This is a genomic window from Chryseobacterium sp. RLHN22 (assembly GCF_051011795.1).
In the GTDB taxonomy this organism is placed as follows: Bacteria; Bacteroidota; Bacteroidia; order Flavobacteriales; family Weeksellaceae; genus Chryseobacterium; species Chryseobacterium zhengzhouense.
This window is the reverse complement of record NZ_JBPCHW010000010.1, coordinates 57672-115342: the sequence shown is the minus strand read 5'-3', so window position 1 is coordinate 115342 and position 57671 is coordinate 57672. Positions and strand designations below refer to the sequence as shown.

The 57671-nt window shown below is 32.5% G+C and carries 53 protein-coding genes (2 of these 53 cut by a window edge); 47 read left to right on the top strand and 6 right to left on the bottom strand.

Annotation, left to right across the window (positions count from 1 at the left end):
- Together ACR1PN_RS11925 and ACR1PN_RS11920 are read left to right on the top strand one after the other, a co-directional pair.
- Nucleotides 1-733: the 3' portion of a hypothetical protein gene (locus ACR1PN_RS11925; protein ID WP_433980219.1), read on the top strand. The gene continues 695 nt to the left of window position 1, outside the view; the window shows 733 of its 1428 coding nt (coding positions 696-1428); its start codon lies beyond the left edge, outside the window; it ends in the stop codon at nt 731-733.
- 66 nt (nt 734-799) lie between these two features.
- Nucleotides 800-1996, top strand: coding sequence for an efflux RND transporter periplasmic adaptor subunit (locus ACR1PN_RS11920; protein WP_433980218.1), 1197 nt, complete (start codon nt 800-802; stop codon nt 1994-1996).
- 107 nt (nt 1997-2103) lie between these two features.
- Here the strand turns inward: ACR1PN_RS11920 and ACR1PN_RS11915 are convergent, their stop codons facing one another.
- Nucleotides 2104-3306 carry an IS256 family transposase gene (locus ACR1PN_RS11915; RefSeq protein WP_433980217.1) on the bottom strand — a complete coding sequence of 401 codons (1203 nt, stop codon included), beginning with the start codon at nt 3304-3306 and terminating at the stop codon, nt 2104-2106.
- Between the two features lie 170 nt (nt 3307-3476).
- Nucleotides 3477-3770 carry a hypothetical protein gene (locus tag ACR1PN_RS11910; protein ID WP_433980216.1) on the bottom strand — a complete coding sequence of 98 codons (294 nt, stop codon included), beginning with the start codon at nt 3768-3770 and terminating at the stop codon, nt 3477-3479.
- A 254-nt stretch (nt 3771-4024) separates the two neighbouring features.
- On the opposite strand from ACR1PN_RS11910, the gene glyA reads away from it, so the two are divergent.
- The 35 genes from glyA (at nt 4025) to rimO (ending at nt 44653) form a co-directional block, all read left to right on the top strand.
- Complete coding sequence (glyA, locus tag ACR1PN_RS11905) at nt 4025-5290, top strand: serine hydroxymethyltransferase (RefSeq protein ID WP_433980215.1); 1266 nt, start codon at nt 4025-4027, stop codon at nt 5288-5290.
- A 125-nt stretch (nt 5291-5415) separates the two neighbouring features.
- Nucleotides 5416-5883: a regulatory protein RecX gene (locus tag ACR1PN_RS11900; protein WP_433980214.1), complete on the top strand. Its 468-nt coding sequence runs from the start codon at nt 5416-5418 to the stop codon at nt 5881-5883.
- A gap of 74 nt (nt 5884-5957) precedes the next feature.
- Nucleotides 5958-8909 (top strand): FN3 associated domain-containing protein, encoded by a 2952-nt coding sequence (locus tag ACR1PN_RS11895; protein WP_433980213.1) that lies wholly within the window; start codon nt 5958-5960, stop codon nt 8907-8909.
- Nucleotides 8910-8913: 4 nt separating this feature from the next.
- Nucleotides 8914-9153 carry a hypothetical protein gene (locus ACR1PN_RS11890; protein ID WP_433980212.1) on the top strand — a complete coding sequence of 80 codons (240 nt, stop codon included), beginning with the start codon at nt 8914-8916 and terminating at the stop codon, nt 9151-9153.
- Between the two features lie 255 nt (nt 9154-9408).
- On the top strand, nt 9409-11376 hold the full coding sequence (locus ACR1PN_RS11885; protein WP_433980211.1) for a polysaccharide biosynthesis protein: 1968 nt from the start codon (nt 9409-9411) through the stop codon (nt 11374-11376).
- Between the two features lie 108 nt (nt 11377-11484).
- Nucleotides 11485-12297: a polysaccharide biosynthesis/export family protein gene (locus tag ACR1PN_RS11880; protein WP_433980210.1), complete on the top strand. Its 813-nt coding sequence runs from the start codon at nt 11485-11487 to the stop codon at nt 12295-12297.
- Between the two features lie 25 nt (nt 12298-12322).
- Nucleotides 12323-14704 (top strand): GumC family protein, encoded by a 2382-nt coding sequence (locus ACR1PN_RS11875; RefSeq protein WP_433980209.1) that lies wholly within the window; start codon nt 12323-12325, stop codon nt 14702-14704.
- Between the two features lie 49 nt (nt 14705-14753).
- Nucleotides 14754-16079, top strand: coding sequence for a nucleotide sugar dehydrogenase (locus ACR1PN_RS11870; protein WP_433980208.1), 1326 nt, complete (start codon nt 14754-14756; stop codon nt 16077-16079).
- A 95-nt stretch (nt 16080-16174) separates the two neighbouring features.
- Nucleotides 16175-17353: a hypothetical protein gene (locus tag ACR1PN_RS11865; RefSeq protein ID WP_433980207.1), complete on the top strand. Its 1179-nt coding sequence runs from the start codon at nt 16175-16177 to the stop codon at nt 17351-17353.
- Complete coding sequence (locus ACR1PN_RS11860; protein ID WP_433980206.1) at nt 17338-18549, top strand: polysaccharide pyruvyl transferase family protein; 1212 nt, start codon at nt 17338-17340, stop codon at nt 18547-18549. Before ACR1PN_RS11865 ends, ACR1PN_RS11860 begins: the two co-directional genes overlap by 16 nt.
- Complete coding sequence (locus ACR1PN_RS11855; protein ID WP_433980205.1) at nt 18546-19685, top strand: EpsG family protein; 1140 nt, start codon at nt 18546-18548, stop codon at nt 19683-19685. Before ACR1PN_RS11860 ends, ACR1PN_RS11855 begins: the two co-directional genes overlap by 4 nt.
- 9 nt (nt 19686-19694) lie before the next feature.
- The gene (locus tag ACR1PN_RS11850) at nt 19695-20828 is read left to right on the top strand and encodes a glycosyltransferase (RefSeq protein WP_433980204.1); all 1134 of its coding nucleotides are present in this window, start codon (nt 19695-19697) and stop codon (nt 20826-20828) included.
- The gene (locus ACR1PN_RS11845) at nt 20812-21846 is read left to right on the top strand and encodes a polysaccharide biosynthesis protein (protein ID WP_433980203.1); all 1035 of its coding nucleotides are present in this window, start codon (nt 20812-20814) and stop codon (nt 21844-21846) included. Before ACR1PN_RS11850 ends, ACR1PN_RS11845 begins: the two co-directional genes overlap by 17 nt.
- A gap of 25 nt (nt 21847-21871) precedes the next feature.
- Nucleotides 21872-22285: a WxcM-like domain-containing protein gene (locus ACR1PN_RS11840; RefSeq protein WP_433980202.1), complete on the top strand. Its 414-nt coding sequence runs from the start codon at nt 21872-21874 to the stop codon at nt 22283-22285.
- 17 nt (nt 22286-22302) lie between these two features.
- A complete protein-coding gene (locus ACR1PN_RS11835) occupies nt 22303-23421 on the top strand; it encodes an NAD-dependent epimerase/dehydratase family protein (RefSeq protein WP_433980201.1) in 1119 nt (372 codons plus the stop codon).
- A 61-nt stretch (nt 23422-23482) separates the two neighbouring features.
- Entirely contained in the window at nt 23483-24622 is a 1140-nt protein-coding gene (gene wecB, locus ACR1PN_RS11830; protein ID WP_433980200.1) for a non-hydrolyzing UDP-N-acetylglucosamine 2-epimerase, read from the top strand.
- A gap of 55 nt (nt 24623-24677) precedes the next feature.
- Nucleotides 24678-25883 (top strand): glycosyltransferase family 4 protein, encoded by a 1206-nt coding sequence (locus tag ACR1PN_RS11825; RefSeq protein WP_433980199.1) that lies wholly within the window; start codon nt 24678-24680, stop codon nt 25881-25883.
- Nucleotides 25876-26490 carry a sugar transferase gene (locus ACR1PN_RS11820; RefSeq protein WP_433980198.1) on the top strand — a complete coding sequence of 205 codons (615 nt, stop codon included), beginning with the start codon at nt 25876-25878 and terminating at the stop codon, nt 26488-26490. The genes ACR1PN_RS11825 and ACR1PN_RS11820 overlap by 8 nt, the downstream gene beginning before the upstream one ends.
- Entirely contained in the window at nt 26471-27241 is a 771-nt protein-coding gene (locus tag ACR1PN_RS11815) for an N-acetyltransferase family protein (protein ID WP_433980197.1), read from the top strand. Before ACR1PN_RS11820 ends, ACR1PN_RS11815 begins: the two co-directional genes overlap by 20 nt.
- 1 nt (nt 27242) lies before the next feature.
- The gene (locus ACR1PN_RS11810) at nt 27243-28154 is read left to right on the top strand and encodes a DegT/DnrJ/EryC1/StrS family aminotransferase (protein ID WP_433980196.1); all 912 of its coding nucleotides are present in this window, start codon (nt 27243-27245) and stop codon (nt 28152-28154) included.
- Nucleotides 28147-29217, top strand: a complete 1071-nt coding sequence (locus ACR1PN_RS11805) for a GNAT family N-acetyltransferase (protein WP_433980195.1) — start codon at nt 28147-28149, stop codon at nt 29215-29217. The genes ACR1PN_RS11810 and ACR1PN_RS11805 overlap by 8 nt, the downstream gene beginning before the upstream one ends.
- 4 nt (nt 29218-29221) lie before the next feature.
- Nucleotides 29222-30355, top strand: a complete 1134-nt coding sequence (locus ACR1PN_RS11800) for an aminotransferase class I/II-fold pyridoxal phosphate-dependent enzyme (RefSeq protein ID WP_433980194.1) — start codon at nt 29222-29224, stop codon at nt 30353-30355.
- 214 nt (nt 30356-30569) lie between these two features.
- A complete protein-coding gene (locus tag ACR1PN_RS11795; protein ID WP_433980193.1) occupies nt 30570-31136 on the top strand; it encodes a sugar transferase in 567 nt (188 codons plus the stop codon).
- Nucleotides 31137-31164: 28 nt separating this feature from the next.
- The gene (locus ACR1PN_RS11790) at nt 31165-31794 is read left to right on the top strand and encodes a DUF3575 domain-containing protein (protein ID WP_433980192.1); all 630 of its coding nucleotides are present in this window, start codon (nt 31165-31167) and stop codon (nt 31792-31794) included.
- A gap of 309 nt (nt 31795-32103) precedes the next feature.
- Nucleotides 32104-34458, top strand: coding sequence for a GumC family protein (locus tag ACR1PN_RS11785; protein WP_433980191.1), 2355 nt, complete (start codon nt 32104-32106; stop codon nt 34456-34458).
- 14 nt (nt 34459-34472) lie between these two features.
- Nucleotides 34473-35897 (top strand): flippase, encoded by a 1425-nt coding sequence (locus ACR1PN_RS11780; RefSeq protein WP_433980190.1) that lies wholly within the window; start codon nt 34473-34475, stop codon nt 35895-35897.
- Nucleotides 35898-35930: 33 nt separating this feature from the next.
- Nucleotides 35931-36470 (top strand): acyltransferase, encoded by a 540-nt coding sequence (locus ACR1PN_RS11775; RefSeq protein ID WP_433980189.1) that lies wholly within the window; start codon nt 35931-35933, stop codon nt 36468-36470.
- Nucleotides 36471-36489: 19 nt separating this feature from the next.
- A complete protein-coding gene (locus tag ACR1PN_RS11770; protein ID WP_433980188.1) occupies nt 36490-37443 on the top strand; it encodes a glycosyltransferase family 2 protein in 954 nt (317 codons plus the stop codon).
- A gap of 1 nt (nt 37444) precedes the next feature.
- On the top strand, nt 37445-38662 hold the full coding sequence (locus ACR1PN_RS11765) for an EpsG family protein (protein WP_433980187.1): 1218 nt from the start codon (nt 37445-37447) through the stop codon (nt 38660-38662).
- Between the two features lie 14 nt (nt 38663-38676).
- Nucleotides 38677-39831, top strand: a complete 1155-nt coding sequence (locus ACR1PN_RS11760; RefSeq protein WP_433980186.1) for a glycosyltransferase family 4 protein — start codon at nt 38677-38679, stop codon at nt 39829-39831.
- Nucleotides 39832-39841: 10 nt separating this feature from the next.
- Nucleotides 39842-40573, top strand: a complete 732-nt coding sequence (locus ACR1PN_RS11755) for a glycosyltransferase (RefSeq protein WP_433980185.1) — start codon at nt 39842-39844, stop codon at nt 40571-40573.
- Between the two features lie 333 nt (nt 40574-40906).
- Nucleotides 40907-41671 (top strand): glycosyltransferase family 2 protein, encoded by a 765-nt coding sequence (locus ACR1PN_RS11750; protein ID WP_433980184.1) that lies wholly within the window; start codon nt 40907-40909, stop codon nt 41669-41671.
- 56 nt (nt 41672-41727) lie between these two features.
- Nucleotides 41728-42675 (top strand): sugar transferase, encoded by a 948-nt coding sequence (locus tag ACR1PN_RS11745; RefSeq protein ID WP_433980183.1) that lies wholly within the window; start codon nt 41728-41730, stop codon nt 42673-42675.
- Nucleotides 42676-42694: 19 nt separating this feature from the next.
- Complete coding sequence (rfbC, locus tag ACR1PN_RS11740; protein WP_433980182.1) at nt 42695-43240, top strand: dTDP-4-dehydrorhamnose 3,5-epimerase; 546 nt, start codon at nt 42695-42697, stop codon at nt 43238-43240.
- A gap of 111 nt (nt 43241-43351) precedes the next feature.
- Nucleotides 43352-44653, top strand: coding sequence for a 30S ribosomal protein S12 methylthiotransferase RimO (gene rimO / locus ACR1PN_RS11735; RefSeq protein ID WP_378179955.1), 1302 nt, complete (start codon nt 43352-43354; stop codon nt 44651-44653).
- A gap of 49 nt (nt 44654-44702) precedes the next feature.
- Here rimO and ACR1PN_RS11730 read toward each other — a convergent pair whose 3' ends face one another.
- Nucleotides 44703-44828, bottom strand: a complete 126-nt coding sequence (locus tag ACR1PN_RS11730; protein WP_433980181.1) for a hypothetical protein — start codon at nt 44826-44828, stop codon at nt 44703-44705.
- Between the two features lie 325 nt (nt 44829-45153).
- On the opposite strand from ACR1PN_RS11730, the gene ACR1PN_RS11725 reads away from it, so the two are divergent.
- A complete protein-coding gene (locus ACR1PN_RS11725; RefSeq protein ID WP_378179958.1) occupies nt 45154-45525 on the top strand; it encodes a septal ring lytic transglycosylase RlpA family protein in 372 nt (123 codons plus the stop codon).
- Between the two features lie 59 nt (nt 45526-45584).
- On the opposite strand, the gene ACR1PN_RS11720 is transcribed toward ACR1PN_RS11725, so the two are convergent.
- Nucleotides 45585-46349, bottom strand: a complete 765-nt coding sequence (locus ACR1PN_RS11720) for an exodeoxyribonuclease III (protein ID WP_378179960.1) — start codon at nt 46347-46349, stop codon at nt 45585-45587.
- A gap of 460 nt (nt 46350-46809) precedes the next feature.
- On the opposite strand from ACR1PN_RS11720, the gene ACR1PN_RS11715 reads away from it, so the two are divergent.
- A complete protein-coding gene (locus tag ACR1PN_RS11715) occupies nt 46810-47295 on the top strand; it encodes a hypothetical protein (protein WP_433980180.1) in 486 nt (161 codons plus the stop codon).
- Between the two features lie 141 nt (nt 47296-47436).
- Here ACR1PN_RS11715 and ACR1PN_RS11710 read toward each other — a convergent pair whose 3' ends face one another.
- Nucleotides 47437-48132, bottom strand: a complete 696-nt coding sequence (locus tag ACR1PN_RS11710) for a hypothetical protein (RefSeq protein WP_433980179.1) — start codon at nt 48130-48132, stop codon at nt 47437-47439.
- Between the two features lie 121 nt (nt 48133-48253).
- Nucleotides 48254-49798, bottom strand: a complete 1545-nt coding sequence (locus tag ACR1PN_RS11705; RefSeq protein WP_378179969.1) for a response regulator — start codon at nt 49796-49798, stop codon at nt 48254-48256.
- A gap of 258 nt (nt 49799-50056) precedes the next feature.
- Between ACR1PN_RS11705 and ACR1PN_RS11700 the strand changes: the two genes are divergently transcribed.
- The 8 genes from ACR1PN_RS11700 to sucD all read left to right on the top strand — a co-directional run.
- Nucleotides 50057-51265 (top strand): HD domain-containing protein, encoded by a 1209-nt coding sequence (locus tag ACR1PN_RS11700; protein WP_433980178.1) that lies wholly within the window; start codon nt 50057-50059, stop codon nt 51263-51265.
- Nucleotides 51266-51350: 85 nt separating this feature from the next.
- Nucleotides 51351-52382 carry a UDP-3-O-(3-hydroxymyristoyl)glucosamine N-acyltransferase gene (gene lpxD, locus ACR1PN_RS11695; protein ID WP_378179975.1) on the top strand — a complete coding sequence of 344 codons (1032 nt, stop codon included), beginning with the start codon at nt 51351-51353 and terminating at the stop codon, nt 52380-52382.
- Complete coding sequence (locus ACR1PN_RS11690; RefSeq protein ID WP_378179978.1) at nt 52375-53772, top strand: bifunctional UDP-3-O-[3-hydroxymyristoyl] N-acetylglucosamine deacetylase/3-hydroxyacyl-ACP dehydratase; 1398 nt, start codon at nt 52375-52377, stop codon at nt 53770-53772. The genes lpxD and ACR1PN_RS11690 overlap by 8 nt, the downstream gene beginning before the upstream one ends.
- The gene (lpxA, locus tag ACR1PN_RS11685; protein WP_378179981.1) at nt 53773-54561 is read left to right on the top strand and encodes an acyl-ACP--UDP-N-acetylglucosamine O-acyltransferase; all 789 of its coding nucleotides are present in this window, start codon (nt 53773-53775) and stop codon (nt 54559-54561) included.
- A 71-nt stretch (nt 54562-54632) separates the two neighbouring features.
- Nucleotides 54633-55196, top strand: a complete 564-nt coding sequence (gene efp, locus ACR1PN_RS11680) for an elongation factor P (protein ID WP_034674561.1) — start codon at nt 54633-54635, stop codon at nt 55194-55196.
- A 269-nt stretch (nt 55197-55465) separates the two neighbouring features.
- Nucleotides 55466-56368 (top strand): UDP-3-O-(3-hydroxymyristoyl)glucosamine N-acyltransferase, encoded by a 903-nt coding sequence (locus ACR1PN_RS11675; protein WP_433980177.1) that lies wholly within the window; start codon nt 55466-55468, stop codon nt 56366-56368.
- 69 nt (nt 56369-56437) lie between these two features.
- The gene (locus ACR1PN_RS11670; protein ID WP_433980176.1) at nt 56438-57037 is read left to right on the top strand and encodes a hypothetical protein; all 600 of its coding nucleotides are present in this window, start codon (nt 56438-56440) and stop codon (nt 57035-57037) included.
- A gap of 23 nt (nt 57038-57060) precedes the next feature.
- Nucleotides 57061-57671 carry the 5' portion of a succinate--CoA ligase subunit alpha gene (gene sucD / locus ACR1PN_RS11665; RefSeq protein ID WP_123910440.1) on the top strand. The gene runs 262 nt beyond the window's last position, so only the first 611 of its 873 coding nucleotides appear in the window; the start codon lies at nt 57061-57063; its stop codon lies beyond the right edge, outside the window.

Here is a 57671-nt window from a genome sequence, read left to right as displayed (position 1 = left end):
AATGTGTCACATTCTTTATCAGGAACAAAGCCGTGAAGTTCAGCTTGAGCAGGAAAAATATTTTAATGAAAACCCTTCGCAATATTCAAAGCTTGCGTATTCTTATTTTAACGAAGCGGTTGCAACAGCTTTAGGAAACGGTTATGCATGGAAAATTTTGCAGAAAGGGCTTTTGGATAAAGGGGAATGGTATAATAACCCGACCATTAACCTTTTCGCCAAAGCAATTTATCCGATGACAGAGAAGTATCTTGATGAAAATAAATCTATTGATAAAAATTTTATAGATGAGGCCATAAAAAAGTTCAGCGAAACATTTCCTGATTCTATTTATGAGTACAATCAGAATTTTAATACGGTAAATATTTTCACAGACGATATCGACGGGAATTATATTTTCGATCAGTTCTTTGAATATTTTGATGCAAACAATGTTGGGGTAAGCAGCCCTATGAAAAATATTTCTCAGAGTCCGAAACTTTTAGCAGATACCTCATCTTTTATCATCATTTTAGATAAAGAGCAGAAAGAATATTTGGAAGAATTAAAAACGGTTTTTCCTGAAATTAAAAATGTCAATTATGATAAATCTACTCAGAATATTAGTTTTCTGGATGCAAAAGGCAGAATGATTGTTTTGCTTTTCATTAATAAAAAAGAAGATTTAAAAGCGGCGATGGAAAAGCTTTCGAAACATCAAAAAATAGATAAAAATAAACTCGTTCAATATTAAAATAAACTAGACATGTGAAATCATAAGTGAGATTACATATGACCATAAAAAAATAAAAAATTACATATGAAAAAGAAGTTCAGCTGGAAAAAAGCAATTTACATTATTCTCGGAATTATTTTTGTAGGCGTGCTTGTGATGGGAATCAGTTATCTGGTAAAATCAAACACAAAGCAGACTGAAGCATTCCTGACAAGAAAGCCGACCATTCAGAATATGGAAGATAAGGTAATGGCAACCGGAAAAATTGTTCCTAAGGAAGAAATCGAAATTAAACCCAATATTGCAGGAATTATCGATAAAATTCTGGTAGATGAAGGTGATAAAGTAGAAGCCGGACAATTAATTGCAACGGTAAGAATCGTTCCGAATATTGCTGAGGTAAATAATGCGACGCAAAATGTTCAGAATGCACAGCTTCAAATTAATAATGCGAAAGCAAACGTTTCGAATATGCAGACTCAATTTGCGATGTCTGAAAAATTATTCAAACAAGGTGTAATTTCAAAACAGGAATATTTAACGTCACAGCAACAATTATACACGCAGCAACAGGCTTTGAAAAATGCTAACCAACAATTGGTGACAGCACAAAAAACTTTGCAGATTGCGAAAACGGGAGCAATTCCTGAATTACAAGGTTTGGCAACGACTCAGATTCGTTCTAAAGCTTCAGGAACTGTTCTTGAAGTTCCGGTAAAAGTAGGAAGTCAGGTAATTGAGGCCAACTCTTTCAATGCAGGAACAACAATTTGTTCGATTGCAGATTTGAATTCATTGATTTTTCAGGGAGAAATTGATGAAGCTCAAGCCGGAAAATTGAAGCAGGGAATGGAAATGAAAATCGTTATTGGTGCTCTTCAGAATAAAACTTTTCCGGGTACGCTCACGATGATTGCACCAAAAGGAAAAGACGAAAACGGAACCATCAAATTCCCTGTAGAAGGTGATGTGAAAAACCCGAATAATGAATACATTAGAGCTGGATTTTCTGCGAATGGTGAAATTGTTTTAAAGTCAGAAAAAAATGCGTTGCTTTTGGACGAATCTTTAATTCAATACGAAAAGAAAAACGGAAAAGACGTTCCTTTTGTTGAGGTAAAACAGAAAGACGGAAAATTCAAAAAAGTAAATGTGAAACTGGGCGCAAGTGACGGAATCAATGTACAGATTCTTTCAGGAATTGATAAAAACGCTGAAGTGAAAGTATGGAACCCTTCTGATAAAGATAAAGAAGAGCTACAAGAAAAGGCGAAGAAATAACTTCGTCTCATAATAATTAAAAAGTCCCGAAATGTCGGGACTTTTTGTTTTATGTTTTAGGACACTCTCCCATAAAGTGTGTAAGTTAAAAAGTGAGGGCTTGGATTTTATAATCTGAGCCTTTCTTCAAAAATAAGCATAAATTGGTTGAGAACAATACCCCAATTCTGGATTGGCATCGACCATTTTTTTGTGGCTTCTTTCAAAGCAAGGTAAACAGATTTCAGCACAGCATCATCGGTAGGAAAAGACATTTTGTTTTTGGTGTATTTTCGGATTTTGCCGTTGAGATTCTCGATTAAATTGGTGGTGTAAATGATTTTACGGATTTCTAAAGGAAACTCAAAAAATACGGTTAATTCATCCCAATTATCCCTCCAGGATTTGATGGCGTAGGAATATTTGTCTTCCCATTTTTCTGCAAAATCCCTTAGAGCAGCTTCTGCTGCTTGTTTTGTTGGCGCGGTGTAAATATGCTTCATATCAGCAGAGAACTCTTTTCTGTCCTTCCAGACCACATATTTACAGGCATTTCTGATCTGGTGAACCACACAGATCTGGGTTTGAGATTCAGGAAAAACCGAACGGATCGTCTGGGTAAATCCGTTCAGATTATCTGTTGCCGTAATGAGGATATCTTCCACGCCACGAGCTTTGAGATCCGTTAAAACACTCATCCAGAAGCTCGAACTTTCATTCTTACCAAGCCACATTCCAAGAACTTCTTTTTTTCCTTCCCGATTTAATCCTACTGCCAAATAGATGGTTTTGTTAATGACCTTGGAGTTTTCACGAACCTTGAATACGATTCCGTCCATCCAGACAATTAAATACAAATCTTCTAAGGGACGGTTTTGCCAGCTCACCACTTCGGTGGCAACGGCATTGGTAATTCTGGAAATGGCAGAGGAAGATATTTCAAAATCGTATAATTCTTTAATCTGCTCTTCGATATCGCCCACACTCATACCTTTGGCGTAGAATGAGATAATAATATTCTCCAAACCTTCAATGATGTTATGCCTTTTTGGAACTAATACAGGTTCAAAACTACTTGCCCTGTCTCTAGGAACTTTGATTTCACTCTCTCCAAAAGAGGATTTTATTTTCTTGGTTCCATGTCCGTTGCGATAGTTCCCTTCTTTGGTTTTTTCATGTTTTTCATTGTCCAAATGAGCATCAAGTTCTGCTTCCAGCATATGCTCAACGGCACGTTTGTGCATATGTTTGAAGAAAGTGGTTAAATCTTCTCCATTTTTAAAGGACTTATAGAAATCCTTGTTGTTTAATAATTCTTCTTTGTCGATCATAACTATATAGGTTAAAAATAATAAAAAGTTATTTCCGAAAAATTTTTTGAGCTGTAAGGGGCTCAAAATTTTCCAGAATAACTTTTAACTTACACAGTTAGTGAGACACTACCTCATAAATTAAAAAGTCCCGAAATATCGGGGCTTTTTGTTTTATGTTTTAGATTTAATTAGCTCAAAAACTTTATTTCTTTATCCTTAAATTTATTTTTCGATACTATTTTATTCATGGTAACCAGCATTTTTTTACGGAGTTTAGCCAGTTTTCTGATGTTCTTATCTTCACTGTAATCAAAGATGCTGTCTTTGAAGCTGAAAGTATCACCATCTTTAAACTCAATATTGTTTTTCTTCATTTCTCCAAACAACATCAGATTGGTCATGCTTTCCAAAATATAATGTTCAGAGTTTTCTAAAGATTTTAAAGTGTTAAGTAATTGTTTTTTGTATTTTTTCTTTCCCATAATTCAGACAATTTTTTCTTTTAGATCAATGCAAATATAAATTTTTCAACAAGACTATAATTCATACTGTTCAAAATTTGTTCCTATTCTAATATTTAACTTTAAAAAATATTCGTTTCAATATTAAAGAAGATTCTTTAAATGCTCATGAAATCTAATAGGAGAATTCAATTATAAATTAATAAGCTGATTGATAATAAATAATCTTAGGAAATTCCGTATTTTTGGGCTTGAAATTTAAAATCTATAAGTAAATGGACATTATTTTTGACCTTATCGAAAAAGAAAGAGAAAGACAGTCTCACGGATTAGAGCTTATTGCTTCAGAAAATTTTGTTTCTGAAAATGTAATGAAAGCGATGGGAAGTGTATTGACCAATAAATATGCAGAAGGATACCCTGGGAAAAGATATTACGGAGGTTGTGAAGTAGTAGATGAGGTTGAAACGTTGGCGATCGAAAGAGCAAAACAGCTTTTCGGAGTTGATTATGTAAATGTTCAGCCACATTCTGGCTCTCAGGCGAATGCTGCAATTTATCTGGCAGTTTTAAAACCGGGAGATAAAATCATGGGAATGGATCTTTCAATGGGAGGTCACCTTACGCATGGTTCTGCAGTAAACTTTTCAGGAATCCAATACGATGTGGTTTCTTACGGAGTACAGCAGGAAACTGGTTTGATTGATTATGATCAAATGAGAGAAGTGGCTTTAAGAGAAAGACCAAAAATGTTGATCGCAGGTTTTTCTGCCTATTCAAGAGATTTGGATTATGCTAAATTCAGAGAAGTTGCAGACGAAATCGGTGCTACACTTTGGGCAGATATTGCACATCCTGCAGGTTTGGTGGCAAAAGGATTATTAAATTCTCCATTCGAGCATTGCCATGTTGTAACAACTACAACTCATAAGACGTTAAGAGGTCCAAGAGGTGGAATGATCATGATGGGGAAAGATTTTGAAAATACATACGGTCACAAAACTCCGAAAGGAGAAATCAAAATGATGAGCCAGGTTTTGGATGGTGCTGTTTTCCCGGGAATCCAGGGTGGACCGTTGGAACACGTGATTGCTGGTAAAGCTGTTGCATTTGGTGAAGCAATTGATGACCAATTCTTAACGTATGCAAAACAGGTGAAATCTAATGCCCAGGCTTTGGCAAAAGCAATGATCAGCAACGGATTTGATATTGTAAGTGGCGGAACAGACAATCACCTGATGTTGGTAGACCTTAGAAATAAAGGCGTTAACGGAAAAGAAACTGAGAAAGCTTTGGTAAAAGCCGATATTACTTGTAATAAAAATATGGTTCCGTTTGATGATAAATCTCCATTCACAACTTCGGGGATCAGATTAGGAACTGCGGCAATCACGACAAGAGGTCTTAAAGAAAATGATATGGAAACTATTGCAGAATTAATTTCTGAAGTAGTAGACAACATCAAAAATGAAGAAGTAATTGCTGATGTTAGAAAAAAAGTAAACGGTTTAATGGAAGGCAAGGCTTTATTCAATTACTAATAAATAATTGTTAGCTTTTCAATAAATAAAACAAAAGGAGGTGCAAATATTTTGCGCCTCCTTTTGCAAATTGTAATTTTGACTATCAACTATCAACTATCAACTATCAACTATCAACTTAAAAAATGAATTCCGATAAAAAACTGTTCACATTTGAAGAAATAAAACAGAAACTGGTCAACTATTGCGTGTATCAGGATCGCTGCCATGCAGAAGTAGAGCAAAAAATGCGGGAGTTTGTTTTGATCCCTGAAGCGAAAGAAGAAATTCTTTTGTATTTAATGAAAGAAAATTATCTGAATGAAGAGCGTTTTACCCGAAGCTACATTCGTGGAAAATTTTATATAAAAAATTGGGGAAAAACTAAAATAAAGATGCATTTAAAACAAAAAGGCATTACAGAAAAACTAATCTCTACCTGTTTTGATGAAATCGACGAAAAAGATTATTTAAACATAATAAATAAGATTTACGAAAATTATATAGGTAAATCGATAGGATTACAGAATTATCAAAAAAAATCAAAAACTATTAAATATCTTCTAAGTAGAGGCTTTGAATATGACTCTATTTTGCGAGTAATTGAAAATTAACATATATGTAATTTTAACATTCATTGGCATTATTTAAAAAAAGTTTAGATTTGTCAGGCGAAAAAATTATTTATATGAATTTAAAATTACAAAGTAAATCAAGGACGATATATGCGTTTTTGATGGCTCTCTTCTCGGTCTGGGGATGGGGGCAAAATCTAGTTTATAGCTTAGATTTGGCAAATCAGAGTTCTGCTTTTGGAACCGCAAACACTTATGGTTCAAAATCGGGAACGGTAAGTGGGGTAACTTGGTATGCAAATGCGGCATCTTGTCAATCAAGCAATATTGTTTGGTTAGGTACTAATAATGCTACAAACTACAATAGTTTGACAAAGCTTAATGCTGGCATCAACAACAGAGGTGCGGCAATTGCCTCAGCATTAGGTATTCAGACTACCGCGTCTGGTTATTATGCATTGGTGGGAGCAAATGCGATAAGCAATGTAGGTTCTATAAAAGTTAAAGCAAGTGCTACTGGTGGAACTGCCCCAGCAACACTTTGGTGTTTATATACAACGGATGGAGGTTCAACATATAATATTTTAGGTTCTGTATCTAGTCCGGGTGCAGTTGAGCAAAATTTTACACCAACTTCAGCGATTGCTAGTGCTCAATATGCATTTGTTTTTTATTCAACGAGTGCCGGGACGTATAGAGCGCCTTATTTTGAATTCTATGAGGGCGCAGTAACTCAAACTGCTAATCCTAGTATTGTTGCAACAGGAACCCCAAATGGTGTTGATACATATTGGAATACGGCAAGTATTAATTTGTCAAGTGCAAGTTCAGGAGCTTCAATTTATTACACAACAGATGGTACAACTCCTACTATCTCTTCTACACAATATACTGCTCCATTCCAAATAAATGCTACTTCAGAAATTAAAGCTATTGCAATAGCACCTCCACTGACTGTAAGTACTGTTACTACGAAACAAATTATAATTACAAATCCTGCAACTGCAACAATACCTTATAGTCAAGCATTTAATAATACTTTAGGAGATTGGATGAATTACAAAGAATCAGGAAGTGCTGGTTATATAGGATGGACAACGTCAGCCAATGGTGCAGAAAGTAACGGGTATCAATTAGGGACTGCTAAAGCTTGGTTGATTTCTCCGAAATTTACAGGTGTACAGACAAATTCGCTTTTATCTTTTAATTATGCATCTCAATATGAGGGTGATGATTTAAAAATAATGTATTCTACAAATTATGCTGGGTACGGAGATCCAGCTGCTGCAACTTGGGCTAATCTTACAACAATTGCAGAAGCTTCCGGAACAGCTGTTTCTACGGGAAATTTAACGAATTTTGCAGTGCCAACATCTGGAAATGTACATATTGCATTTGTTTATGAAGATGCAAGTACAGGAGGTTGGGCTATGTGGAGAGTGAGCAATTTTTCTCTAAGTACACCAGTTCAGACAAATACAGTCTGGAATGGAACAGCATGGTCAAATGGTATTCCCTCTGCAACAATTGATGCGGTTATTTCCAGTAATTATGCTGGAAGTGGTTTTACTGCACAAAATATAACAATTGATCCAACGTATACACTTACCATCAATAGCGGACAAACAATTACGGCAGAAAATGTAATCAACAATGGTAGCATTATTGTAAACGATGGCGGGAATTTTATTCAGACTGTAGGCGGGGCATATACAGCCGGAACAGGGGCGTCATTTGTTGCAAACAGAAACAGTGCAAGTGTTGCGGATAAATATGTATTCTGGTCTTCTCCTGTTGCAGATCAAAATATTTTCAAAGCTTATACTGATGTTGTTGGCGGAACTGCTCCACAATATGTTATGACTTACAATACAGGAACAAATTATTATGATCAGGTAGCTAATGCGGATGCTAATTTTACATCAAATGCAGGTAAAGGGTATTCAGTAAAAGTACCTCAGCTAAATGCAGCTTTAGCTTTTGGAGGGATTTCAAAAGTTCCTAATAACGGATCGGTTGATGTTACTCTAAGTACTTCAGGTAACGGATTTAATTTAGTAGGAAATCCTTATCCTTCAAATATAAATCTTACAGATTTTTATACTGCGAACAGTACGGTGATTGAACCTACTCTATGGTTCTGGGACAATACTACCGGAAATGTAATAACACAGAACGGGAATACGGCTGTAAATATTGGTTATGCCACATTCAACGGGCCATCCGGTACTTGGACGGAAGCTCCGAATACAGCATCCGGCGCAGGATATAATAGTGCAGCACTTAACGCTATTGGGGCGTTTGCAAAGACGGGCCAGGGATTTATTGTGAAAGCAACGGCTGCGGGACCAGTTACATTTACCAATGCAATTCGTACATCTAATTCAGCTGTTACATTAAATAAAAATGTAAATACCAATTCAGGTAAGTTCTGGATTAAACTAACAACGTCTTACGGAAATACTGTTACCCAGGCAATCACGTACAGTCAGGGAGCTTCAGATGCTTATGATGTATATGACTCTAAAGCAATGGGTATGGGTTCTGATGCGTTCTACAGTTTAGCTGGATCTGAAAAATTAGTAATTCAGGGTAGGTCATCTTTCCATACTGATGATGTTGTTCAGCTAGGAAACAAACATTTTGAAAACGGAAACTTTACCATCTCTTTATCTCATAAAGAAGGCCTGTTTGTAAATGGTCAGGAGATTTATTTACATGATAAACAAACAGGAACTTATACAAACCTTCAGGCTGGAGCATATAGCTTCTCAGCTAATGCGGGAGATTTCACAAACAGATTTGAAATCGTGTATAAACTAAATGTATTATCTATCAACGAAACTGAAAAAGGGATTTTTGAAGTTTACAGAAATGGTGAAGATTTTGTGGTAAGAAATAATAAAAATATTCAGTCAGTTGAAATTTTTGATGCAGCAGGAAGAAAGATTCAGCAAATTACCTCAAATTCGAAATCAGTAACTGTAGAGGTGCCTGCTAAAGGTATGTATATCCTAAAAGCAATTTCTGAAGGTAAAGAATATACTCAAAAAATAATTAAATAAAAAAATGAAAAAGATAGTAATAATGTTTTTGCTGATGACTTTTAGTGTGGCTTTTGGTCAATCAGATAATCCGTATGTTTATGATGAACCGGAAGAAATGTCTACTTTGGCAGATGGTGACAATCCGGCTAGCCCGGGAGATCCGAAGCTGGCTCCTATTGATGATTATATTCCGGTTTTATTAATTGTTGCAATCGTATTTACTTTTGCTTACGCAAAGCGAAAAAATGCAGTAGCAGAATAATAGTCAAGAATCAAACTCTTTATAAGCTTCCGGAAATTCTTCCGGAAGCTTTTTTATAAATATATGTGGTAAATGTTTATTATTGATTAATTTGTATTTTTATTTGCGTTTTGTTGTATTTTTTAATAGTAATTCTGTGTTTTTGTTGATTTTAAAATGTTAAATTTTATTATGGGTAAAATATTGCTAATACAAATTTTTTTATAAAAATAATATGGTTATATTTGCCAAATAATTGTAACACCAAAATGTTGAATGAAAAAGCTGATTGATGCTTTCGCTTCCTTATATAATGGGGATAATATTGTGAAACTCACGGAGCTAAGATATGTGCCAAGATGGGCGGTTCTTTTGATTGATGTCTTTATTGTATTGCTGTCTATTTTTTTTTCCTATTATTTTTTAAAAAAATTACAAGTTCAGGTAAATTTTCCTGAATATACAACAGAAAAAAGGCTTTTATTGATTTTTGTAAACATTCTCTTCATGTTTGTTTTCAAAACCTATGCAGGTATTATCAGGCATTCTACTTTCTTTGATTTTTTTAAGATTGTATTATCATCAGGTAGTACATTGTTGTCTTTATTTATTATCAATTACATTGTAGAATCCATATTAGGCAAGTCAATATATTTATACCCAACTCTTTTCTTCTATTTTTTTATATCGGTTTCCATGATGTTTTTTTTTAGAATGGTTACCAAGCAATTTTTCAATCTATTAATTGATTTGAAAGGAACTTCTGTTAAGATTAGGGTGGCTGTTGTTGGGGTAGGAGATGCATCAGTGTCTTTAGCAAGAGCGATTTTACATAACCCCAATTATCCTTATAGACTAGCGGGCTTTCTTACTAAAAGATCAGATTCTAATAAAGCGGTTCTTTTAGGGCATAAAATTTATAATGCGGACCACTTTTTCAAAGACAAAAACTTAATAAATCAGTTTAATGCTGTATTGATTATTAAGGAGATCATGACAAAATCTGAGTTGGAAGAATGGATGACTCTTGCATTAGATAACGGTCTGAAAGTTTTAAAGGCTCCTACTCTGAGTAAGATGCGCGATTCTGATCTTGTAGGAGGAATCCGTCACTTGCAGATTGAAGATCTGTTAAACCGGAAACCTATAAAAATTGAAAATGAAGAAGTCAAAAAGAGACATTTTGAAAAAAATGTTTTAGTTACAGGCGGAGCAGGATCAATAGGAAGTGAGATTGTAAGACAGGTAGCACAGTTTAATCCCTCTCTTATTGTTGTTTTAGATCAGGCAGAATCTCCTTTGTATGAGTTGGAGCTGGAGTTGCTTGAGAAATTTCCGGAGCAGAACTTTAAATTTGTTTTAGCTGATATTTCTAATATTTACAGGCTGGAAAAGCTTTTTGAAATGTATCAGTTTTCTATGGTATATCACGCTGCGGCCTACAAGCATGTGCCGCTAATTGAAGAAAATCCCCATGAAGCTATATTTGTAAATGTTTTAGGGTCTAAAAATCTGGCCTTACTCTCTAAAAAATATAAAGTGAACCGTTTTGTAATGGTTTCGACAGATAAGGCTGTAAATCCTACAAATGTAATGGGGGCGTCTAAAAGAACAGCTGAGCTTTTTGTACAGTCATTACAGAATTCTGAAGGCAACACAACAAAATTTATTACAACACGTTTTGGGAATGTTTTAGGCTCAAACGGCTCAGTAATTCCTCATTTTAGAAAACAGATTGAAAAGGGAGGACCTGTAACCATTACCCATCCTGATATTATCAGGTATTTCATGACGATTCCCGAAGCTTGCGAACTGGTTCTTCAGGCGGGAACAATGGGACAAGGAGGAGAAATTTATGTTTTCGATATGGGAGAGCCGGTGAAAATTTTAGATTTAGCCAGAAGAATGATAAAATTATCAGGTTATATTCCTGATGAAGATATAAAAATTAAATTTATAGGTTTAAGGCCTGGTGAAAAATTATATGAAGAGTTGCTCAGCAACAATGCTACAACAATTCCCACACATCATGAAAAAATAATGATTTCTAAAGATCCTTCATTAGGATTTGATGAAATGGAAATTCTTTGCAGGCAGATTATTAAATCTGCAGTAAAAAGAGATAAATTACAAGTTGTAAAGCTTTTAAAAAATATTGTTCCTGAATTTATCAGTAACAACTCAGAATTTGAAATTTTAGATAAAAAAGAAGCTGCTCCTTTAGATATTGCTAACAAGGATTAGTCTGCTAATAAATTTATTTAATGTGATAGTGTATCAATTAACATTATAATAAGAAGCAAATTTTGTTTAAAAAATAATAATCCTATTTTTGTGAAAAATTTATCAGAAATGATTTTAAAAAAATATTTTATTTACGGTTTTTTTAGTTTGGCAATTTTTTCATGCACTCCAAGGCAGGAGATCAATTATATGAAAGATATTGAAAGTATAGCTTTGGACAACTCCATTAAAAACAGCCGTAGTACTTTACAGCCGGGGGATCAATTGATCATTACGGTAACGGCAAAAGATTTGGATGTAGTAAAGCCTTTTAATCAGACTTATTCTTCCAGCTCAACAATAACACAATATTCTAGTCCCAGCTCAAATAATCTTCCTCAGCAGGTTCCTGTTTCAGGACCTACATACAGGGTAGATACAGATTATAATATTGTTTTTCCACAAATCGGGAAAGTGAACGTTCAGGGCGAAAATGTTGAAAGTCTAGGAGTTAAGCTTGCCGGATTGATTAGTCAATATGTTAAAGATCCGGTTGTAGATGCCAAACTAATAAATTTCAGGGTTTCTGTTGTGGGTGAGGTTACAAGACCCGGTACTTATGTTGTGCCGGACGGTACGACCACGGTATTTGGAGCGCTGGGTTTGGCAGGTGATCTTACACCGTATGGAGTGAGAACGAATGTTCTGGTTTTACGAAATGTTGATGGAGTTATTACGCAGAATCGTATAGACCTTACGAGTGCACAGTTTATCAATTCTCCTTATTATTACTTAAAGCAGAACGATGTTATTTATGTACAGCCGAACGAAAACAGAGAAAAGCAGGCTAGAGTAGATCCGAATACCGGAATATATATATCGGTTGCTTCTGTAATTGCTTCTTTAACAATCGGAATTTTGGCTCTAATTAGGAATAATTAAAATCTTCAAGATAATCACAAATACAGTGGAGTACAATCAGACGCAGGGGGAGTTTCAAGAAGAAACTTTAAATATCAGGGAAATTATAAAGCCATATATTCATCGTTGGTACTGGTTTATTATTGGGTCAGCACTGGCTATGATTTTAGCTTGGTTTTATCTGAGGTATAGTGTTCCAATCTATAGTTCCGAATCAACATTACTTATTAAAGAAGTTAAAAAGTCAACATCCGGACAGCCTGAAATGTCAGTAATTTCTGAGTTGGGTGGGATTGGAGGTATGGGGACAAACTCCGTAGACAATGAAATTGAGATTTTAAAATCAAAAAAGCTGATGCTTTCCGTGGTAAGAGAAAAATCTCTGGAAACAAGTATCTATGCTAAAGGAAATATTAAAGAAAGTGAACTCTACAAAGACACCTCTCCATTTATTGTTAGAGTGATTAGCGAAAAAAAGAAGGCTAAATACCCAAGAAAAGATGTATTTGCCAGTATAAAAGGCAATACAATTACAATAGAATCTGAAGATTTTAAAAATAAAATACAGACCGAGTTCAATAAAGCTGTTACTATGCCTTTCGGGGTAATAATGTTTCAGAAAAATACAAAATATGCACCCTCTTCAGCCAATAAATCTGCTAAAGAGTTTAGGCTGCATTTTATGTCTGGAATGGATAGGGCAAGATACTATCTGAAAAAATTAAATGTAAGTCTGGTACAAAAAGAAGCCACTGTACTTAATATAAAAATCGCAGATCCTGTACCGGATAAAGCTGAAGATATTCTTAATACTTTGGCTGTTAACTACAACAAGGAAGCGAATCTTGATAAAAACTCTGAAGCCCAAAAGACGGCTTCGTTCATCGATGAAAGAATCAATTTGATTGGGGTTGAACTCGGAAATGTAGAATCACAAAAAGAAGACTTTAAACTTCGTAATAACATTGCAGATATCCAGACTGAGGCTGGTTTGTCTTTGGAAACGGCCATGAAGAATCGCCAAAGTCAGCTTGAAGTGGAGTCTCAGCTTGAACTGGTGAATGGTTTAATTTCTGATTTAAACAGACAGGGAAACTATCAGGTACTTCCTTTAAATGTTGGTCTGACGGATTCTAATCTTACTTCTGATATTGCAGCTTACAATCAATTGGTGATCGAGAGAAATCGTTTGCTAGAGAACTCTACGCCTGCGAATCCTGTGGTTCAGGATGTCAGTAAACAGGTCAACAGCATGAGAAGTGCCGTTCTTCAAAGCCTGCAAAAAAGCAGATCCGGTCTACAGATTTCTAAAAGTAATATTTTAGGCGAGCAAAATAGATTAGCTGGAAGGATTTCAAAAATTCCTGTACAGGAAAAAATGTTTCGTAGCATAGAAAGGCAGCAAAATATTAAAGAACAGCTATATTTACTATTACTTCAAAAAAGGGAGGAAGCCGCTATTTCGTTAGCTATCGCTGCACCAAAAGCTAGGATTGTAGATGATGCTTTAACTAATCCTGTTCCGGTATCACCTAAAAAGATGATAATATATCTGGGAGCACTTATAATAGGTTTACTTGTTCCTTTTGGAATTATTTACTTATTGGAGCTGTTTAATAATAAAATATACTCGAAAAATGATTTAGCGAGCCTGAGTTCAGAAGCTGTAGTGGTGGGTGAGCTGCCTTCATTAGAAAAAGGTGATCCCGAAATTGTACAGCTGAATGATCTTTCCCCTTTAGCAGAAGCGTTCAGGATTCTGATTACCAATATCAACTTTATGTTGCCTAAAAATAAAAAAGGTAATGTAATTTTTGTAACGTCTACAGTGAAGGGCGAAGGTAAAACTTTTACATCGGTAAATTTAGCTTTAACGTTGGCAACACCTCGTAAAAAAGTAATTATTATCGGTTCAGATATCAGGAATCCTCAATTGCAGAGATATAACGAAAGCAGAAAAGGTTTAATAGGTTTATCGGAATTTATGTATGATGATCAGATGCAGCCTTCAGAAATTATTCATCCGACTTCATTTAATCCTTATTGCGATGTGATTTATTCGGGTGCGATTACTCCAAACCCAACTGAGTTATTATCCAACGGAAGATACCAGGAACTTGTCGAAACCCTCAAACCACTATACGATTATATTGTATTAGATACTGCTCCGCTAATGCTGGTGACCGATTCTTTCCTGATTGCTGACACTGCTGACGTTACGTTATATGTAAGTCGTTCAGGTTATACAGAAAAAGAATTGATTGGCTTTATCAACAAACAGATTACAGATAAAAAGATCAAAAACGTAGGGCTGGTTTTGAATGATGTAAGTAAAATGAATAGTGGCTATGGATATGGCTACAAATATGGCTACGGATATTCGGCCGAATCTAATAAACCATGGTGGAAAAAGATAGTTGGAAAATAATATTAAATAATTTTTCATTGGTCATCGAATTTACAATTGAGTAATCAATATGAATAACCAGAAAAAAATTGCAATAATAGGATTAGGCTATGTGGGGTTACCCTTAGCCAGGCTTTTTGCAACAAAATATCCCGTTGTAGGTTTTGATATTAACAGTAGCAGGGTAGCGGATCTTAATAAAGGGATAGATTCTACCCTTGAGGTTAGTAATAAAGCTCTTCAATTGGTCATGTCAGGCAAAAATCCCTTATTGAATGAAAATCAGAACGGATTGTTTTGTTCTGATAATATCGCTGATATTGAAAATGCAAATATTTACATCATCACAGTACCAACACCGGTTGACAAACATAATCGACCTGATTTATCGCCTTTGTATAAATCAAGCGAAACGGTAGCCAAAGTGCTGAAGCAGAATGATATTGTTATTTATGAATCAACAGTGTATCCGGGAGTGACGGAGGAAGAATGCATCCCAGTGCTTGAAAAATTTTCAGGACTGAAATTTAATGTTGATTTTTTTGTGGGATATTCACCGGAGCGGATCAATCCCGGAGATAAAGAACATACTGTAGATAAAATATTAAAGGTGACTTCCGGATCTACACCCGAAATCGGAAGAGTAGTTGACGATTTATACAAATCTGTAATTACTGCAGGAACACATTTGGCACCAACAATAAAAGTAGCAGAGGCTTCTAAGGTTATTGAGAATTCACAAAGAGATATCAACATCGCTTTCATGAATGAGCTTGCCAAAATTTTTTCTTTGATGGATATTGATACGCATGATGTATTGGAAGCTGCCGGTACAAAATGGAATTTTTTAAAATTCAAGCCGGGTTTGGTCGGAGGACATTGTATAGGAGTAGATCCATTTTATCTGGCTCAGAAAGCTCAGGAAATAGGCTATTACTCTGAGCTGATCTTAGCGGCAAGAAGACTAAACGATTCTATGGGAGCTTTTGTAGCTTCACAGGTCGTTAAATTAATGATAAAAAACGACATTAAAGTAAAAGGGTCTAAAATTTTGAACCTTGGAATTACCTTTAAAGAAAACTGTACAGATATAAGAAATTCTAAAGCGATTGATGTCATTACCAATTTACAGGAGTATGGGGCAGAAGTGATAACTTTTGATCCGTGGGCAAATTCTTCTGAAGTGCAGGCGGAATATGGCATTGATTGTTATTCTGAACTAAAAGCATTATCTTCAAACCATACCGATGATGTTCAGCGATACGATGCTGTAATTCTTACTGTAGCACATGATGAATTTCTCGGTCTGGATTTACATCAGCTAATAAAAGATAAAGGAGTCATTTATGATGTGAAAGGAGCCTTGGAAAAAAATAGGGTAAGCAAAAGATTATAAATATTCTAAAAGTCCAATGCTATTTGTATTAAATAAATTGTTAATAAAATAATTTGAGAATAAATAAAATAGTATTTAAAGAGTACTCAATTTAAATGATTTCAATACTTAAAAAATTATTAAATGTAAGTGATCAAATGTTAATGACATTATGGTCATTTGTTTTAACTATATTATTAAGTCATTTTTTCGAGAAAGAAGATTTCTTTTTGTATAATATTTATTTTATTATTCAAAGTATTGCAATATTACTCATAAACTCGTCAATAGGTCAATTGTTTTTGTTAGATGGCAAAAAATACACTCCTAAGTCTATCATAAAATGGATTTTACTTTTTTCGCTGCTTACATTCGGTATCGTATTCGGAGCTATACAGCTTGATATGATAAAAATGGTAACTTCACTGTGGAATATATTTTTAATAACGTATTGTATAACAATGTTCTGCTGTTTTGAATTAACAAGACGATATTTCTATTCAGAAAATTTATTTAAAAATTCCTTAGTTTATACTCTTATTTTAGTTGTATCTAATCTGCTGATATGTATCATATTATATTTTTTAAATAGGTTAAATATCACAAGCTTGTTGTTTTTTATAGGAATAGTTTATTCTTTAGTAAATATTATTGTTTTATTGTCTTTCAGGAAGATTTCTAATAAAGATAAAGTTAGTCTCAAAATAAATGAAATCGTAGAATTCAATAAGTGGTTGTTACCTGGAGCAGTTGCATACATAATAACATCACAACTTTTTATCATATATATGAATAATATAGATAATAAATCTGATGTGATCAATCTTCGATTGTTAGAAACCGTGTTTGGAGTTGTTTTGGTATTTGTTGCCGCATTTGAGAATTATTTTATAGCAACAATCAAAGATTTAAACTTAAAAAGTATTATTAAAAAATTATCGAGAATCTGGTTATTGTTTATAATCGTGATGACTGGTTTATCATTCTTTGTAAATGATATTTTTAGTTTATTGTTTAATAACAATTCTAATTTTTCAATATACTTAATTTTATTAGTACTAACTTTTTATATTTTATCGGTAATATCTAGAATACTGGTAGTATATTTAAGATTGAATAAATTTAATAATATTATATTTTTTGCCAATACTATAAATTCATTATTCGTAATTTTTATAATTGTAAAAAAAATAGATTTAGATCTTCAATTGCTTTTTATTTTAAAAATAATTTTTATAGTAATCAGCATGATATTATATATAATCCCAAATTTATTCAGATGGCAAAAAAAATAGTCATAACACATGCATTTGGTCCTGATAACAGAGGTGATCACGAATTATTAGAAAAGCTGATTAAAATCATTTATAAGAAATATGGTAATGAAACCCAGATTTCCATTTTTTCATCTTTTCCTGAGAAATCAGAAGAGGTATTTGATAATCCCAAAATAAAATTTTACAAATCCTTCATATCGTTGGCTGGTAAAGAGAAAAGTATATTAAACTTAATCAAATTATTTCTTTTAGCTATAGGGTTGCTTGTTTATTATTTTTTAGGAATTAAGTGGTTCATACCCAAAAACACTAAGCTAAAGCTTGCTACTATTAATAATGCAGATTTTATATTCTACTGCCCTGGAGGATATCTTTACAGTAACAAGCAGAGCTACTATGCAAATATTTTCAACGGATTTTTGCTCAGAAAATCAAAGGCTATTATTTATTTTTCTCCTATGAGTATTGGGCCATTTTACTCGGATTTTGATAAAAGTCTTACAAAAAAATTGATTAGAAATAAAGATATAGTATTTGCCAGAGAATCTTATACATATAATTTGTGTAAAGATTTAGAAATTAAAAACATTTATTTAACGACTGATTTAGCCTGGTATGAGTCAAAATATGAAAAATTCAATCAGGATTTAAAATGGGAAAACAAATTTGTAATTACGATTATTGACTGGGATTATAATGATTTGGGAAATCAGGAGTTTTATAAAAAAAGATATATTTCTGAAATCATACAATGTTGTACACGGCTATTTAAAATCAGCGGTCAGAAAGTAGTGCTTTATAATCAGGTAGGTACAGGTAAAGGAGAAACAAATGATGAGAAACTTATAAAAAGAATCTTAAATGAAATACCTGAATATGTATCTTTTGATTATGAAGAATTAGTTCCTGAAGTTTTAAAAAGCCGCTTACATTACTGTAATGGCCTAATTGCGAGTAGATTTCATTCTGCATTATTTGCAATTCAGGCAGAGTGTCCATTTATAGCTTTGTCATATCAGCCTAAAGCTGAATATATATTGAAAGATCTAAACCTTGCCGAATTCTCCAGAAAAATTTCTGAATTTGATGGTGTAAATACAGCAAATAAACTCATAGAAATATCGAATAATAAAAATGAATACGTAAAAAAAATTGAAAAAGCTAAAGAATATTGTGCAATATCTATTGAGAAAAATTTTATTAATAAACTATGATATTGTTAATAATATTTTTGTTAATCTTAAGCGTATGTCTTTTAAGCTTTTTTAACTATAAAATCTCAAAAGTCTTACTCTTTCCAGTTTTAGTTGGGCTGACATTTATCCTGTTTTTTAAATATGGACAGGGTGTTGATTATTTTAATTATCTATATGCAATTAAAGATTCCGCAAATAGCATAGACAATTTCCTTTCTGGATTTGGTTATATAAATAGATTTGAAATTGGTTTTTCAGTTATAAACTATATTCTACTTTACTATATTAATTTAAATGTATCCGAAATAATTTCAGTTTATTCAGTTATAATTTTTGTTTTATTTATATTATCAATCAACAAGTATTCTAAAAATGTAGCTATAAGTTTTATTTTTTTCTTTTCATTTTATTTTTTCATCTATAACTTTAGTGCAATAAGACAAGGATTGGCTTTATCTATTTTGATGTATTTTGTTTTTCCTTATTTTATAAAGAAAAGCTATATAAAATTCATTATAGGCATTTTATTATTGTCTACGATACACACTAGTTCTTTAATTTTAATATCATTGTTATTCCTTCATAAAATTAATTTAAATAATAATAATATAGGTAAATACGTTATTATATGTATTCCATTAGGAATTTTTGTTATTCCTCTAATTATAACATATATGGGGAATTTTATAGCTGGTGTCAATTCTTATGTTACTAATTATCAAATTGATTTTGTGAGTTTAGGCGTCAGATTGATTATGTTCTTAATCATCTACTTTTTTTCCTTATCTAACAAAAGATTTCTTGGAGAAAATGATAATATTTTAATTAAAATATATTACATCAGTTTTCTAATGTATATATTGTTATTAACTAATTCTTTAATTTCTTCAAGGCTCACAATATATTTCAGAGTTTTCGAATTTATAGTACTAAGCAATCTTATTGTTTTAAGTGTTAAAAGAAAACAAAAAACTATTATAGTTAGTATATTTTTGATCATAAGTTTAAATACTATTATGTATTTTAAGTCAGTAAATACTGAAATTACTCTTGGAGAATATAAGAACGTTAATGTTTTTAATTTTCCGATAATTTTGGATGAAAGTGAAATATATCAATATAGAGATTCTAATATTGATTTAGAAAATTTATAAAAATTGTTAATGAAAATATTAATAGATAATTCAAATTTAAATGTTGGCGGAGGTATACAGGTAGCAACATCTTTTCTTGAAGATTTGAAAACTTTGGATTTACAAAATCAGTTAGATGGTTTTTCTGATATATATGTAATACAATCTGCAAATAGCTCTAAACAGATCCAGAAAAACACTTTTGGTAAAAAATTTAAATTCTATGATCTTTATACCGATAGTGAAAAGTCTATATATAAAAGACGTAAAATTGTTAAAAATATTGAAGATGAAGTAAAACCGGAAATTATTTTTACAGTTTTCGGCCCATCATATCATCGAAGTGCCGTCCCAAAAATTGTTGGCTTTGCTATTCCACATCTCATATATACTGATTCTCCTTATTTTGATTCATTAAGTCTATTGAGCAGGATAAAAACATATTTTACATATACAATTAAGAACTATTGCTTTCTTAAAAATTCAAACGTTTTAATATTTGAGTCAGAAAAAGCAAATCAGATTTATACTTCTAAAAATAAAATAAAAAGTTATACCGTAAATAATACATTAAATTCTGTTTTTGAAAATAGAGAAATTTGGGAAAATATAAACATAAAAAAATCTAATTTTGATATCTTATGTTTGTCCGCAAATTACCCACATAAAAATTTGAAGGTTATTCCACAAATAATTGATTATATACTTGAAACAAATAAATTGACTGATTTTAAGTTTCATATCTCCGGAGTAAAAGAAAGCTTCGGTTTTTCTGAAAAGCATAATAAGTTTATAAATTATCTGGGACATGTGAAGCTGGAAATGCTACCGTCATTATATTCGCATATGGACTGTTTGTTTATGCCTACCTTGTTGGAAGTATTTTCTACAACCTATTTGGAAGCAATGTTTATGAAGGTACCTATTTTAAGTTCAGATATGGAATTTGCGAGAGATATTTGCGGAAATGCAGCAATCTTTTGTAACCCAACTGATGTTGAGGAGTATGCTAAAAATATACTAATTTTATATAACGATCCTACGCTTAGGAAAAATTTAATTCAAAAGGGAGAACAGAATTTGAAAAGATTTGGCAATAGTTTACAAAGAACAAAACAATACATTGAAATAATAAAAAATACAAAAAATGCAAATAAAGGATAAAGTTCTTCTAATTACCGGTGGTACCGGTTCATTCGGAACAGCTGTTCTAAACAGATTCCTGCAAACCGACCATTTCAAAGAGATCCGTATTTTTTCCCGTGATGAGAAAAAGCAGGATGACATGAGAAACCTTTATAAAAATGATAAAATTAAATATTATATCGGTGATGTAAGAGATTTCTCAAGCGTAGAACCGGCTACAAGAGGAGTTGATTACATCTTTCATGCAGCAGCTCTTAAACAAGTCCCATCTTGCGAATTTTTCCCGATGCAGGCTGTAAAAACGAATGTGGAAGGAACACAGAATGTCATCCGTGCTGCAGCTGCCAATAAGGTACAGAAAGTAATTTGTTTATCTACCGACAAAGCGGCATATCCGATCAATGCAATGGGGATTTCTAAAGCCATGATGGAAAAAGTTGCGGTTGCTGAAGCCAGAAACCTTACAGATACGGTAGTTTGCCTTACCCGTTACGGAAACGTAATGGCTTCAAGAGGTTCGGTAATTCCTTTGTTTTTAAATCAAATTCAGAAAGGAGAGCCTATCACGATTACAGATCCGAATATGTCACGTTTTTTCATGTCATTGGAAGATGCGGTAGATTTGGTATTATTTGCCTTCGAAAACGGAAACCCCGGAGATTTATTTGTGAATAAAGCACCTGCAGGAAGTATTGGTGATTTAGCCCAAGCTCTTATTGAGTTGACAGGCAAAGAAGTTCCTGTAAAAGTAATTGGAACCCGTCATGGAGAGAAATTATATGAAACTTTATGTACGCGTGAAGAAATGGCGAAAGCAGAAGATATGGGAAATTTTTATCGTGTTCCGGCAGATAATCGTGATCTCAATTATGCACAATATTTTTCGGAAGGTGAGGAAGAAGTTGCACATATCGAAGATTATCATTCTCACAATACTGAGCAGCAAGGTGTGGAAGGTCTGAAAAGACTGATTTCTACTTTACCATTGATCCGAAAAGAAGTTTTTGGTGAAAATGTAATGCAATATCCATATTAGATTCAAATATAAAGATCCCGGGATAATGCTTTTAGAAGGTGAAAAACATCAGGACGAAAGAGGAATTATTACATTTAATAATGATTTTGATGCCTCAGCAATAAAACGAATTTATACGATCGAAAACCATTCTACAGAATTTATTCGCGGTTGGCAAGGTCATAAAATCGAGCAGAGATGGTTTGCCTGTATGAAAGGAAGCTTTGAAGTTTCTGTAATTGAGGTAGATGATTTTGCACAGCCTTCTAAAGATTTAACAATGCAGAAATATCTTTTAAAAGAAGATACATTAACTTACCTGCGTATTCCTGCAGGATGCATTACTGCAATTCAATCTAAAACGGAAGACAGCAAGCTGCTGGTTTTAGCAGATTATGGATTGGGAGAAATTAATGATGAATACAGATTTGATTTAAATTATTTTAATGAAAATCTATAAAAGGTAAAACAAAATACATGAAAAAAATCGGAATTACCGGTCAGAATGGTTTTGTCGGAAGACATTTATACAATACTTTAGGGCTCTTTCCTGAAGATTTTCAAAGAATCGATTTTCAGAAAGAATTTTTTGAAGACGAGCAGAAATTAGATCAGTTTGTTGCACAGTGTGATGTTATTGTACATCTTGCAGCAATGAATCGTCACGAAAGTGAGCTGTTTATCTATGAAACCAATGTAGGTTTAGCTCAGAAATTAGTTGATTCTTTAAGCAGAACAGGCTCAAAAGCCCATGTAATGATTTCCTCTTCCACTCAGGAAGAAAGAGATAATCTCTATGGAAGGTCAAAAAAAGAAGGAAGACAAGCTTTGTCAGACTGGGCAAGTGAAAATGGAGGAAAAATTACAGGGTTAATTATTCCTAATGTTTTTGGAGCGTTTGGAAAACCTTTTTATAACTCGTTTATCGCAACTTTTTGTTATCAGTTAACGCACGGTGAAACACCAACGGTTGCTAATGATGGTGAAGTTAAATTAATTTACGTTCAGGAATTGGTTGAAATTATCATCAACGAAATCAAAGAAGGCAACAGCAAAGGAGAATATTTTGTTGAACCTACCGCCGCTAAAAAAGTTTCTGAAGTCTTATCATTATTAAATGATTATAAAACGAAATATTTTGACGGCGGAGAAATTCCGGTAATTAATGATTCATTCGAACATAATTTATTTAATACCTATCGTTCTTATATTGATTATAAAAACCATTATCCGGTAAAGTTCACGCAACATACAGATCCTCGCGGAGCTTTTGTAGAAGTAATCCGTTTGGGAATTGGTGGGCAATGTTCATTTTCAACAACGGTTCCGGGAATTACCAGAGGAAATCATTTTCATACCAGAAAAATTGAAAGATTTGCAGTGATCAAAGGAAAAGCTCTTATTCAACTTAGAAAAATTGATTCTGATGAGGTTCTGGATTTTTATCTGGATGGAAACGAACCTGCTTATGTTGATATGCCGATTTGGTACACCCATAATATCAAAAATATCGGGGAAGAAGAATTGTACACCATTTTTTGGATTAACGAAGCATTCAATCCGGAAAATGCAGATACTTATTTTGTAGAAGTTTAAATATTTAAATCAAAAGCTAAAGGTTTAGATTTATTTCTAAGACCAAAAGCAAAAAAACTATATGAAAAAATTAAAAGTGATGACGGTCGTAGGAACAAGACCGGAAATTATAAGATTATCCAGAGTATTAGACGCTTTGGATGCTTCTGAAGCAGTAGAGCATATCATCGTTCATACAGGACAAAACTATGATTACGAATTAAATCAGATCTTCTTTGAGGATTTGGGACTTCGTAAACCTGATTATTTCCTTGAAGCGGCCGGAAAAACCGCAACGGAAACAGTAGGAAATATTTTAATTAAAATAGATCCGCTTTTGGAAGAGTTAAAACCTGATGCATTTTTGGTTTTAGGTGATACCAACTCTTGCCTGTGTGCAATTCCTGCAAAGAAAAGACATATCCCGATTTTCCATATGGAAGCAGGAAACAGATGTTTCGACCAGCGAGTTCCGGAAGAGACCAATCGTAAAATTGTAGACCATACTTCGGATATTAATCTTACCTATTCAGATATTGCAAGAGAATACCTTTTGAGAGAAGGCCTTCCTGCGGACAGAATCATCAAAACAGGTTCGCCGATGTTTGAGGTTCTGAATCATTATTTACCTCAGATTGAAGCTTCAAATGTTTTGGAAAAATTACATTTAGAAGAAGGAAAATTCTTTGTAATATCATCCCACAGAGAAGAAAACATCAACTCTGAGAAAAACTTCAGAGGATTAATGGCTTCTTTAAATACCATTGCTGAAAAATATCAATATCCGATTATTGTTTCGACCCATCCGCGTACAAAAAACATGATCGACAAGATGCAGATCGAGATGCGCCCTGAAATTCAATTTTTAAAGCCGCTTGGTTTCCACGATTATAATGCCTTGCAAAAGAGAGCGTATGCAGTATTATCAGATTCGGGAACAATTTCAGAAGAATCTTCAATATTGAACTTCAGGGCATTGAATATTCGCCAGGCTCACGAAAGACCGGAAGCAATGGAAGAAGCAAGTGTAATGATGGTGGGACTTTCACCGGAACGTATCTTACAGGGATTAGCTCAGGTTTTGCAACAAAAAGTAGGAGCAGAAAGAAATTTCAGACCGGTTTCTGATTATTCGATGCCAAATGTTTCAGAAAAAGTGGTGAGAATCATTATTTCTTATACCGATTACATTAAAAGAACTGTCTGGTCGGAAGAAATTTAAAGAAGCAAATCACAATGTGATTACAAAAGACTTTTAAAACAATCTAAATTTTGATATGAATATACTTTTTATAACTTTAGTAAAGATAGGATCTATTGCAGAAAGGGGAATTTATCCTGATTTGCTGAGAAAGTTTGTAAAAGAAGGGCATAATGTAACTATTGTAACCCCAATTGAAAGAAGGTACAATGAAAGCACGAAATTGTATCAGGATAACGGAGCTACAATTTTACGTGTCAAAACTTTTAATGTATTAAAAACAAATATCATTGAAAAAGGGATTGGTACTCTTGCAATAGAATATCAATATTTAAGCGCAATTAAGAAATATCTTAAAAACACAAAATTTGATCTTGTACTTTATTCTACTCCGCCCATTACTTTTGTAAAAGTTATTAAATTTGTTAAAAATAGGGATAGCGCATTCAGTTATCTTCTTTTAAAAGACATTTTCCCTCAAAATGCGGTGGATATGAAAATGCTGAAAAAAGATGGGGTTCTGCATAAGATGTTTTTAAAAAAAGAAAAGAAACTCTACGAAATATCTGATGCGATAGGCTGTATGTCTCAAGCGAATGTTGACTATGTATTAACGCATAACCCTGAAATTGATCGCAATAAGGTAGAAATTAATCCCAATTCTATTGAACCTGTTGAATTTTCTTATTCACAAGATGAAACAGAGAACATCAGGCAGAAATTTAATCTTCCACTAAATAAAAAAATATTTGTTTATGGAGGTAATTTGGGACGACCGCAAGGAATAGGTTTTTTATTGGAAACAATAGAAAATTGTAAAAACGAAAACGTGCATTTTCTGGTAGTTGGAGATGGAACGGAATTTAACAATACACAAACATGGTTTAACTTAAAAAAGCCTGAAAATGCTACACTGTTAAGAGGGTTAAAAAAGAGTGATTATGACACACTTCTGGGCTCGTGTGATGTAGGGTTGGTTTTTTTAGATAAAAATTTTCTGATACCTAATTTTCCTGCAAGAACATTATCTTATCTTGAAATGAAAATGCCAATTATAACAGCTACAGATCCCAATACTGATGTAGGTGATATAGTGGAAAAAGCCAATTGCGGTAGAAAAGTTATTTCTGGTGATTTAAACTTCATGCTTAGTACGATTGACAATATTTTGAAAGAAGATTTAAATGTTTTAGGAGAAAATTCATTAAAATTATTATATGACTCTTATTTAGTAGATCGATCATACAATACCATTATCAATAGGATCAACAAATATGTATAAAAATTTTTTTAAAAGGTTTTTCGATTTTATTATTGCATTTACGGCTTTTGTTTTTTTAAGTCCTGTTTTTATAGTGGTTGCAGTCATTCTATTAATTGGTAATAAAAGTAATCCCTTTTTCTTTCAAAACCGTCCCGGAAAACATGAACGTTTATTCAAAGTGATAAAGTTTAAAACGATGAATGATGCTAAGGACGTAAATGGAAACCTATTACCTGATGCACACCGTTTAACAAAAGTCGGAAGCTTCATTAGAAAAACCTCTTTGGATGAAATTCCTCAGCTATTAAATGTAATAAAAGGAGATATGAGCTTAATCGGACCACGGCCTTTATTAGTAAAATATTTACCGTATTATACGGATCAGGAAAGAATCAGGCATTCCGTAAGGCCGGGAATTACAGGATGGGCACAAATTAATGGGAGAAATACTGTAAAATGGGACGACAGATTAGCCTTTGATGTTGAATATGTGAACAATCTGAGTTTTAGCTTTGATCTTAAAATTATTTATAAAACCATTTTAAAGGTTATCAAATCTGAAAATATAGTAGTAGATCCCGAATCTATAATGAAAAATTTAGACGATGAACGAAGAAAACCTTAATATAAGATTAGCATCCGTTGAAGATATTGCCAAAATAGTGTCATTAGTAAGAACTTCTTTTAATGATCTTTATTTGACAGCATCAATATACAAGTGCTTCGGAATAGAAAAATTTATTTGTAATGAAATTGAAAACGAATATTCTCCTTATAAATACTTTATTGCAGAAATAGACAATTATATTGTTGGTTTTGTAGAATTCAAAATGTTCTACGATTCATCTGTTGCTTTTCTTAATATGATTGCAACAGATAATACATTTAAAGGAAAAGGTGTTGCAGGTAAATTCTTTAAGTATACTAAGGAACACTTTTTTGATTTAGGATTTAAAAATATTCAGCTTGATGTCTTTAGTTCAAATACTGTAGCACTAAATTGGTATACTTCAATGGGGTTTGAGCAGGAAGAAACTAAAAATTTCTATAAATATTCTAAAACAGATTTGCTGAACGAACAATTTGGAGAAGGTCTAGTGATAACAAATTATTCTAATTTCAAATGTTTATATGATCATTTTGGCTTTTCTTTCTTACAGCTTATATTCAATAAGCAAAATCTGAATATCGGGATAATAAACGATAATGCGATTCTTAGGGACATTCTTTCGGACTCAGAATGTTATGCAAGTATATATACAGTTTTAAAACAGAAAAATATAAATAGCCTCTATTATATTGGTAAAGACGACATTCGCCTACATGATGTGTTTACCAAAATTGATGAGATAAATAGAATGAAACTTATTTTTTAATATGGGAATAACTAAAATTGCTGAAAATAAAAAAAATGCCCAAAGAACATGGCAATACACCAACTCGGCGAGAGAAGCATGGAGTAATATCATTGAAGAATACAAAAAACTATATCCCAATGCAAAGGTTTTATTACCGTCCTATATTGGCTGGTCTGCAAATGAGGGAAGCGGAATCTTCGATTCTGTAAAAAATGCCGGTGTTGATTTTGAATTTTATAGTTTAGATAAATATCTGAATATAGACATTTCAGATTTAAAGGATAAGGTGAATAGCAATGAGAACTGTCTTGTACTTTTAGTTCATTATTTTGGTTTTACTGACAATAAATATGCTGAGATTGTTCAATGGCTTGACCAAGAAAAAATTTGTTATATCGAAGATTGTGCACATGCATGGTTAACAGATTTAGTTGGAGGAAAATGTGGAAGAAACGGAAAATATGCATTCTATTCGTTACACAAAATTCTGCCGTTATCAAAAGGAGGCTTATTGGTTTCAAACCAAACAGAAGAAACTGTTGAAAGCCTGAATCCATTTGTATCACTCAATTATGATTTGCTTACGATTTACAATAAAAGAAGAGATAACTATCAATACTTAGCAAAAAAAATAGAAGATTTTGATAATATTGAAATTCTGTATAAAGAACTGAAGGATGGGATTTGTCCCCAGACTTTACCGGTTATTTTAAACGGAATAGACAGAGACGCATTGTATCATAAAATGAATGAGCTGGGTTTTGGTATGGTAAGTCTTTATCACACGATGATTCAGGAATTACACAACTATAATGCTGAAGCTTGTTCGGTTACTCACAAAAAAATTATTAATTTTCCAATTCATCAAGATGTTAATCATAATGATCTGGATGATTTGATTGAAAACCTAAAAAAAGTTTTAAATGTTTGATGTTTTATATTTAAATAAACAACAGGATTTAGAGACGTATAAAAATATTATAAGTACATCTTTCTCCGATAGTGCTTACAATACCGTTGAGTATTTTGATGTTTTTTGTGGTGGTATCGATGGTCTTGTATGTCTTGTATTTAAAAAAGACAAGAAAACAATTATTCTTCCCGGATATATTAAAAATATTAATATTCATGATGAAGATACTGGTTTTAAAGATTTTTCTACACCTTACGGTTATACAGGAAGTTATTACTCTACTTCTGTTAATGTAAGTGATTTAGAAGAATTTTGGAATAATGTTAAAAACTGGCTATCTGATAATAACATCGTTTCGGCATTCGTTAGATTTAATTTGTTCTATAATTATATTGGTTTTAACGGGCAGATTCATAACACTATGCTGAATATAAAAGGAGAAATTATTGATAAAGAAACACAATGGAATAATTTCGAGCATAAAGTCAGAAAAAACGTAAAGAAAGCAATAAGAGAAAATCTTACGAGCAAAATTTACTATAAAAATATTGATGATGATGTCATTGAAAGTTTTCATGAGGTTTACATCGAAACAATGAAAAGAACCAATGCCAATGACTCTTTTTTTTATACATTAGACCAATTTAAAGTTTTTTGTAGTTCGAATGAAAATTTATGTGCTATTTGTAATATTTATGACGGCGATGTAGTTGTTTCTTCTGAGCTTTTACTTATATCAGATAATTCTGTTTTTTCGTTTTTAGGAGGAACTTTAGAAGCATACTTCGATAAAAGACCCAACGATTTTCTGAAATTTGAAGTTATCAATTGGGCGCGAGAGAACGGTTTTGATTATTATATTTTAGGAGGAGGTTATGGTTATGAAGATGGGATTTTTAAATATAAAAAATCATTTTTTCCTGATAATGTAGTCACTTACAAAACAGGAAGGCTAATTATCAATCATAACGTTTATACATCTTTAGGTCAGAAGAATAATCAGCAAAGGATAAAAAAAGGGTTGTCAGCAGTTGATTTGCATGACGAATCATTTTTCCCGATATACAATAAGCAAAATTAAAAATATGCAAAACAAAATATGGCTTTCTTCCCCGCACATGGGCGGAAACGAACAAAAATATGTGAACGAAGCATTTGATGCCAATTGGGTAGCTCCATTAGGTCCAAACGTCGATGGTTTTGAAAAAGATTTGGAATTATTTTTAAATGATCATGTAAAAGTAGCTGCACTTTCTGCAGGTACAGCTGCATTACATTTAGCTTTGATTGAATGTGGTGTAAAACATGGTGACGAAGTAATTTGCCAGTCAATGACGTTTTCAGCTTCTGCCAATCCGATAGCCTATTGCGGAGCCACTCCTGTATTTATCGACTCTGAAAAAGATACCTGGAATATGTGTCCGAATGCTTTAAAAGAAGCTATTGATGATAGAATTTTAAAAGGTAAAAAGCCACAGGCAATCATTGTTGTTCATCTTTACGGAATGCCCGCAAAAATGGCTGAAATTCTAAAAATAGCCGATGAGTACGGTATTCATGTAATTGAAGATGCTGCAGAAGCTTTAGGTTCAACGTATAACGGAAAAGCTTGCGGAACATTCGGGCGTTTTGGTATTTTGTCTTTTAATGGTAATAAAATAATTACCACTTCCGGAGGAGGAGCTTTGGTTTGCCATAACCAGGAGGATAAAGATAAAGCCGTTTTTCTTTCAACTCAGGCAAGAGATAATGCACCTCATTATCAGCATTCGCATATCGGTTACAATTATCGAATGAGTAATATTGTTGCTGGAATTGGTCGTGGCCAAATGGAAATCTTAAAAGACAGAGTGGAAGCTCGTAGAAAAATGCATGATTTCTACCTTGAGCTCTTTAAAGATATTGATGGTGTTGAAGTTTTTTCGGAGCCTACCGACGAATATTTTTCTAATCATTGGCTGTCTTCAATCGTAATTGATGAAGAAGTAACGGGAAAAAACAGGGAAGACTTGAGGCTGGCTTTATTAGAAGATAATATAGAATCCAGACCTTTATGGAAGCCGATGCATCTGCAGCCCGTTTTTGCAGAAGCACCGTATTACGGAACGAATGTGGCTGAAAAGTTATTTGATAATGGATTGTGTATGCCGTCAGGTTCTAATCTTTCTGATAATGACAGAGAACGAATAGAAAAAGTAATTAAAGATTTTTTCTCTTAGATTATTTTAATTAAAATTAATATTAAAAATGACTTCTTACTTCAGCGATGAGGTAAGAGTTTTTATTTGTACATGCTTTTATCCTACAATAAGGTGTTGATTTTGAATGGGATATTCCTGTCGTGTAATTCTGTTTTTGTAGTATTCATTGAGCCTTTAAGATTATTTGTAAATCAACATCTTTCCCTATCTTTACAGACCAATTTATTTTTAAGTGAAAAAATATCCATGGTGGAAAGCGATAATGGATTTCGGGCTGAGTTTTTTGGCCTTCATTATTTTGTTCCCCTTTCTTTTTATTCTTTTTGTTATCGCATCTCTGGATACGGGGTTTCCAGGTGTTTTCAGGCAGGAACGAGTAGGCAGATTCGGTAAAATTTTCATCATCTATAAATTCAGAACGTACCATTCGAAAAAACATTCCAAGTCTGTCGTCGGAAAATGGATGCGAAAAACAAAGCTTGACGAACTGCCACAGATATTGAATATCCTTAAAGGAGATATGTCCTTGGTCGGTCCGCGTCCTGATATTTCTGGATATTATGATCAGCTTAAAGGTGAAGATCGTTTAGTTCTTAATTTGAAGCCTGGCTTAACCAGTGAAGCAGGAATAAAATATCGAAATGAAGAAGAAATTTTAAATAAACAACAAAATCCTTTACAGTATAATGATGAGATTCTTTTTCCGGAAAAAGTAAAAATGAACTTGCATTATTATCACCATCTTTCCTTTAAAAATGATGTATATATATTATTTAAAACCTTCTCTATATTAAAATAACAATGAAGCTGAAATACCAATGAAGTATATGACAAGAAAATTTTCAATTAAAATAATTACTGCTGCTGCGTTTTTTTTTATGTGTAAAATCTATGGGCAGACAGAAGTAAAGATTAACGCAGCGTTTTTACCATTAACAATGCTGAATGTTGCGGTAGAAAAATCGTTAAATGATAAATTTTCCTTACAGGCAGAAGCATTTATCTCTCCATGGAAATCACTTTACGGAAAAAATATGCAGTTTTATATGGGAACTTTGGAGGGGAGATATTATTTTGATCAGGTAATGAAAAAATGGTATATTGGAGCTTACGGTTCTCTCACAGCATTTAATATTCAGAAATGGAATTATCTGAGAGCTTCCCCGGTTCATGATGCTGAAGGGAATCCTCAGATTCTGCCTGATGGAAATGTCCGCCTAACAGAGCGCTATCAGAAAGGCTTTGCTTTGATTGTAGGAATCAGCGGTGGATACCATTTCACAATTAATGAGAAATTCGGAGTAGATGTATATGCCGGAATCGGCACTGTACAGTCTTTTTACAAAGGCTATTTTAAAGACAACGGAGGAAGGTATGATGATGGAAAGGAATGGAATAAAAGTGGTGAAATAATTCCTACCAGAGGAGGAATAATGATTACGTATAAGCTGAATTAAAATCTTTCTATCAAAATTCTTTACATGTAATATTTTATTATTATTATTATTATTATTATTATTATTATTATTATTATTATTATTATTATTATTATTATTATTATTATTATTATTATTATTATTATTATGAGAATTTTTGCGAAAAATATCAATAAAGATCATTAATTTATTATGATGATAACTAATATACAGTCTAAATATCAGTATAAACATGGTGTTGCTACCTCTTAGTTTATAAAATATAGATATATTTGCAGGGTTTAAAATAGAATAAGTAAAAAGAATCTTAAATTTCAATATAATCCAAAAATGGATAATACTATTAATAAGGAAACTAATATCAAAGAATTAATAAATCCATACCTTAAAAATTGGAAATATTTTGCAGGAATGGTCATCCTAATGGGATTGCTGGCTATTTTTTATATCAAATCAAAACCAACAATCTTTAAGGCTCAAACATCTGTACTTATTAAAGATGCAAAAAAAATGTCTGCAGCATCTGGTGATATCGGAGTACTTCAAAGTTTAAGCGGTATTAATGGAATGGGAACTAGTAGTATAGAAAATGAAGTAGGAATTTTCGAGTCTAAGGCCATTGTAGAAGATATTTTGAAAGATCTCAATTTTCAAACTACTTTTTATGCAAAAGATGCACTTAAAAAAATTGAACTTTATGGAGAAACGAATCCTTATATAGTAAATGTTATTTTGGAAAAAGAAAATGTTGATTTACCCAAAAAGCCAATATCAATTTCCACCAAAGGAAATATAGTTACTCTTTCATCAGATGAATTTGAAAAAGATATAACAACATCTTTTAATAAAGCGACAAGTCTTCCGTTTGCGGTCATTATGATAAGGAAAAATCCTTTGTACAAGGCACCTTATAAAGTTGATATGTCTGATATTTCATTTTATTATACAACTTTTGATAATTCTGTAATAATATATCAAAAAGCTATAAATGTCGATCTACTCGATAAGGATGGAACAATTATAACGCTTTCAGTAGATTTTGAAAATAAAAATAGAGCCAAAGATTTTTTAAATAGACTGGTAGCGCAATATAATATCTATGCAATCAATGATAAGAATATAGAGTCAAAGAAAACTAAAGATTTTATAGACAGAAGAATTGAGCTGATTTCTAAAGAGCTTGGAAGTGTTGAAACAGAAAAAGAAGGATTTAAATCTGGAAATAATATTGTTGATTTACCTACTGAAGGACGTATCAATCTTCAATTAAAAGAGCAGAGTAAATCTCAATTGCTAGAATTAGGAACGCAGATGGAAGTAAATAGTATTCTTCAAAGTACATTAAATAAGAAAGATGCTGGAGATTTATTACCTTATAATATTGGTTTAAATGATGAGGCTGCTGCAAAATCTATTCAAGATTATAATGCACTTGTCCTACAAAGAAATAAATATTTACAGCAGGCAACTCCAGATAATCCGCTTGTGAAAGATATCAATAAACAAATTGATGAAATGAGATCTTCACTATCCGAAACTTTACAAAAAAACGCTACTGCATTAGAATTGGCGAGAAGAAAAGTAGAGATACAATTAGGAGGATCAGAAAAATCGATTAGTAAAATACCAAACCAAGAAAAACTCTTTAGAAGTATTGAGAGGCAACAGCAGATTAAAGAAAGTTTATACTTATTACTACTTCAAAAAAGAGAAGAAGCTGCAATCAGTATGGAAATAACCGCAGAAAAGGCCAGGGTAATCGATAAGGCATTTATATTCAAAGATCCTGTTGCTCCAAGAAAGATGCTTATTTTAGGTATGTTTCTTTTAGCTGGCGTGGCGATACCTTTTACTATAATTTATATAAGAAATCTGTTACAAAGTACAATTATTACTCGTTCAGATGTAGTTAAACTTACAAAAGTTCCTATTATTGCAGAGATTCCAAAACTTAAAAATAAAGATAATTCTTTGGTAAGTTTTAATGATATTTCTCCAATAGCAGAAGCCTTTAGGATATTTGTTACTAATCTGAAGTTTTTAATTCAGTCTAAAGAAGGGGCAAAAATAATTATGATTACCTCTTCCGTAAAAGGTGAGGGTAAAACTTTTGTCTCAACCAATTTGTCCATTGTTTTAGCTTCTTCTCGAAATAAAGTGCTCGTTGTAGGAGCAGATGTGCGAAACCCACAATTACAGCGTTATAATCCTTCAATGAAATTGGCTAAGGGATTAACTGAGTTTTTGAGTGGGGAAGAAAATTCTATTAATGAAATTATCCATCCTAGCGGTTATAATGATAATTGTGATTTTATATATTCAGGATCGATTCCTCCAAATCCTACAGATCTTTTAGAGAATGGACGATTAGATGAGCTTTTGAACTTGGTAAAAAATATGAATAAATACAAGTATATTGTCTTAGACACGGCGCCATTATTACTTGTCACAGATTCTTTATTAATTGCTGATAAAAGTGATGTGGTTGTATATGTGACGAGATCTGAAGTCACCGAAAAAGGATATTTTGAATTTTTGAATGATGCTGTTACCGATAAGAAAATAAATAATGTAGGAATTGTAGTGAATGGTGTAGCTGAATCAAATTTTGGATACGGAAATAAATTTGGCTACGGCTACCATGCAGATGAAAAAAAGAAATGGTGGAATTTATTTTCACGTTAATCAGGATGCATTGAATGTCAAATTTAAAAACAAACTTTGCATATAACTTAATACTTACTCTAAGTGGGTATTTATTTACATTAATCACATTTCCTTATGTTTCTAGGATATTGGGGGTCGATAATATTGGGTCTGTAAATTTTGTTGATAGTATCATTAATTATTTTGTTTTATTCTCAATGATGGGCGTAGGTTCTGTAGGTATTAGGGAGGTTGCAAAATATAAAGATAGTAAGGATGATCTCCAAGGATCTTTTCGTGATATATTTCTTTTAAATTTTCTTTTTACAGTAATCGCAATACTTGTTTTAGTTTGCCTCATTTTTTTTGTACCTAAATTTCAGACTCATTCTCATCTCCTTTTTATAGGAATTATAAAGTTGATGTTCAATTTTTGTTTAATCGAGTGGTTTTTCACAGGAATTGAAAATTTTAAATTTATAACTATACGTTCTACCATTATAAAATTAATTTATGTGGTATCAGTATTAATATTGGTAAAAGATAGGAATGATTTCGAAATTTATTATTTTCTTACTTGTCTTGTAGTGGTAATTAATGCAGTTTTAAACTGGAGTTATTTAGTACGTATCATTAAGTTTAGGGTGAAAGGTTTTAATTACAGGAGATATATTAAATCTATTACTGTAATAGGTTCATATATGATTTTAACATCAATGTATGTACATTTCAATGTTACCTATTTGGGCTTTGTATCAGGAGAAAAAGAGGTTGGATATTATACGACTGCAACTAAACTCTATGCATTACTTTTATCCGTATTCACTGCATTTACGGGAGTGATGCTCCCGCGAATGACAGCCTTACTAACTGATGGTAAGATAGAAGAATTCCAAAATAATATTACGAAATCTTTTAATTTTTTGATATTGTTTTCTTTTCCTATTATTGTTTTCACAACGGTATTCGCCTATGATATTGTACTTTTATTAGCAGGTAAAGAATATTTGGGCGCAGTATTGCCAATGCAAATTGTGATGCCTTTATTAATGATAATTGGTATTGAGCAGATTTTGGTGATTCAGATTTTAATGCCTTTGAAAAAAGATAAAACGATTATGTGGAATTCTCTGTTTGGTGGTGCTTTAGGAGTATTGCTTAATATTGTTTTAGTGCATTTTTTTAAAAGTGTAGGGTCTGCGGTTGTTTGGTTATGTTGTGAGTTGGTAATATTAGCTTTGTCATTGTTCTATGCGAAAAAAAGCATAGAATTTAGTTTTCCCTACAAAGAGTTACTGAAGCAAATAGTCTTTACATTACCAATTATTGCAGTTACATTTTATTTTTCTAAACATTTTGCGATGAGTTCTGTTTTAAAACTTATTGGTGGATTTACGATAATTTATATTTACTATTTTATCTTATGGTTTTTGATTTTAAAAAATCCTTTACTCATTAATTATATCAAAAAATGGTAACCAGAGTTTCAATGAAAAATAATTAACTTTGAAATGATAAGATTATTTAAAGAATATGCAATCTCTATATTAGAATATGGGGCTCTAATTTTAGGATATATTCCCATACATTGGCTTAGAATATTTTATTACAGAAATTTTTTAAGGGTTAAAATCGGAAAAAACTCTACTATACATCGTTGCTGTCAGATAAGATGGGGAAAAATTGTAATTGGTGACAATGTGATTATTGGCGAAAATGCATTGTTGGATGGTAGAGTGGGTTTATATATCGGAAATAATGTGAATTTTTCGTCAAATGTATCGGTCTATAGCCTACAGCATGATTACAATTCGCCTGATTTTGCTGCAGTAGGTAATCCTGTTTATATAAAAGATAATACGTGGATTAGCTGTAATACAGTTATACTTCCAGGAGTGACTGTACATGAAGGCGCTGTAGTTGCTGCTATGTGTCTCGTAAATAAAGATGTACCAGAATATAGTGTGGTTGGAGGTGTACCATTTAAAATAATCAGTAAAAGAAATAGAGATATTCAATATAAATTAAAATATCACAAGCCTTTCTTTTAATTAAGTATATAAGATTAGTATGAGATTTACAATTGCAATACCGGCTTATAAGGGGAAGTTTTTGTATGAATGTATTCATAGTATTTTAAATCAAGACTTCAAAGATTTTGAGCTGATCATTGTGAATGACGCTTCTCCTGAAAATCTTGATGAGATTGTTCAAGAGTTCAATGATGATCGTATTGTTTACTTTAAGAATAATGTAAATATAGGGGCTGAAAATGTTGTTGATAATTGGAATCGCTGCTTATTATATGCTAAAGGCGATTATTTTGTGCTGATGGGTGATGATGATACTATGCGAAACAACTATTTATCTGTATTTAATGATTTGATAAATTGCTACCCTGAAAATGATGTATATCATTGCAGATCTTTTATTATTAATAACGATTCTGAAGTTATAGGTCTCACACCTTCTTGGCCGAATCGAGAATCAATATATGAAAATATGTGGCACCGGCTGAATAAATTTAGAAGTCAATATGTTTCAGATTTTGTTTATAAAAGAGAACGTTTGGTAAAAACAGGAGGTTATTATAAGCTTCCGTTAGCATGGGCATCAGATGATATTACATCATATATAGTTGCTTCAGATAAAGGAATTGTTCACACTCAAGAACCGGTGTTTTGCTATCGTCAGTCTGAATACACAATATCTAATTCAGGGTCTAACGATTTAAAAATGAATGCAATTATTGAAGAAGAAAAGTGGGTTGATTCTTTTTTGAAAAATAATCTTCCGGACAATCTTCTTGATAGATACTTTTATAACATGATCAAATATGATAAAGACAAAATATTTCTAAAAAAAAGAATAGATACAATTGCTTATAATGGTTTTACAAAAGGATATTATTTAAGAGATATGATTAAATTTATTTCAAAAAAAAATAATTACAGATTAAGTTTGCAACATCTCATTTACGCATTAATTCTTGCTATAAAGAAAAATAGATCCAAAATTACTTAAAATGGAACCTACTTTTAGTTTTACATATTCAATCCCATATCTTATTCTTTTTATTATATTCTTTCTCCTTTTTTTATGGGAAAATAGATTACGAAGCAAAGGGGATGATATTAAAATTGTACGTTATGCAGCAATGTTTGTGTTTTTTATATTTTTTGGTTTCAGAGGCTATATTGACACGGATTTTGCATTGTATTACTCTTTATACGAAAATACTCCTTCGTTAGATAACGTTCGGGGGGTTACAGATTATTTTTGGAAGCTTGATGAAGATTACCTTCTTAAAATCGAACCAGGATTTAAAGTTTTTTTGGTTATTTTAAAAACAATTTCAAAAGATTATTTCTTTTTGCAGATTGTTTCGTCTTTGATAGATATATTATTTCTCAATTACTTTTTCAACAAATATTCACCTCATTATATTCTGGCATTTATTATGTTTCTTATTTTTGGAGGTATTTTATTGGAGGTTAATTTATTAAGAAATTCAAAAGCAATATTTTTGTTCATCTATTCTTTACAATTTATACACAATAGAGATCCTCTGAAATTTTATATTTGTAATCTGATAGGATTGTTTTTTCATACTTCTGCGATTTTTTTCTTTCCGCTCTATTTTTTTCTTCATAAAAAAATACCATCTTTTGTAGTTTGGGGAATGTTTGTAATAGGATGTGTTTTATACCTCGGGCAGGTAAAATTTATTACTCCAATAGTATTGTTTTTAGGAAATATTATGGGTGGCGTTTATTCTATTATGGCTGAAGGATACTCTGGGGACAGTATGTATAGCACCGGATATGGTATTACATTAGGTTTTGTTGAAAAAATTCTCTCATTTATACTTATTTATGCATTTTATAATAAAATTGGAGAAAAAATTAAAAATGAGAAACAGCAAAATATACTGTTTAATCTGTTTTTTATTTACAATATAGTATACCTGTATCTATCCGAATATTCTGTTTTAATTGACAGATTTGCAACACTTTTTGTTCTGAGTTATTGGATCTTATATCCGTTGCTGTATATTGTTTTAAAAAGAGTGTTTAAACTGATATTCACTATTATATTATTCTCTTTTGGAATTTATAAAATGTATTTTTCGAACTGCTTTATTACCAGGAAATATGAAAATATACTCTGGGATAATCCTTCCATTAGTAGAGCCTATTATATTTTAGGTAAACATTTAGATAAAGTAATTGGTACTAAATAGAAAAACAAATATTTATGAAAGTTGCATTTTTATCGACATTTGCATTTGATGCAAATATTTCTTTGATTAACGCATTAAAAAATAAATGTGATATCTATTTTTTTACCGAAGCTTTGTATGAAATTGACAACTATTTGGATAAAAATAAACTTACTAAATTTATGTCAATTGGAAATGAAGTAGAACAAATACAACGTTTTTCAAAACTAATACCATTAGATAAAACATTTGTTATAAAAGGCACAAGGCAAAGTAACATCATAAAAAAAATTTATAACTCATATAGAATTAACAAAAAAATTGAAAAAATAAATCCAGATGTTATAATTTTTGATAGTCATCTCATAACTTATTTACTAACAGCATTTAAATACCGAAATAAAAGTTTACTTATTGTTCATGATCCTTTCTTCCATAGCGGTGAAAACTTTACAGCAGACATACTTCTTAGAAAATTATTTTTTTCTCTCTTGGATTATAAAATACTGTTGAATAAAAATCAAGAAAATGATTTTATAAAACATTATAATCAGAACCCGCATAAGGTTTTTACTTCATTTCTCAGTATTTATGAATATCTTACTTTTTATGGCAAAAAAGACGATGAAAGAACTGAAAAAGATTTTAATGTGCTCTTTTTTGGTAGGATATCACCATATAAAGGCATTAAATTTTTTTTAGATGCGTGTGTAGAAATTATTAAGTTAGAGAAATATCCAAATATAACTTTTACCGTCGCAGGAAGTGGTAATTTTGATTTCGACATTACAAAATATTATCATTATTCTCAGATAAAGATTTTGAATAAATTTATTCAACCGGTAGAATTATCACAGCTGATCTTAAATTCTAATGTTGTAATTTGTCCTTACATTGATGCTACACAAAGCGGAGTGATTATGTCAAGTTTTGCTTTTAAAAAGCCTGTGATAGTTACAAATGTTGGTGGGTTACCTGAAATGATAGGAAACAATAAAACTGGCTTAATTATAGAACCTAAAAGTACAGAACAGATTAAACAAGCAATATTTAAGCTGTATGAAAATCCTCAAATGCTGGAAGAAATGTCAGAAAACATTGCAAAGGAGTATTTTTATGGCAAAAAAAGCTGGACGCAATCTGCTAAATATTTTTTAGATGCAATAAAGTCTATATCAAATAAAATATAGAAAAAATAAAATGAAGAGAGTTTCTATTTCTGTTTGTATGGCTTCTTATAACGGAGCAAAGTATATAGAAAAACAAATTGATTCAATACTTAGTCAACTAATTTTGGGGGATGAGCTTATTATTGTTGATGACAACTCTATAGATAATACAGTAAGTTTAATAAAAAATTACAATAATGATTTTATTAAGTTAGTTGAAAACGAAAGAAACATAGGACACGTAAAAACTTTTGAAAAAGCTTTAGCTTTAGCAAAAAATAAATATCTCTGTTTAGCTGATCAGGATGATGTATGGATAGAAGGAAGATTAGAGAAACTTGAGAAAAAGATTAGAAAAGAAAAAGTATTCTTTGTCGCTTCAAACTTTAAGCCGAAATTTGAAAATAATTCTAATTATAGAGAATTTATAAGATTAAAGACAAAAAGCTCCTCAAAATACATTGTAAATATTTTGAGAATTTTTCAGGGTAAATCTGCATATTATGGATGTACAATGATGATTGATAAAAAATTACTAAGTTTTATTTTACCTTTCCCAGGATATGTAGAAGCGCACGATTTATGGATTGCGATGAATGCCAATATATTAAAATCAGTATATCATCTTGAAGATAATACTTTACTATATACAGTACACCAAAATAATGTGAGCTTACAAAAAAGAAGTTTTATAAAAAAAATAAAAGCTAGATTTTATTTTTGGCAAGCCATAATAGATATTTTAAAAAGAATAAATAGCTAAATTTGTAAATTCGATTATTCTAATAAAACCATGAAAAAAGATGTAGCATTAGATGATGATGGGAGTTTTATTGTGAGTTACTTAGGGAAAAAATTAGAAAAAAGGTATCCATGATGCAAAAATATATGATATTAAAAAACATAAAAATCTTCATTACTCAGAAATATGTAAAGAGCTTATCTACAAAAAGAACTGATAAAGTTTTTAACTCATCATCAACTTTTATGTATACTGAGTATAATCAGTTAAATTCTGATAAATCAAATTGTGAAGAAACTTACCAATGGATTTCTAAACAGATTTTAAAGAGAAAAGTTACAGCAGCCATATAATATGAAAATAAGCATTATTACTGTTTGCTGGAACAGTGAGAAATATCTTAAAACAGCTATAGAATCTGTCCTTAATCAAACGTATAAAAATATTGAATATATAATTATTGATGGCGGATCGTCAGACAAAACTTTAGATATTATCAAAAATTACGAACCTTTGTTTAAAGGAAGAATGAAATGGGTGAGTGAAAAAGATAACGGGATATATGATGCAATGAATAAAGGTATCAATCTTACTTCAGGTGATATAATTGGGCTTCTAAATTCTGATGATTTTTATATTTCAAATAATGCATTAGAAAAAATTTCTAACGCATTCATTAGAGAAAATGTTGACTCTGTCTATGCAGATCTATACTATGTAAAAGAAACTGATACCGATAAAATTTTGCGTAGATGGATAACAGGAAAAAAACGTCCTTTTACTTCAGGTTGGCATCCCGCTCATCCCACTTTTTTTGTGAAAAAAGAAATATACAGTAAATTCGGTAACTTTAATGTGTACTATAAAATTGCAGCAGATTTTGAAATTATGTTAAGATTTTTAGAAAAATATTCTGTCAGTACATACTATATAAAAGAATTTTTGATTAAAATGAGATTAGGGGGTAAATCTAATGAAAATTTTAAAAACATAAAAAAAGGTAAAAACGAAATAATGCAGGCTTTTAAGTCAAACAATATAAGTGTCCCTTTTTACTATCCATATAAACGTTGGATGTTCAAAATATTTCAATATTTACTCAAAAAAAATATATATTGAGTAAATTATATATATTTGTATATATTAATATGGAATTTGAATGATGAAATCTAAATATGAAAAACTATTTAAATCTTTCCAGAAGCCCTGAAAGATATCTATTTATAAACGTGAGCAGTATCTCTGAGAAAATTTTTAAAGATTCTAATTTTAATAAGACTTATAAAGCAGTATTTTTTAATTCCAAAACAGATAATAAAAATATATTAGAGTATATTAATAAATTAAATGTAAAAACTATAGTGATTGAAACCTCAGATTTAAACCACCTTCCGGAAAAAATTACTAATGAAATTATTGAAGCGAAGCTTCAGGGCATACACGTTTTTGAAGTTCATGAATTTTATGAGAAAATAAATGGGAGGATCCCTTTGGTAAAACTTGAGTCAGATGAGTATTTAGCAGATGATGTATTCTCAATAGGCTTGGATAAATTAGACTTTCTTTTCAAAAGAACAATTGATATAATTATTTCATTACTTTTTCTACCTTTTGCCTTATTTATTATTTTATTGGGATGTATTTCAATTTTCATAAACTCTCCTGGGAATGTTTTTTTTAGTCAGGAAAGAGTTGGAAAAAATTCTAAAAAGTTCAAAATTTATAAGCTTAGAACAATGACAAAAAAACACGATGGTGGCTATACAAAAGATAAAGATGACAGGCTTTTTGCAGTAGGTAAATTTTTAAGAAAAACTAAAATTGATGAGCTTCCTCAATTGTTTAATGTTCTTAATGGTGATATGAGTATTATTGGTCCTAGACCTGAACGTCCTAAGTATGTAAAAGAATCTGTAGCAGAAAATTCTTATTTTGACTTAAGGCATCTTGTAAAACCGGGTATTACTGGTTGGGCACAAGTTAATCTACCGAAAGCAACTCCTAAAGACAATTTGAAGAAATTAGAATATGATCTATATTATATAAAAAGTTACACACCATATTTGGATTTTAAAATTCTTATTAAAACAATTAAAGTGGTACTCACATTTAATAGTAACTAAAATCATAGTTTTTTATTATATGAAAATAAAACAAACTCCTTTAAAAGACTGCTATATCATTGAACCGACTATATTCGAAGATGAAAGAGGCTATTTCTTTGAGAAATTTAACGAACAAAAGTTTGAAGAACTAACAGGGATGAATGGTCATTTTGTTCAGGATAATATTTCAAAATCATCTTATGGGGTTTTAAGAGGCTTACACCTACAAAAAGGTAAATATGCACAAGCCAAATTAGTTTCCTGTTTAGAAGGAAAGGTTTGGGATGTTGCGGTAGATTTGAGAGAAGACTCACCAACTTTTGGAAAATGGTTTGGTGTTGAGCTTACCCCTGAAAATAAATTGCAATTGTATGTTCCAAGAGGTTTTGGTCATGGTTTTTCCGTTATAAGTGAAGTAGCTGTTTTTTCTTATAAATGTGATAATTTTTATGATAAAGAGTCGGAAGGAAGTGTAAAATTCAATGACTCTGATTTGGGAATTGACTGGAAATTAGATGAAAAAGACATGATTCTTTCTGAGAAAGATCAAAATGCTCCATTATTTTCTGAAAAGAACTTTTAAATTGTTTATAATAAATCTAAATAGAGAGCCGAATCTTTCGGTTCTTTTTTTATGCGTAAATTTGCAGCCACAAAAATTACTGATTACTAATTACTTATTATTCAATATAAAATGCGCACAAAATCTGTAGGTAAAAAGAAGATAAATATTGTAACGTTGGGCTGTTCCAAAAACGTTTACGATTCGGAAGTATTGATGAGCCAGCTTAAAGCCAACGGAAAAGAAGTTGTGCATGAGGATAAAGGAGATATCGTAGTCATCAATACTTGTGGATTCATCGATAATGCAAAGGAAGAATCAATTAATACAATTCTGGATTTCGTAGAGGCAAAAAACAGAGGTGAAGTTGAAAAAGTTTTCGTTACGGGATGTCTTTCCGAAAGATATAAACCAGATTTGGTAAAAGAAATTCCTGATGTCGACCAATATTTCGGAACTAGAGATCTTCCGATTTTATTGAAGCATTTAGGAGCAGATTATAAACATGAATTGGTCGGTGAAAGATTAACAACAACTCCCAAACATTATGCTTACCTTAAAATCTCTGAAGGTTGCGACAGACCTTGCTCGTTCTGTGCGATTCCTTTGATGAGAGGAGGTCACGTTTCGACACCGATTGAAAAATTAGTAAAAGAAGCTCAGAAACTGGCAAAAGTTGGAGTAAAAGAATTAATTCTTATTGCTCAGGATTTAACGTATTACGGTTTAGATATCTATAAGAAAAGAGCTTTAGGTGAGCTTTTAAAAGAACTGGTGAAAGTAGAAGGCATTGAATGGATTCGTCTTCATTATGCTTTCCCAAGCGGCTTCCCGGAAGATGTTTTGGATATTATCCGTGAAGAACCGAAAGTCTGTAATTATATAGATATTCCGCTTCAGCACATCAATTCAGATTTGTTGAAATCGATGAAACGTGGAACGACTCACGAAAAAACAAATGCTCTTTTAGATAAATTCAGAGAGAAAGTTCCAGATATGGCAATCAGAACGACTTTGATCGTCGGTTATCCGGGAGAAACTGAAGAAAGATTCCAGGAGTTAAAAGAATGGGTAAGAACGCAGAAATTTGACAGATTGGGATGCTTCACTTATTCTCATGAAGAAAATACAGGAGCTTACGTTTTGGAAGACGATATTCCGCAGGAAGTGAAAGAAGCGAGAGTAGAAGAAATTATGGAATTGCAGTCTCAGATTTCCTGGGATAAAAACCAGTCGAGAATAGGAGAGGTTTATAAATGCATCTTCGACAGAAAAGAAGGGAACTATTTCGTAGGTCGTACAGAATACGATTCTCCGGATGTTGACAATACCGTTTTGGTTTCTGCAGAAAACACATACATTTCAATTGGAGATTTTGCCAATGTGAAAATTACTTCCGCAGAAGAATTTGATTTGTACGGAGAACTCGTTTAAATTTAAGACAGAATAAAGCCAATGATTTTTCATTGGTTTTTATTTTTAGTTAATAAGGCATTGAATTTTTAGTTAAATCTTTGATAGGTGTTTCTCCTAATTCTTTCCAGATTGAAATTAAAATGCTCGCTAATGAAGGTATAAGCAAGATTTTGTTACTTTTTAGCTTTTCCATAATCTGTTCTGTTTTCTTAACATGTTATATAATTTTAATGAGTAAAAATAGGCAGTTTTGTAAATTTTTAAAATTTATAAAATATTGATTTTCAGTATCTTTTAATTTTTGTTATTAAGAATTATGCTCTAATTAGTTAATTATATTAACTTTTTAACATTTTTTTTAACGTTTTTTAACACTGTACCATAACCTCCCTATTCATAGCTAGTTACAGGTATAATTGGGTTTTATTTAAGTTTTATTTAACAGTTGTTAACATTTAGAATAGGTAGCTAATAACTTTCCGTATATTTTTGCCTCGTCAAACAAGTAAAAGTTCAAAATGATGAAAAGATTCATTCTCGTAATCATAATGATGATTTCAACCTTTAGTATTTATTCTTTTTCGAATAATGCTACAGATGCGAAGAAAACAAGTTATGCATCGTACTACCACGATAAATTTAACGGTAGAAAAACAGCCAGCGGAGAGGTTTTTGATAATTCAAAACTTACTGCAGCACACAGAACGCTTCCTTTTGGTACTGAAATTAGAGTAACCAATCTGAACAATGGAAAAGAGGTAATTGTAACGGTTAATGATAGAGGGCCTTTCCATTCATCAAGAGTTTTAGATATGTCTAAAGCCGCGTTCGATGAAATCGGAAATACCGACAGAGGTACGATTCCGGTGGAATATGAAATTGTCGATTAATTTATGATTTAAATTAAAGAAAATCCAGTTGATTAATTTTCAACTGGATTTTTTTGTTTTTATAAATTAAATTCTAATAAAGCCGGACAATGGTCGGAATGTACTGCTTCTTTTAAAATGACAGCTCTGCTGAGCTTATCTTTTAAAGAATATGAAGCAAAATTATAATCCAATCTCCAGCCTTTATTATTAGCTCTGGAATTTTGTCTGTAACTCCACCAAGTATAGTTGTCTGGCTGATCATTAAAAAATCGGAAACTGTCAATCAATTCGCATTCTTCGATGAAATTGGTCATCCATTCTCTTTCCATCGGCAGGAAACCTGAAGTATTCTTCAAACCAACCGGATTGTGAATATCAATCGCCTGATGACAGATATTGAAGTCACCGGAAATAATAAGATTTGGAATTTCTTTCTTTAAGTTTTTAATGTACTCTAAAAAATCGTAGCAAAATTGCATTTTGAAATCCAGTCGCTCAATATTTGATGCTGAAGGAACATAAACCGAAATCACGGAGAATCCCTCAAAATCAGCACGGATAACTCTACCTTCATTGTCATAGCTTTCAATTCCACAACCATATTCTACATGATTGGGTTTTATTTTAGATGCAATTCCGACGCCGCTGTAGCCTTTTCTCAGTGCAGAATGCCAATAGCTGTGATAGCCTGATTTTTCAAGACTTTCGATATCAATTTGGTCGTTTCCAGCTTTGCTTTCCTGAATGCAGATAATATCGGGATCCGCAGTTTTCAGCCAGCCTAAAAAGTCTTTGGTAAAAGCAGCCCTGATTCCGTTGACGTTGTAGGTAATTAATTTCATGATCATGTACTGTATAATAGTTCTAAAAATTCAATATGTGCAATATTCAACTATACCATTAAATCTTATGAAACTCCTTTCTTCTATGAGTTTTTGGATATTTATAATGGTGTAGTTTTATAGATGTGTAAAAATATGCTATTTTTAATTTATTAGAGTGTAAATTTGGAAGGTTAAAGAGAGAACTATTATAAACCTTTAATGAATTCAATAATAATATTGATCAGCATTTTTATTCTTCAGATGAAGATGGGGTTACAATAATACATGATCACACTTGGAAATTGGGTAATTTTCCGTAGGTATAAATTAATAACTATATATTTTGAGATTTTTTAGTTTTTTTTTGAATGGTAAGTTTTCGTTTACTCTACTTTTACTTTGCTTTGTAAAAGGTTTTTCTCAGACACCCATTGAGAAATGCAGACTGCCACCATCATATTACGAAAAAATTTATTCCGTGACAGCAGATGATCTGAGTTGTCTGGCTAAAAATTCGGAGAAACCTAACACGCTTTTTTTCTCCTTTGGGAAATGGTGTACGCCTTGCATCTATCATATCCCTACTTTTTTTGTCATTGAGAAATTTTATAATGTTGACCTTTATGTATTGTTGGTTGATCCGGAAAGTCATCTTTTGACAAAGGAGGCTAGAGATATGGTTTTGGAGGCCTATCCAAATGCAAAAATCCTTGTGATTAAAGATATGGAAAGTAAAGGAAAATCAAAAAAATACAAGGATTTTCTTAAGAAGATAACTCCTGCGCAATTTGAAAATATAGATGATATGTCAAAATATATTGTTCTGAACAAGGAAGGAGTGGTGCAATTAGTAACGAATTACAAAGATTCCGAAAAAGATCCCGATTGGAAGGACGATAAACCAATGGTGAAAAGGATTGTTCTGCCTTTATTAGAGAAGAAAGAGACGCAAACGAAAGAATAAATATAAGACATAGACAGTGCTGTTTATGTTTGAATATTTTTAATTCAGAAATTGTGAGACAAAAGAATCTTTTTTAAAAGAAATTATTATAGAATTGATGTTTTAAGTAAATTTCAATCTTTAAAAAATCCACTGTCATTGTTAATTGATGTAGCTGTAATAATAAATAACCAGCATAATAGCACAGAACAATACGAAAAATAGAATCCATTTTCCATAGGAATCTGTTTCTACGAAGAGATTACTTTTTTTCTGCGGAACAGGGTGTTTTCCACTGCGGAATTCATTTTCATACTGAAGAAGTTCGGGTTTATTTCCCAGCATTTTCTTTGCCTTTTCCCAACTCGGGTCATTCGGATAAATAGCTTTTTCGGGATGATGCCCTTCTTTTATCTTTACGGTAATCTTTCCGTTTTTATTGGTCATTTTTACACTGATATTAGAAAAATTTTCTAGAGACTCAGGGCTGAAAGTGGTTTCTTTGTTTTGAATGCTTTCTACAAAATTTTTTGCATTGAGTAAATCCATTCCGGTAGCGTCGATAACCAGTTTTATAGCTTCTATTTTTTTGTCCTGCTGTAAAAGAATATTCAACTTTTCTCCGATGTTGTTTTTTTGTAATATTTCATCCGTAGAAAAGCTGCTTTTATCATTCAGAGTATCTGTAGTATGAAACGATTGGCCTATACTGTCAACAATGTCTTTAGATTCTTTGAGGCTTAAGCCAGTTTTGTCTTTTACTAATTTTATGGCAGAAATATGTTCGTTTCTTTTGACCAAATCCTGTACTGGGATAAGAATGTTGTGGCTTTGTAATAAAATTTCGTAATTGGTCATTTTGAATTTATTTTCGGGAATTTACAAAATATACAAAAATTGGGCTGGAAAAAATCTTAGATTTTTTCCAGCCCAATTTAAGTTTTTGCAGCGTAAAAGCCAATTGCTAAAAAGCCTGCTGTTATTTTGGCTCCAGAATACTAATCGGAATAATACATTCCTCCAAAGAAATTCCGCCGTGTTGGTATGTTTCTTTATAATAATTGACGAAGTGATTGTAATTTTTAGGATAGGCTAAAAATGTATTATTTTTTGCGAAAATATATTTTGAACTTAAATTTCCTTTCGGTAAAAATAATTTTTCAGGATTTGTCACGGCCCAAACATCGCCGTCGTCATACGTCAGACTTTTCCCTGTTTTATAACGAATGTTCGTTGAGGTTTCTCTGTCTCCTACAACGCGGCTTGGTTTTTTTACATAAACCGTTCCGTGATCGGTTGTAATCACTAATTTAAATCCGTTTTCTGCTGCCAGTTTAATAATCTTCATCAATGAAGAATTTTCAAACCAGTTCATTGTAAGAGATCTGAACGTTTTGTCATCTCTGATGAGCTGATCGACAATATGATTATCGGTTTTAGCATGAGAAAGAATATCGATAAAGTTGTAAACAATCACCAAAAGATCATTGTTTTTGTGCTGATTGAAATCATCATAAATTTTTCTTTCAAAATCGGCATTCAGAACCTTAAGATATTTCATGGATTTTGAGCTCAGACCGATTCTTTTCATCTGATCTTCTAAGAAATCGCGCTCAAATTCATTTTTGTTTCCTTCTTCATTATCATTGAACCATTTGTCTGGGAAACGTTTTTCAATTTCCGAAGGCAAAAGTCCCGCAAAGAAAGAGTTTCTTGCATATTGTGTCGCCGTTGGAAGTATGCTGTAATAATAATCTTCAGATACTTTATTATAATGCTTTGTAAAAAGAGGTTCAATTACTTTCCATTGATCGTATCTAAGGTTGTCAATCATTAAAAGCAGAACTTTTTCTTTTTCGACTTCCGGTTTTACTTTGTCTTTAAATAAGGTATGGCTCATCATCGGTTTTTCTGAGCCGTTTAACCAGTCCTCATAATTATTTTCGATAAATTTCGCAAACTGAATATTCGCTTCTTCTTTTTGAGATTGTAAAAGATCTGCAAATTCGTTATCGGTGACTTTGTCAAATTTAAGCTCCCAATTCACGATTTTTTTATAATATTCAGCCCATTCCTGGTATGTTCTCAAGTAAGAAAGTTCCATCGAAAGATTTCTGAATTCCTGTTGATATTGTAAAATGGTTTTTTGTTCAACCAAATTATCTTCCTGAAGATTTTTCTTTAAAGAAAGCAAAATCTGATTTGGGTTTACTGGCTTTAAGATATAATCCGCAATCTGAGAACCTATCGCTTCTTCCATGATATGTTCTTCTTCACTTTTGGTAACCATCACGATTTTTAAAGAGCTGTCTTTTTCTTTAATCATAGGAATGGCTTCCAGGCCGGAAATTCCCGGCATATTTTCGTCGATTAATGTTAAATCAAATTTTTCCGAATCCATTAGCTCCAGAGCCTCATTCACATTGTTTACCGGAGTTACCTGGTAACCTTTCTTTTCGAGAAAAACAATATGAGGTTTTAGTAAATCTATTTCATCATCAATCCATAATATTTTGTCTGACATACAAGTTTATTTTTTATGCGGATTATACTATCAAAACCTTGACCAAAACTTTCTAAAATCTCCCAATTTAATAGGCTTAAAAGTTAAATCTTAGTTAAAGATTTTGTGTAAATATTCAATCCTGAATTATTCTATGAAGATAAGATAAATCCTGCGATTTGTAAACAAATTTTAATCTTTATATTTTAAATAATAATTGGCAGTTTTCTTTGAATTGACTTTAAAAACCTAATTTTGCAATAGTCTCAGAATATTTCCATGCAGAATAAGCTTAAAATTATCAACGACCCGGTTCACGGTTTCATAAAAATTCTTCACGAAATCTTATTTGATGTCATCGAGCATCCTTATTTTCAAAGGTTAAGAAGAATTTCACAGACCGGGCTTTTAAACTTAATTTTTCCGGGTGCAACACATACAAGATTTCATCATGCCATTGGTGCGATGCATTTGATGTTTACCGCTTTGGAAACTTTAAAGCAAAAAGGAGTTGCAGTTTCAGTTGATGAAGAAAAAGGTGCCATGTTAGCAATTTTAATGCATGATATCGGTCACGGTCCGTTTTCTCACGCTTTAGAAAGTATGTTGATGGATGATTGGCATCATGAAAATCTTTCTTTATTATTAATGAACAGGTTGAATGATGAATTTAACGGACAGTTGTCAGTTGCAATTGAAATGTTTCAGGGGAAATATCACAGGAAGTTTTTTAATCAGTTAATCAGTTCGCAACTGGATGTTGACCGATTGGATTATTTAAACAGAGACAGTTTTTTTACGGGAGTTTCGGAAGGAAACATCAATACACAGCGAATCATTTCAATGATGAACGTTTGTAAAGAAGAATTGGTTATCGATGCAAAAGGTGTTTATTCCATCGAAAACTTTTTAACGGCAAGAATGTTTATGTATTGGCAGGTTTATTACCATAAAACTTCGGCTTTGGCAGAATTTATTCTGGTTAAGATTTTGGAAAGAGCAAAGTCATTAGTCTCACAGGGAATTGATTTGCCGGCTACAGAAAATCTGAAATATTTTTTAAGCAGAGGCAAAAGCGCTGCAACTGATGAAGATGTTGAACGTTTTACGCAACTGGATGATAATGATGTGATTCAGGCGATGAAACTTTGGCAAAAATCTGATGATTTTGTTTTGTCGTATTGGTGTAAGTGTGTGATTCAGCGAAACCTTCCGAAAACAATTATTTCATCACATCCGTTTGATGGAAGGCTTATTGAAGAAAAAATAAAAAACACAAACGAATTTTTCGGAATCGATAACGGAAAAGAATTGGTTCACGAAATTACCAGAAGTCTGCTTCCTTATAATACAGAAAAACAGCCGATCTATCTGTTGCAGAAAAATGGGGAAATTCTGAAACTTGATGAATCGGAAGATCAGCTTTTATCAGGTTTAATCGTTCATAAAACGAAAAGATATATTTTGACTTTCCCAAGATTGATGTAAGATTTTTTCTTAAATAATATTAAAATCGATATTCCATAAACCAAAAAATGTTTGCGAATAAGAGAATTTCTTATCTTTGCAGAATATGGAATTTACAGCTTCGCAAATTGCAAGTTTTATCAACGGAAAAATTATAGGTGACGAAAATGCGCTTATTACCGGAGTTTCACCGATTGAAAGCGGGGAATCCGGTCATCTTTCCTTTATTGCGCAGGATCGTTTTGCGCATCACTTAGATACTTCAAAATGTTCGGTACTTATCGTTACTGAAGCACTTCTTAATAAAGACCAATATAATCCTACCATTATCGCAGTAAAAGATGCCTATCTTTCTTTTCAGATTTTAATGAATCTGTATCAGGAAATGCAGGGTAAAAAAGAAGGTGTCGAAGATGGTTCTTCCATTCATGATACGGCTGTAATTGGGGAAAGGGTTTATATCGGTGCGTTTACGTATGTGTCAGAAAAAGCAAAAATCGGGGAGGGCTCTCAGATCTATCCGCAGGTTTACATTGGTAAAGGAGTAAAAATCGGTAAAAATTGTAAGATCGATAGTGGTGCAAGAATTTATGATTACTGTATTATAGGAGATAATTGCGTGATCCATTCCAATACGGTTATCGGTGGAGACGGATTTGGTTTTCAGCCGACTCCTGAAGGTTTCCAGAAAATTCCGCAATTAGGAAATGTTATTATTGAAGATAACGTTGAGATCGGTTCAAACTGCAGTATAGACAGGGCGACCATCGGTTCTACGATGATAGGTAAAGGCACTAAAATAGACAACCTGATTCAGATTGCGCATAATGTGAAAATTGGTGCAAACAACGTCATTGCTGCTCAGGCGGGAATTGCTGGCTCTACCACTATTGGTGACTGGAATCAAATTGGAGGTCAGGTCGGAATTGTCGGTCATATAAAAATAGGCAGTCAGGTAAAAATTCAGGCACAAAGCGGAGTGAATTCAAGTGTTAGTGATAAAGAAACCGTTTACGGTTCACCTGCAATTAGCTATAACGACTATCTTAGAAGCTATGTACATTTCAGGAATCTTCCTGAATTGGCAAAAAGAATAAATAATCTTGAGAATAACTCAAAAGATAAAACTAATGAGTGATATGCAAAAAACCCTTCAGGAAGAAGTAACGCTTTCTGGAATTGGTCTTCATACTGGTAAAGAAGTAAAACTAACCATTAAACCTGCAAAAGAAAATACAGGTTTTGTTTTCGTAAGAACAGATTTGGAGGGGCATCCTCAGGTCGAAGCTGATGTTAATTATGTTGTGGCAACTGAAAGAGGAACAACATTAGAGAAACTAGGTGTTAAAATCAATACTTGTGAACATCTTTTAGCTGCTTTAGTAGGCTGTGATGTTGATAATGCCATTTTAGAAATGAACGCTTCAGAACCACCTATTTTAGATGGTTCATCAAAGTTTTTTGTTGAAGCAATAGAAAGTGTTGGTGTCGTAGAACAGAATGTGGCAAGAGAGTATCTTGTTGTAAAAGAAGTTCTCACATACAGCGATCCGGCAACAGGTTCAGAAATTACAATCATTCCTTCAGATACCTACGAAGTGACAACAATGGTAGATTTTGGAACTAAAGTTTTAGGAACTCAGAATGCTACTCTTAAAAATATTTCAGAATTTAAAGAAGAAATTTCTTCTGCAAGAACATTCAGCTTTTTGCACGAATTGGAAATGCTTCTTGACCACGGTTTGATTAAAGGAGGGGATATTTCCAACGCAATTGTTTATGTTGATAAAGATTTAACTCCAGAAACAACTGAAAAGCTTAAAAAAGCTTTCGGTAAAGACAATGTTTCAATCAGACCCAACGGTATTTTAGATAATTTAAACTTAAACTATCCTAATGAGGCAGCAAGACACAAATTGCTTGATGTCATTGGTGATTTGGCCTTAGCCGGAGTTAAGATCAAAGGAAAAATAATTGCTAATAAACCTGGGCATTATGTAAATACTCAGTTTGCTAAAAAGCTGAACCGTCAGTGGAAATTACAGAAAAAGAAAAACGTTCCTGATTTTGATTTAAATAAAGAACCGGTTTTCGATATCAATGGTATTATGAGACTAATGCCGCATCGTTATCCGTTCTTGTTAATTGATAAAGTTCTTGAGCTTTCAGATACTCATGTTGTAGGTTTAAAAAATGTTACATTCAATGAGCCGTTTTTCGTCGGACATTTTCCTAAAGAACCAGTTATGCCCGGAGTTTTACAGGTTGAAGCTTTAGCTCAGACAGGCGGGATTTTGGTTTTGGCAAGCGTTCCGGATCCGGAAAACTATTCGACATATTTTATCAAGATTGATAAAGTAAAATTCAAAAGAAAAGTAATTCCTGGAGATACTCTGGTATTTAAAATTGAATTGATTACGCCTATTAGAAGAGGTATTGTTCACATGCAGGGTTACGGATATGTAGGAGATACGGTAGCAGTAGAAGCGGAACTAATGGCTCAAGTTGCAAAAAATAAAATTGATTAAATGATTCATCAGTTAGCTGCCGTAGATAAACGTGCAAAAATTGGCAAGAATGTAGTGGTAGAACCTTTCACAACAATTGCTGCAGATGTAGAAATTGGTGAAGGTACATGGGTAGGGTCTAACGTAACCATTATGGATGGGGCAAGAATCGGAAAAAACTGCAAAATTTTCCCGGGAACCGTAATTTCTGCGATTCCACAGGATTTGAAGTTTGATGGGGAAGATACACAGACCATCATTGGTGATAATACAACGTTGAGAGAATGTGTCACTGTAAATAAAGGAACGAAAGCTTTAGGATATACCAAAGTAGGAGAAAACTGCCTGATTATGGCAACTTCCCACGTAGCGCACGACTGCATTATCGGGAATAATGTGATTATTGCAAACGGCTGTGGTATTGCAGGCCATGTTGAAATAGGAGACTTCACTGTAATGGGAGGTCTTTCTGCTGTTCAGCAGTTTGGTAAAATCGGAAAACATGCGATGGTTTCGGGAGGTTCTTTGGTTAGAAAAGATATTCCGCCTTATATTAAAGTGGGTAGAGAGCCGATTTCTTATGCCGGAATCAATTCTGTTGGTTTAAGAAGAAGAGGCTTTACCAATGATAAAATTTTCGAAATTCAGAAAATTTACAGATATATTTTTCAGATGAAGATGAACGTGACACAGGCCTTAATTCATATCGAAAAAGAAATGCTTCCAACGGCTGAAAGAGATGAGATTTTAGAATTTATCAAAAACTCTCCTGGAGGTATCGTAAAAGGGTACGGAACAGGAAAAGAATAATTAGAATAAAAAACAACTATATTATCGGGGTTAAACTTTAAATACTAACCCCGAAACATTAAACCAAAAGTATGGCAACAAGTAACGATATCAGAAAAGGTCTTTGCATCGAATACAGCAACGATATTTTTAAAGTAATCGAATTTCTTCACGTAAAGCCAGGGAAAGGTCCTGCTTTCGTAAGAACAAAACTAAAATCGGTAACCAACGGTAAAGTAATAGACAACACTTTCTCTGCAGGTCACAAAATTGATGAAGTAAAGGTAATCACAAGAAAATTCCAGTATCTTTATGATGATGAGAATGGTTTTCACTTTATGAATAACGAAGATTTTTCTCAGTTATATTTAAACAAAGACATGATTGAAAACTCAAACCTGATGAAAGCAGGTGAAGAAGTTACGATCATTTTGAAAGAAGTTGATGAAACTCCACTTTCTGCGGAATTACCACAGTCAGTATATTTAGAAGTTGTTGAAGCTGATCCGGGAGTAAAAGGAAATACAGCTACCAACGCTCTGAAAAACGCTATCGTTGAGACAGGAGCAAGAGTAATGGTTCCTTTGTTCATCGAGCCGGGAGACAAAATCAAAGTGAGCACAGAAGACGGTTCTTACCTGGAAAGAGTAAAGTAAGAATCTTACAATATCATGAAGCTGGAAGATAATAACTTTCAGCTTTCATTTTTTTATGGCAGCTTTTTCCGCCCTCCGTTCCCGCTTTTTTGCCTCCGCTTCGCTCCGGCAAAAAGAGCTCCACTCAGGTCGGGCTGCAATGTAGACAAAAAACAAACCTTGTCAGAATTTCAGATTTTGGCAAAGTAATTTAAGTAAAGCATCAAGAAACCTTGTCAAGGTTTTAAACCTTGACAAGGTTGATTTAAAACAAAACATCATTTAAAAATATGACGTTTCATCAGCCACAAAAACTTAAAACAATTGCAGACCTCATCGGAGCGAAATTTATCGGCTCTGAAGATTTCGAAATATTGGGTACCAACGAAATTCATCGGGTAAAAGCAGGCGAAATTGTTTTCGTAAACCATCCCAAATATTACGAGAAGGCTCTAAATTCAGCTGCAACAATCATCTTAATCGACAAAGAAGTAGAATGTCCGGAAGGAAAAGCACTTTTGGTTTCAGACGACCCTTTCAGAGATTTTAATAAAATCAATACGCATTTCACAAGGATTTACAACTTTACCGAAACGCTTCACGATGTAGAAATTGGAGAAGGTACAAAAATTCATCCTTCCGCTGTCATCGGAAATAATGTAACGATCGGAAAAAACACTTTAATTTTTCCAAACGTTGTAATTGGAGACAGAACAATTATTGGAGATAATGTAATCATTCAGTCCAATACGGTTTTAGGAGGAGATGCTTTTTATTACAGAAAACTCAACGGAAATTTTGACCGCTTAATCTCTGTAGGAAATGTCATTATTGAAAACAACGTAGAAATCGGAAACGGCTGTACCATCGATAGAGGAGTGACAGATTCCACCATCATCGGTGAAGGTTCTGTTCTGGATAATCAGATTCAGATTGGCCATGATACGATAATAGGTAAAAAATGTCTTATTGCATCTCAGGTTGGTGTTGCAGGATGCTGTATTATCGGTGATGAGGTAACTTTATGGGGACAGGTTGGTATTGCTTCAGGAAATAATATTGAAAGCGGATCTGTACTTTTAGGTAAAACAGGAGTAAACCGTGACCTCAAAAAAGGCACGTATATCGGCATGTTTGCAGAAGATTTCAAAACTTACCTGAAAAAAGAGGTGAAATTGAAAAATCTTGAATAAACAAATTGCCCGGATTTATTTAAAATCAAAGAAAAATAAGTAAATTTGTGAGCGTTATCAGGTAAAATTATGAAGAAATTCTTTTCACTGTTTTTAGTCTTTGCAATATCTATTGTTTTTGGTCAGAAAACTCTTGACGCAAAGATTTTAACTACTGATAATGATAGTCTTACAGTGAAAATAAGAGTGAGAACAAATGCGTTTGATCCGAACCTGCTTTACGTTACCAGTTTCAATACGAAAGTAACGACGGTAGACGAAAATGGAAAAAAATCGAAAATAGAAATTCCTAAGATCAAAGAGCTCTCATTGGTGGACTTTAATGGGAAGAAACGTTTTTTCATCAATAAATCTGATGATCATAAAGTTCTTTTGGAGAGAATGTATGATAATGATAATGTAGAATGGTTTCGTAATTATTCTTCAACGATGGGAGGTGAAAATGCCAACGATTTTTTATTTAACAAGAAAACAAATAAGGGGGTTGGCTTTATATATTTTACGGGATTGCCGAAAAAAAGGCTGAAAGAATTTTTTGCCGATGAGCCTGAAATGTTGAAGATAGTAGATGAAATTCGTAAAGATGGAGGTTTTTCCAACACTTCTGATTATGATGATGCAATGATCGGTATTCTCGAAAGTTTTGATAAGATTAAGAATAATAAATAAAAATAAATTTAAAAAACAATAAAATGTCAATTTTAGTAAACAAAGATTCTAAAGTAATTGTACAAGGATTTACAGGTAACGAAGGTACTTTCCACGCAGGTCAGATGATTGAGTACGGAACCAATGTAGTAGGTGGTGTTACTCCCGGAAAAGGAGGAAGCGAGCACTTAGGAAAGCCGGTATTCAACACAGTAGCTGATGCTGTTGAAAAAGCGGGAGCAAACGTAAGTATTATTTTCGTACCACCTGCATTTGCTGCAGATGCCATCATGGAAGCTGCTGAAGCAGGTATCAAAGTGATCGTTTGTATTACTGAAGGTATTCCTGTTGCAGATATGGTAAAAGTAAAATCGTATATCGCAGACAGAGACTGCAGATTGATCGGACCAAACTGCCCTGGAATCATCACTTCTGAAGAAGCTAAAATTGGTATCATGCCAGGTTTCGTTTTCAAAAAAGGGAAAGTAGGAATCGTTTCAAAATCAGGGACTCTTACTTACGAAGCTGCTGATCAGGTTGTAAGAGCGGGTTACGGTATTTCTACGGCTATCGGAATCGGTGGTGACCCAATCATCGGAACTACAACTAAAGAAGCTTTAGAATTATTCATCAACGATCCTGAAACTGAAGCGGT

Excerpts from the sequence above, each read along its gene's own strand:
- ACR1PN_RS11840 (WP_433980202.1), top strand. The coding sequence starts at position 21,872 with ATGCTTTTAGAAGGTGAAAAACATCAGGACGAAAGAGGAATTATTACA.
- ACR1PN_RS11775 (WP_433980189.1), top strand. The coding sequence starts at position 35,931 with ATGATAAGATTATTTAAAGAATATGCAATCTCTATATTAGAATATGGG.
- ACR1PN_RS11915 (WP_433980217.1), bottom strand. The coding sequence starts at position 3,306 with ATGATCGACAAAGAAGAATTATTAAACAACAAGGATTTCTATAAGTCC.
- ACR1PN_RS11730 (WP_433980181.1), bottom strand. The coding sequence starts at position 44,828 with ATGGAAAAGCTAAAAAGTAACAAAATCTTGCTTATACCTTCATTAGCG.
- rfbC (WP_433980182.1), top strand. The coding sequence starts at position 42,695 with ATGAAAATAAAACAAACTCCTTTAAAAGACTGCTATATCATTGAACCG.
- ACR1PN_RS11745 (WP_433980183.1), top strand. The coding sequence starts at position 41,728 with ATGAAAAACTATTTAAATCTTTCCAGAAGCCCTGAAAGATATCTATTT.
- ACR1PN_RS11890 (WP_433980212.1), top strand. The coding sequence starts at position 8,914 with ATGAAAAAGATAGTAATAATGTTTTTGCTGATGACTTTTAGTGTGGCT.
- ACR1PN_RS11850 (WP_433980204.1), top strand. The coding sequence starts at position 19,695 with ATGAAAATATTAATAGATAATTCAAATTTAAATGTTGGCGGAGGTATA.
- ACR1PN_RS11860 (WP_433980206.1), top strand. The coding sequence starts at position 17,338 with ATGGCAAAAAAAATAGTCATAACACATGCATTTGGTCCTGATAACAGA.
- ACR1PN_RS11760 (WP_433980186.1), top strand. The coding sequence starts at position 38,677 with ATGAAAGTTGCATTTTTATCGACATTTGCATTTGATGCAAATATTTCT.
- ACR1PN_RS11815 (WP_433980197.1), top strand. The coding sequence starts at position 26,471 with ATGAACGAAGAAAACCTTAATATAAGATTAGCATCCGTTGAAGATATT.
- ACR1PN_RS11675 (WP_433980177.1), top strand. The coding sequence starts at position 55,466 with ATGACGTTTCATCAGCCACAAAAACTTAAAACAATTGCAGACCTCATC.
- ACR1PN_RS11755 (WP_433980185.1), top strand. The coding sequence starts at position 39,842 with ATGAAGAGAGTTTCTATTTCTGTTTGTATGGCTTCTTATAACGGAGCA.
- ACR1PN_RS11690 (WP_378179978.1), top strand. The coding sequence starts at position 52,375 with ATGAGTGATATGCAAAAAACCCTTCAGGAAGAAGTAACGCTTTCTGGA.
- ACR1PN_RS11845 (WP_433980203.1), top strand. The coding sequence starts at position 20,812 with ATGCAAATAAAGGATAAAGTTCTTCTAATTACCGGTGGTACCGGTTCA.
- ACR1PN_RS11865 (WP_433980207.1), top strand. The coding sequence starts at position 16,175 with ATGATTTCAATACTTAAAAAATTATTAAATGTAAGTGATCAAATGTTA.
- ACR1PN_RS11810 (WP_433980196.1), top strand. The coding sequence starts at position 27,243 with ATGGGAATAACTAAAATTGCTGAAAATAAAAAAAATGCCCAAAGAACA.
- ACR1PN_RS11895 (WP_433980213.1), top strand. The coding sequence starts at position 5,958 with ATGAATTTAAAATTACAAAGTAAATCAAGGACGATATATGCGTTTTTG.
- ACR1PN_RS11710 (WP_433980179.1), bottom strand. The coding sequence starts at position 48,132 with ATGACCAATTACGAAATTTTATTACAAAGCCACAACATTCTTATCCCA.
- ACR1PN_RS11880 (WP_433980210.1), top strand. The coding sequence starts at position 11,485 with ATGATTTTAAAAAAATATTTTATTTACGGTTTTTTTAGTTTGGCAATT.
- ACR1PN_RS11900 (WP_433980214.1), top strand. The coding sequence starts at position 5,416 with ATGAATTCCGATAAAAAACTGTTCACATTTGAAGAAATAAAACAGAAA.
- rimO (WP_378179955.1), top strand. The coding sequence starts at position 43,352 with ATGCGCACAAAATCTGTAGGTAAAAAGAAGATAAATATTGTAACGTTG.
- ACR1PN_RS11750 (WP_433980184.1), top strand. The coding sequence starts at position 40,907 with ATGAAAATAAGCATTATTACTGTTTGCTGGAACAGTGAGAAATATCTT.
- ACR1PN_RS11770 (WP_433980188.1), top strand. The coding sequence starts at position 36,490 with ATGAGATTTACAATTGCAATACCGGCTTATAAGGGGAAGTTTTTGTAT.
- ACR1PN_RS11780 (WP_433980190.1), top strand. The coding sequence starts at position 34,473 with ATGTCAAATTTAAAAACAAACTTTGCATATAACTTAATACTTACTCTA.
- efp (WP_034674561.1), top strand. The coding sequence starts at position 54,633 with ATGGCAACAAGTAACGATATCAGAAAAGGTCTTTGCATCGAATACAGC.
- ACR1PN_RS11785 (WP_433980191.1), top strand. The coding sequence starts at position 32,104 with ATGGATAATACTATTAATAAGGAAACTAATATCAAAGAATTAATAAAT.
- ACR1PN_RS11820 (WP_433980198.1), top strand. The coding sequence starts at position 25,876 with ATGTATAAAAATTTTTTTAAAAGGTTTTTCGATTTTATTATTGCATTT.
- ACR1PN_RS11790 (WP_433980192.1), top strand. The coding sequence starts at position 31,165 with ATGACAAGAAAATTTTCAATTAAAATAATTACTGCTGCTGCGTTTTTT.
- ACR1PN_RS11700 (WP_433980178.1), top strand. The coding sequence starts at position 50,057 with ATGCAGAATAAGCTTAAAATTATCAACGACCCGGTTCACGGTTTCATA.
- ACR1PN_RS11910 (WP_433980216.1), bottom strand. The coding sequence starts at position 3,770 with ATGGGAAAGAAAAAATACAAAAAACAATTACTTAACACTTTAAAATCT.
- ACR1PN_RS11670 (WP_433980176.1), top strand. The coding sequence starts at position 56,438 with ATGAAGAAATTCTTTTCACTGTTTTTAGTCTTTGCAATATCTATTGTT.
- wecB (WP_433980200.1), top strand. The coding sequence starts at position 23,483 with ATGAAAAAATTAAAAGTGATGACGGTCGTAGGAACAAGACCGGAAATT.
- ACR1PN_RS11885 (WP_433980211.1), top strand. The coding sequence starts at position 9,409 with ATGAAAAAGCTGATTGATGCTTTCGCTTCCTTATATAATGGGGATAAT.
- ACR1PN_RS11765 (WP_433980187.1), top strand. The coding sequence starts at position 37,445 with ATGGAACCTACTTTTAGTTTTACATATTCAATCCCATATCTTATTCTT.
- ACR1PN_RS11870 (WP_433980208.1), top strand. The coding sequence starts at position 14,754 with ATGAATAACCAGAAAAAAATTGCAATAATAGGATTAGGCTATGTGGGG.
- lpxA (WP_378179981.1), top strand. The coding sequence starts at position 53,773 with ATGATTCATCAGTTAGCTGCCGTAGATAAACGTGCAAAAATTGGCAAG.
- glyA (WP_433980215.1), top strand. The coding sequence starts at position 4,025 with ATGGACATTATTTTTGACCTTATCGAAAAAGAAAGAGAAAGACAGTCT.
- ACR1PN_RS11805 (WP_433980195.1), top strand. The coding sequence starts at position 28,147 with ATGTTTGATGTTTTATATTTAAATAAACAACAGGATTTAGAGACGTAT.
- ACR1PN_RS11920 (WP_433980218.1), top strand. The coding sequence starts at position 800 with ATGAAAAAGAAGTTCAGCTGGAAAAAAGCAATTTACATTATTCTCGGA.
- ACR1PN_RS11855 (WP_433980205.1), top strand. The coding sequence starts at position 18,546 with ATGATATTGTTAATAATATTTTTGTTAATCTTAAGCGTATGTCTTTTA.
- ACR1PN_RS11725 (WP_378179958.1), top strand. The coding sequence starts at position 45,154 with ATGATGAAAAGATTCATTCTCGTAATCATAATGATGATTTCAACCTTT.
- ACR1PN_RS11705 (WP_378179969.1), bottom strand. The coding sequence starts at position 49,798 with ATGTCAGACAAAATATTATGGATTGATGATGAAATAGATTTACTAAAA.
- ACR1PN_RS11720 (WP_378179960.1), bottom strand. The coding sequence starts at position 46,349 with ATGAAATTAATTACCTACAACGTCAACGGAATCAGGGCTGCTTTTACC.
- ACR1PN_RS11825 (WP_433980199.1), top strand. The coding sequence starts at position 24,678 with ATGAATATACTTTTTATAACTTTAGTAAAGATAGGATCTATTGCAGAA.
- ACR1PN_RS11835 (WP_433980201.1), top strand. The coding sequence starts at position 22,303 with ATGAAAAAAATCGGAATTACCGGTCAGAATGGTTTTGTCGGAAGACAT.
- lpxD (WP_378179975.1), top strand. The coding sequence starts at position 51,351 with ATGGAATTTACAGCTTCGCAAATTGCAAGTTTTATCAACGGAAAAATT.
- ACR1PN_RS11800 (WP_433980194.1), top strand. The coding sequence starts at position 29,222 with ATGCAAAACAAAATATGGCTTTCTTCCCCGCACATGGGCGGAAACGAA.